This window comes from Pararhizobium mangrovi, from assembly GCF_006516965.1.
Taxonomy (GTDB): Bacteria; Pseudomonadota; Alphaproteobacteria; order Rhizobiales; family Rhizobiaceae; genus Pararhizobium_B; species Pararhizobium_B mangrovi.
Map to the genome: position 1 here is coordinate 55,343 of NZ_VHLH01000001.1, position 55,198 is coordinate 110,540.

Consider the following 55,198-nt stretch of genomic DNA (forward strand, 5'->3'; position numbering starts at 1 on the left):
CCAGTATCCGAACTATCCGGTGACGATCGAGGGCCACACGGACGAGCGCGGCACCCGCGAATACAACCTTGCGCTCGGCGCGCGCCGTGCGAGTGCTGCCAAGCAGTACCTCGTTTCGCAGGGCGTGCCGGCGAGCCGCATCAAGATCATCTCCTACGGCAAGGAACGCCCGGTCGCGACCTGCGATCAGTCGTCCTGCTGGTCGCAGAACCGGCGCGCCGTCACGGTGCTGACCGGCGCCGGAAGCTGACGACGCCCAAGGGCCGGGCTTACCTGTCCCACGCAAATCGCCTGTGAAAAGGCGGCCGTACCGGTCGCCTTTTCGTCGCGAAGATCATATTTTAGCCGAACTCGCTCGGATGGTAGCCGCCATGAACGGAATGCCATGCGCGGGACGGGATCCGGCGTGCGCGTGGACGGCAGGAAAGTCGAAGGAACCATGAAGGCAGTCTCCAAGCTTCTCGCCGCCGGCCTGCTGCTTGCGACCGCGAGCGGTGCGCACGCGTTCTCGCTGTCGTCGTTGACCGGCCATGGCCAAAATGCCGACGCACGCGGGGAGAACGGGCAACCGGTGCTGATGGCGCAGTCCAGCGACGATTCGGTCGAGACGGGCCAGCTCTCCGAGCAGGTACGCAAGCTGACCGGCAAGGTCGAGGACCTGAACTACCAGCTTCTGCAGATGCAGGAGCAGATGCGCCAGATGCAGAAGGACTACGAGTTCCGCTTCCAGCAGCTCGAAGGCGGATCGGCTTCCGGCGGTCAGCCGCAACAAAGTGGCGACGCCGGCAAAAGTGCGACCGGCGGCCAGAAGCGCAAGCAGGGCGGTGACCAAGCTTCGGCGAACGATGCGTCGGACGGTGCCGCCCCGTCTTCGCTCGGCACGATGACCGTCGACGAGAACGGCAACCCTGTCGGCGGATCGGTCTCCGATCCGGGTGCCAACGCCAGCGGCCCGGACGATTCGGCTTCGCCGAAGGCGATCTACGATCAGGCCTACAACCAGGTTCTGGACGGCCAGTACGAGGCGGCCGAAAAGGGCTTCCGCGACTATCTGGATATCTATCCCGACGGCCCGCAGGCCGGCGACGCCACCTACTGGCTGGGCGAAAGCGCGTTCGCACAGGGGCAGTTCGAGGACGCGGCGCGCTCCTTCCTCGATGCGCACAAGAAGTACCCGGACTCCAAGAAGGCGCCTGAAGCGCTTTTGAAGCTCGGCATGTCCCTTGCCGCACTCAAGAACACCGATACGGCCTGCGCCACGTTTCGCGAAGTCGGCAAGCGTTATCCGAACGCTCCCGGTTCGGTGACGAAGAAGGTGAAGAGCGAGGAAAAGCGCGCCGGCTGCTGATGGCCGGTTCGCTCGAGCACGCGGCGAGCGCGTTTCTCGCCTCGCTCGACCGGGCGGGGCCGCTCGTCGTCGCCGTTTCGGGCGGCGGCGATTCCATGGCGCTGCTCGCGTCACTCGACGAAGCGAACCGAACGCTCGGCGCCCCCCGCCGGCTCATTGCCGCGACGGTCGATCACGGCCTGCGTGCCGGCTCCGCCGCCGAGGCGGAGATGGTGGCCGGGTTCTGTGCGACGCGGGGACTTTGCCACCGCATCCTGCGCTGGGAAGGCGAAAAGCCGCAGAGCGGCCTTCAGGCGAAAGCACGTCTCGCACGATACGATCTTCTGGCAGGCTGTGCCGAGCGCGAAGGTGCGATCGCCATCGTTACGGCGCACACCTTCGACGACCAGGTCGAGACCGTGGCGATGCGCTCACGGCGTTCGACGACGGCCGGCGGCAGCGCGCCGGGCCTTGCCGGCATGGCGACGGCGACGCTCTTTCGCCGCCGCCACTGGATCCTGCGGCCCTTTCTGACGCTTCGCCGTGCCGACCTCCGGCATTGGCTGGAAGAGGCGTCGGTCGGCTGGATCGACGATCCGAGCAACGAGGACCGGCGGTTCGAGCGGGTACGCACGCGCAGCGAAACGCAGGGCATTTCGGCCGCATCGATCGAAAATCATCGAAGCGCGCGGGTGGAACGGGCAGCACGGCTCGCGGCGATCATCGGGGAACGGGTACGCCTGCATTCCGGCGTCGCGCTTTCGTTCGCCTGGTCCGGCGAGGACCACCGGGATATGGAGGAGCTGATCGGCGTTCTCGCGCCGCTCGTTGGCGGGAAGGCATATGCAGCCGGGGCCGTGCCCACGGCACGTGCGAGCGCGCTTCTTCAAGCAGGCGGCGGGAACGCGCGGGCGACCGTCGCACGGGTTCTTCTTCATCGCCGTGCTGGACGCGTCTACCTTCACCGGGAGCGCCGCGGGCTTGATGCGGTTCGGCTTGCGGCGGGTGCCGAGACGGTGATCGACGGGCGCTATCGGGTGCGCAATGCTTCGTCCGATACGGCCCTCATCGATTTCGGCGCTCCGGGCGAAACGCCGGCGGGCGACCTTCCGCCGATCATCGCGAAGGCAGCCTTTGCGGCGGAGCCTTATCTTGATGGCCGGTCGCTTGCGGTACGGTGCGCAGGAGAGCGCGGCATGGTTACCGTCGAGCGTCATCTCGCGCCGCATGACGTTTTTCTGCCGCTCTTCGACCTCAGGATAGCAGATGCATGTGCTTTCTTGTTCGGCATTCGGCCCTATCCGGCGCCGCCCTCGCAATTAGGCATCCTGTGAAATTCTCGGCGCTTCCGCCCGCTCGCCTTGGCAACGGCGCGCTCAAAACCTATGTTGACCGACAAATGCGTCTGGCCCCTTGACGGTCGACGGCAGGCTTCGGGGAGTTCCATGAACCCTAATTTCCGCAATTTCGCCCTGTGGGCCATCATCGCCCTATTGCTGATCGCGCTGTTCAACATGTTCCAGCAGCCGAGTCAGCAGTCGAACGGACGCGATATCGCCTACTCGCAGTTCCTGAAGGACGTCCAGCAGGGGCGTGTCGACCAGGTGACGATTACCGGGAACCAGATTTCCGGCAACTATTCCGGCGGTGGCGGACAGTTCCAAACCTATTCGCCGGGCGACCAGAACCTCGTCGACAAGCTCGAGGACAAGAACGTCGAGATCAAGGCCAAGCCGCCTTCGGACGGGTCGAACACGCTGTTCGGCTATCTGATCTCGTGGCTGCCGATCCTGCTCATCCTCGGCGTGTGGATCTTCTTCATGCGCCAGATGCAGGGCGGTTCGCGCGGTGCCATGGGCTTTGGCAAGTCCAAGGCTAAGCTTCTGACGGAGGCGCACGGGCGCGTGACCTTCGACGACGTCGCCGGCGTCGAGGAGGCGAAGGAGGATCTCGAGGAGATCGTCGAGTTCCTGCGCGATCCGCAGAAGTTCCAGCGCCTCGGCGGACGGATTCCGCGCGGCGTGTTGCTCGTCGGGCCTCCCGGTACTGGCAAGACGCTTCTCGCCCGCTCGATCGCCGGTGAGGCGAACGTTCCGTTCTTCACGATTTCGGGCTCCGACTTCGTCGAGATGTTCGTCGGTGTCGGTGCATCCCGCGTGCGCGATATGTTCGAGCAGGCGAAGAAGAACGCGCCCTGCATCATCTTCATCGACGAGATCGACGCCGTCGGCCGGCATCGTGGCGCCGGCCTCGGCGGCGGCAACGACGAGCGCGAGCAGACGCTGAACCAGTTGCTGGTCGAGATGGACGGCTTCGAGGCGAACGAGGGCGTCATCCTCATCGCCGCGACGAACCGTCCGGACGTGCTCGACCCCGCGCTGATGCGGCCGGGCCGTTTCGACCGTCAGGTCGTCGTGCCGAACCCGGACATCACCGGTCGCGAGCGTATCCTCAAGGTGCACGTGCGCAACGTGCCGCTGGCGCCGAACGTCGATCTCAAGGTGCTCGCTCGCGGTACGCCGGGCTTTTCCGGCGCCGACCTGATGAACCTTGCCAACGAGGCGGCGCTGCTCGCCGCGCGCCGCAACAAGCGCCTCGTGACCATGCTCGAGTTCGAGGACGCCAAGGACAAGGTGATGATGGGAGCGGAGCGCCGCTCCAACGCGATGACGCAGGAGGAAAAGAAGCTCACTGCGTATCACGAGGGTGGCCACGCCATCGTTGCGCTGAACGTGCCGATCGCCGATCCCGTCCACAAGGCGACGATCATTCCGCGCGGCCGTGCGCTCGGCATGGTGATGCAGCTGCCCGAGGGTGACCGCTACTCGATGAGCTACAAGTGGATGATCTCCAGGCTCGCCATCATGATGGGCGGCCGCGTCGCCGAGGAACTGACCTTCGGCAAGGAGAACATCACCTCCGGTGCGTCTTCCGACATCGAGCAGGCGACGAAGCTCGCCCGCGCCATGGTCACGCAATGGGGCTTTTCCGACGAGCTCGGCCAGGTCTCCTACGGCGAGAACCAGCAAGAAGTCTTCCTCGGCCATCAGGTCGCCCAGCAGAAGAACGTTTCCGAATCCACGGCGCAGAAGATCGACAGCGAGATCCGGCGTCTGGTCGACGAAGCCTACGCGACCGCACGGCGCATCCTGACGGAGCAGAACAAGGAATTCGTCGCTCTGGCGGAAGGCCTGCTCGAATACGAGACGCTGACCGGCGACGAGATCCGCGCGCTCGTGCGCGGCGAGAAGCCCGCGCGCGACATCGGCGACGACACGCCGCCGAGCCGTGGTTCGGCCGTGCCGAAGACGGGCAACCGCAAGGACGGCGAACCGGGCCGCAAGGGCGACGAGCCGGATACCGGCATGGAGCCACAGCCGCAATAGGCGTTTACCTGACGTTTTCGTCCGGCGTTTTATATGCTGAAAGGGCCGCTTCCTTAAGCGGCCCTTTCCATTTTTGCGACATGCTGTAACCGTTTCTGACGGAGCCCGGCCTGTATTCCACGCCGGCTTTGATCTAGTTTCGGTACCGGAGAGGATCGGGGACACGCGAACATGACACGGCGCTATTTCGGAACGGACGGCATTCGGGGACAATCCAACCGCTTCCCGATGACACCGGATCTCGCAATGCGGGTGGGGATTGCCGTCGGCACCATCTTCCGGCGCGGGGACCATCGCCACCGCGTGGTCATCGGCAAGGACACGCGCCTTTCCGGCTACATGCTGGAAAACGCGATGGTCGCGGGCTTCACGGCCGCTGGCGTCGACGCCTTCATCCTCGGCCCGATGCCGACACCGGCCGTCGCCATGCTGACGCGCTCGCTGCGCGCGGATATCGGCGTGATGATCTCCGCTTCGCACAATCCGTTCGAGGACAACGGCATCAAGCTGTTCGGCCCGGACGGCTTCAAGCTTTCCGACGATCTCGAAAGCGAGATCGAGCGGCTGATCGACCAGGACATTCCCGCCCAGCTCGTCGCTTCGGACAAGATTGGCCGCGCGACGCGCATCGACGGCGTGCAGGACCGCTACATCGAGTTCGCCAAGCGCACCATGCAGAAGGACCTTTCGCTCGCCGGGCTCCGGGTGGTCGTGGATACGGCGAACGGCGCGGCCTACCGCGTCGCGCCGAAGGCGCTCTGGGAACTCGGTGCGGAAGTGTTTTCGATCGGCAACGAGCCGAACGGCATGAACATCAACCTCAATTGCGGTTCCATGCACCCCGAAGCGCTCGCCCGGAAGGTGCACGAGGTGCGCGCCGACATCGGCATCGCGCTCGACGGGGATGCCGACCGCGTGGTGATCGTCGACGAGACCGGAACCGTCGTCGACGGCGACCAGCTGATGGCCGTCATCGCGGAATCCTGGGCGGCCGACCAGTTGCTGCGCGGGGAGGGGATCGTCGCGACCGTGATGTCGAATCTCGGGCTGGAGCGTTTTCTGGCCGGGAAGGGGCTGTCGCTCGCGCGCACCCGCGTCGGCGACCGCTACGTCGTCGATCACATGCGCCAGAACGACTTCAACGTCGGCGGCGAGCAGTCGGGCCACATCGTGCTTTCCGACTTCGCGACGACCGGCGACGGTCTGGTGGCGGCGCTGCAGGTGCTTTCCCGGGTCAAGCGGATGGACCGGCCGGTCAGCGAGGTCTGTCGCCGTTTCGAGCCCGTGCCGCAGATCCTGCGCAACGTTCGGACCACCGGCAAGCCGCTCGAGAACGCCGGCGTGAAGGCGGCGATCGCCGATGCGGAAAGCGATCTGGCAGCGAACGGTCGTCTCGTCATCCGTCCTTCCGGGACCGAACCGCTGATCCGCGTCATGGCGGAAGGCGACGACGAGGCGCAGCTCAATCGCATCGTCGAGGGCCTCGTCGCCGTCATCGGCGGTGTTCGGGAAGCCGCCTGAGACCGAAAGCCAGGACGGCGATCATCCGGGGCGGCGATGCGGTTCTCTTACGTTACCCGCATGGAACCGCGGAGTTCGTACAGTCCGCTCTGGGCATCAATTCCCGTGCGTGCCGTGAAGCGCCGGCTTCCTGCGTTTGGAGGCCACTTATTCGTTCTTTCGCGTGCATTCACAGGCGTGAATACAACCCGTCTGCTGCCGTCGGTTGAGAAAAGCGGCGTTCGTTTTCGTGGTTAAGCACCTTTTAAATCTTTAGGGTCATTTTTCCCCTCGTACCATTCATGCCGCACAAGGGCGTGCGGATTCGATACCGGGGGATTGATCCTTGAAAACACTCGCCATTGCTTTCGGCCTGGCCCTCCTGTCCGCTGCGGGCAGTGCGGGTGCAGCCGACCTCTACCAGCCCGAGCCTGCGCCGCAGCCCGAGCCGATCGTCCAACCCGTCGCCGCCAGCGGCTGGTATCTGCGAGGCGATGTCGGCTACGCGTTCGGACACAGCCGCGGCGGTTATTACTTTCCGGACGGCAACTACAAGGAATTCGACCACACGAAGCTGGACGATAGCTGGTTCGGCGGCGCCGGCATCGGCTATCAGGTAACCAAGCACTTTCGGGTGGACTTCACCGGGGACTACGGCTCCGGCGCGGATTTCAAGGGTCATTCGGAGTGCGGCGACAGCAGCTGCTATTCCAACGACACCTCTTCGGCGCACATGCTGAGCCTGCTCGCCAACGCCTATGTCGATCTCGGGACCTATTACGGCATCACGCCTTATGTCGGCGCCGGTATCGGCGGCACGCACATCGATTTCGGCAAGTTCACCAGTTCCACCCATTGCGGCGGCAGCGCCTGCGGCGGCGCATACGACCTTTCCTTCGATTACGACGGCAAGTCCGACTGGCGCTTCACCTATGCGCTCATGGCCGGTGCGTCGGTGGACCTGACGTGCAACCTGAAGTTCGACACGAGCTATCGCTATCGTCATGTTTCCGGTGGCGGGATGTCGGAGAACATCGTGGCGTCGGACGCGTATGCCAACCCGTATGGCCGCTCTTACGACAAGGGCATCGACCTGCACGACGTGCGTGCCGGTCTGCGCTACACCTTCGGTGGCTGCGCGCAGCCTGCGCCGGTCTACGCGACCTACGAGCAGCCGTCCGAACCGGTCTACAAGTAGGCCCGTACCCGAACGATACGCATGAAAAAGGCCGCCCGGTTCGCCGGGCGGCCTTTTTCGTTCTGCTCCCCGCGAACGCGAAACATGGTGAAGGGTCGGTTAAGCGGCATGCTTAACCGCGGCTTAACCGCTCTTCGCCTAGAGTTCGGCGCAGTGAGCGGCCGGAGGGTCTCGGCCGCACGTTGCCTTGGGGGCCCAAGTCCATGTCGTCCATGCCGAACCGTATCAAAGCACTCCTCCTCGCGGCCGCCGGATGTGCGGCACTTGCCGCGCCCGCGGCTGCTGCCGATCTCGACAGCGTGCTGCTCGAAGCGCCCGAACTGCCCGAAACACGCCCGGTCGAAGTGGGGACCGGGTGGTATCTGCGCGGCGATGTCGGCTATTCGCTCGACACGAACAACGTCGATTCGGACTGGGGCGGCACGGCCGGCTTCGGCTACCATTTCAACGACTATCTGCGTTCGGACCTGACCGTGGAATACAACCAGGGCTCTTCGAGCGACGCGATCGACCAGGACTTCAATTCCTGGGGCTTTCTGCTGAACGGCTATGTCGACCTCGGCACCTATATGGGCGTGACGCCCTATGTCGGCGGCGGTGTGGGTACCGTGAACGTCCACTGGAAAGGTGTCGACGAGCCGGACGACATCGAGACCCGGGACGACGACTGGCGTTTCGCCTATCAGCTTTCGGCTGGCCTCGCCTATGCCGTCACGGACAATCTGAAGCTTACGGTCGGATACCGCTATCTCAATGTCGACGGCGGCGAACGCTATCAGATCGGCGACGAGAAGTACGACGACGACGGCTACACGAAGAGCGAGATCCGGGGCGGACTACTCTACGACATCTGGTAGGCGTGGAACGCATCGCACGGTGAAAAAAAGGGCGGCTGAAAAGCCGCCCTTTGCGTATCTGCGTTTCCGGATCGGTTCAGCGCGGCGTCGCCGTTGCGATGATGCGTCCCGTGTGCCGGTTGATCAGCAGGTATTGATCGTCCGCCCGTACCCAGACCCGCCCGGCACCCGGCGCGCGAAGCCGGTGCGTGCGGTATTCGACCACGCGGCCGCGATCGCGATGCGGCAGCACGACGCCCGTGCGCCAGTGATTATGATGCGGCGCATGCTGGCGAACGATCACCTTCTTGTGGATCACGGTCGTGGTGTGGTGGCTCTGCGCGAACGCGGCTGCCGGCATCAGCATGGCGACGGCGGAAAGGGCGAGGGCGAGGCGTTTCATGGCATTTTCCTGTTTTCGTTGCATGAATAGCGGCGTGTGTCGCTGGTTCGACATTCGGCCTTGCTCGCTGAACGGCTCGTGAATGGAAGAGGGCCAGAATGGGGCACCGCGTGACATGCCGTGCTGGCGCGGTTGTTCGACATGAACTGCAAACGGATGGCGGCTTTGCCGATCTGCGACGTTTTTCCACTTGAACCGGCGGCCCTCTCTCGCTACCTCTTTGCGTGGGACATCCCTCCCCAACGAGGGACTCACTATCTGGAAGGGTAGCCATCATGGCGACTATCGCTACGCCGGACCTGCGTCCGGCCAATCCCCGCTTTTCTTCAGGCCCCTGCGCGAAGCGTCCCGGATGGACGCCGGAAGCGCTTTCCGATGCCGCGACGGGCCGTTCCCATCGTGCCAAGATCGGCAAGGCCAAGCTTAAGGAAGCCATCGACCTCACCCGCGAGGTGCTCGAGGTTCCGGCCGACTATCGCATCGGCATCGTGCCGGCTTCCGACACCGGCGCCGTCGAGATGGCCATGTGGTCGCTGCTCGGCGAGCGCGGCGTCGATGTTGCCGCCTGGGAAAGCTTCGGCTCCGGCTGGGTGACCGACGCGCTCAAGCAGCTCAAGCTCGAAGACGCCCGCAAGTTCGAGGCGGACTACGGCAAGCTGCCGGATCTGACCGAGGTCGATTTCGACCGCGACGTCGTCTTCACCTGGAACGGCACGACATCGGGCGTGCGCGTGCCGAACGCCGATTTCATTCCAGCCGACCGCAAGGGGCTGACGATCTGCGACGCCACCTCCGGTGCGTTCGCGCAGAAGCTCGACTTTTCCAAGCTCGATGTCGTGACCTTCTCCTGGCAGAAGGTGCTCGGCGGCGAGGGCGGTCACGGCGTGCTCATCCTGTCGCCGCGTGCCGTCGAGCGGCTGGAAAGCTACACGCCGGCCTGGCCGCTGCCGAAGATCTTCCGCATGACGAAGGGCGGCAAGCTCATCGAGGGTATCTTCGAGGGCGCGACGATCAACACGCCGTCGATGCTGTGCGTCGAGGACTATCTGGACGCGCTGAAGTGGGCGAAGAGCCTCGGCGGTCTCGATGCGCTCGTCGCACGCGCCGACGGCAACGCCGCCGTTCTCGACGACTTCGTCGCAAAGAACGACTGGATCGAGAACCTTGCCGAGGATCCGGCGACGCGCTCGAACACCTCCATGTGCTTCAAGATCGTCGATCCGGCCATCGCCGCGCTCGACGAAAAGGAGCAGGAGGCCTTCGCCAAGGGCATGGTCTCGATGCTCGAGAAGCAGGGCATCGCCTACGACATCAACGCCTATCGCGACGCGCCGTCCGGCCTTCGCATCTGGACGGGCGCGACGGTCGAGAAGGCCGATGTCGAAGCGGTGACCGGCTGGCTGAACTGGGCCTTCGAGACCCAGAAGGCCGAGCTTTCGCAAAAGGCGGCGTAACGACGAAGATGGCGGGCGCGACGGCGACGAAGCTGTCTCATCGAACACGAAGCTTCATCGCCGACACGCTTGCCCTTGTCGTCTTCTTCACGATCACGAGCGGATTGAACGAACGTTTCATCGCGGGCATGTCCTGGAACGAGGTTCTGTCCTCCCGAATGATCGGCGCGCCGCTGATGGTTGTCACCGCCAGACCCTACGGCCTCTGGCGGGACTGGCTTCTTGCGAAGGTCGACCCCGCCGGACGCATCGGTGAACTCGTTACCGATGCCGCTGCGCTCCTGGCCTTCCAGGTCCCGATCTATGCCGGCATCATCTTTGCCGGCGGGGCTCGTGGAATGGGGATCGTTACCGGAGTCGCTGGTTTCGCCGCGCTGATGCTGATCCTCGGGCGACCGTACGGTGTCTGGCTGGAATTCGTCCGGCATCACTTCGGACTATCCGGCAGCGGACAAAAGCCGATGTCGCTCGGCGGCTAGATCGAATCGATCGAGGCGGTTTCGCGAAGGCGGCCGGCTCGATCCTACGAACCGGATCAAATCATATCTTTCGAAGAGGAGGCCGATCATGGCACCCAGGGTTCTCGTCTCGGACAAGCTGTCCGAAACCGCCGTTCAGATCTTCCGCGACAAGGGAATCGAGGTCGATTTCGAGCCGTCGCTCGGCAAGGACAAGGAAAAGCTGCAGGAGGTCATCGGTCAGTATGACGGTCTTGCGATCCGCTCGGCGACGAAGGTCACCGAGAAGCTGATCGAGGCTGCCGACAAGCTGAAGGTCGTCGGGCGCGCCGGCATCGGCGTCGACAATGTCGACATTCCGGCCGCCTCGCGCCGTGGCATCATCGTGATGAACACGCCCTTCGGCAATTCGATCACGACCGCCGAGCACGCCATTGCGATGATCTTCGCCGTCGCCCGCCAGCTTCCCGCCGCCGACGCGTCCACGCAGGCCGGCAAGTGGGAGAAGTCGAAGTTCATGGGCACCGAGATCACCGGCAAGACGCTCGGCGTGATCGGCTGCGGCAACATCGGCTCGGTCGTCGCCGCGCGCGGCATCGGGCTGAAGATGCGCGTCATCGCTTTCGATCCGTTCCTTTCCGAAGAGCGTGCGCAGGAACTGGGCGTCGAGAAGGTCGAGCTCGACGAGCTTCTCGGACGCGCCGACTTCATCACGCTGCACGTGCCGATGACCGACAAGACGCGCGGCATCATCGACGCCGAGGCGCTGAAGAAGACGAAGAAGGGCGTTCGCATCATCAACTGCGCGCGCGGCGGTCTCGTCGTGGAGGCCGATCTCGCCGACGCCATCAAGTCCGGTCACGTTGGCGGCGCCGGCTTCGACGTCTTCGAGACCGAGCCGGCGACGGAAAGCCCGCTCTTCGGCCTCGACAACGTCGTCTGCACGCCGCATCTCGGCGCCTCGACGACGGAAGCGCAGGAAAACGTCGCGCTTCAGGTCGCCGAGCAGATGTCGGACTACCTCTTGAACGGCGCGGTCACGAACGCGATCAACATGCCGTCGATCTCGGCCGAAGAGGCGCCGCGCCTGACGCCCTTCGTCAAACTCGCCGAAGTGCTCGGCGACTTCGTGGGGCAGGTGACGGACAGCCCGATCAAGGAAGTCCAGATCACCTATGACGGCACGACCGCCGACATGAACACCCGCGCGCTGACGAGTGCCGCGCTTGCCGGCCTCATCCGCTCGCAGGTCGCCGACGTCAACATGGTCTCCGCGCCGGTAATGGTGAAGGAAAAGGGCGTCGTGCTCTCGGAAAACCGCCGCGACAAGTCGAGCGTCTTCGACGGCTTCATCGAAATGACGGTGAAGACGGAAGAGATGACGCGCTCGGTCGCCGGCACGGTCTTTTCCGACGGCAAGCCGCGCTTCATCCGCATCAAAGGCATCAACATGGATGCCGAAGTCGGCCAGCACATGGTCTACACGACCAATCACGACGTGCCCGGCATGATCGGCCTGCTCGGTACGACATTCGGCAAGGCGGGCGTCAATATCGCGAACTTCTCGCTCGGCCGCGACAAGCCGGGCGGCGACGCTATCGCGCTGCTCTACGTGGATGGGCCGGTCGGACAGGACGTGCTCGACCTCGTGACGCAGAATGCCGAGGTGCAGTCCGCCAAGGCGTTGACCTTCAACGTCGAATAGGCCGCTTGAAAGACATGTCGTTCAAGGGCGCGTCCGTCTCCGGGCGCGCCTTTTTCGTCCGAGGAGCCCGCTTGGGCGTGTCGAATGCGCCCGCCGGTGCGAAAGCGGTGGCCAGAGCATTTTCCAGCCAGACTGATCCAGTCTGGCGTCGTGAACAATGCGCAAAACAAAGGGATAGAGCGCTGGTCCCGATTCAATCAGGTCGCAAAGCGGTCTAGCGTGTGTGCGAAGGCTCGATTTCGCCACGCGAAACCCTTATAGCTCTGCGCGTTTGGAACCAACGGATGCGCCAGAGACGGGCATTCGCGGAGACCGGGGATACGAATGACGAATGTGGTGGTCGTCGGCTCGCAATGGGGCGACGAAGGCAAGGGGAAGATCGTCGACTGGCTGTCGGAGCGCTCGGACGTGGTCGTGCGGTTCCAGGGCGGACACAATGCCGGCCATACGCTCGTCATCGACGGGGTGAGCTACAAGCTCTCGCTGCTGCCTTCCGGGGTCGTGCGCAAGGGCAAGCTTTCCGTCATCGGCAACGGTGTGGTGATCGACCCGCATGCGCTTGTCGCGGAGATCGACCGGTTGGCGGATCAGGACGTTTCGGTGACGCCGGAAAACCTGCGCATCGCAGAAAACGCCACGCTCATCCTTTCCCTTCACCGGGAACTGGACGGCATTCGCGAGGATGCGGCATCGGGTTCGGGCACGCGCATCGGCACGACGCGGCGCGGCATCGGTCCGGCCTACGAGGACAAGGTGGGACGCCGGGCGATCCGGCTTCGCGATCTGAAGAACATGGAGACGCTGCCGGCCAAGATCGACCGGCTTCTGACGCATCACAACGCGCTGCGCCGCGGCCTCGGCGAACCCGAGGTCGGCGCCGAGGCGATGATGGAGGAACTCGCGGCGGTCGCCGAGCGCATCCTCCCCTTCCGCGAGAGCGTGTGGCACCTGCTCGACGAGAAGCGCCGGGGCGGGGCGCGCATCCTCTTCGAAGGCGCACAGGGGACGATGCTCGACATCGACCACGGCACCTATCCCTTCGTGACGTCGTCGAACACGGTCGCCGGGCAGGCCGCCGCGGGCTCGGGAATGGGGCCGGGATCGCTCGGCTACGTCCTCGGCATCACCAAGGCCTATACGACGCGCGTGGGCGAGGGGCCGTTTCCGAGCGAGCAGGACAACGAGGTCGGCCAGTTCCTGGGCGAGCGCGGGCACGAGTTCGGCACCGTGACCGGGCGCAAGCGGCGCTGCGGGTGGTTCGACGCCGTCCTCGTGCGCCAAGCGGTGGCGACGAACGGGATCACCGGCATCGCACTGACCAAGCTCGACGTTCTCGACGGGATGGACGAGTTGAAGATCTGCGTCGGCTACCACCTCGACGGAGAGAAGCTGGACCGGCTGCCGGCGGGACAGGGCGAACAGGCCCGCGTCGAGCCGATCTACGTGACCCTCGACGGATGGAAGGAAACGACGGTGGGTGCACGAAGCTGGGCGGACCTGCCGGCACAGGCCGTCAAATACGTGCGCTACATCGAGGAATTGATCGGAGCACCGGTGGCGCTGCTTTCGACGAGCCCGGAGCGCGAGGATACGATCCTTGTGACCGACCCCTTTGAAGACTAGTCTCGATACCCGGGATTCGGCCGTTTTGCAGGCATTTTTCCGGGTCATGTCGGGACCGAGAAGCAATCGCTTGAGCGAGACGAGCGCACGATGGCGGACTTTGTTGCAGTAATCCGGAAGGCGGTGAACGGGCTTGCGGAAAACACGCCGGAAACGCGTGAGCGCGTCTACACCAAGGCCCGCTCGGCGATCCGCCGTCAGCTCGAAGGCATGTCGCCGCCACCTTCCGAAGAGGTGGTCGCCAGGCAGATGGACAAGCTGGACGCCGCCATCCGCGAGGTCGAGCTCGAGCATACCGAAGCGCTACCGGCCGAAGAGGCCGACACGGGTGCGCCCGAGGCGGCACCCGAGCATGCCGTTCGCCCGCCGGACGAGGGGCGATCGGCGAAAGGGCACGCGCGACCGGCGGAACGGACGCCGGACCCTGCACCCGTGCGGCGCGACGAGGCCGATGCCGACATCCATCATGACGTGCGGCAGACGGTGCCGCCATATGAAGCGCCATCGGATGGCGAACCGGTGGATGGGCACATGCCGCGCAGCCCGTTCTCCGGAGAGCCGTTTCCCGAGGATCCGCACGGCCGTTTCTTCGGCCCGCGCGATGAAGAGGACGCCGTGCGAACCGGTCGCCGGCGTCGCGGCGTGGGCAGTGCGGTTGCAGCTGTCGTCATCCTCCTGATCGTCGCCGGCGCGGCCTACGGCCTCTACACCAACCGCGAACGCGTTCTGCCGATGGTGGCGAGCCTGACCGGCAACGGCGCCGAGCCCGTGACCGATATCCCCGACGATACGGCGGTGAATTCGGGTGCGGGCGCATCGACGGCGGGCGCGAGCGATCGGCAGGAACAGGCCGATAACGGCAACGAGACGACACCGGACGAAGACACCGGCGACGATGCGGATGCAGGCTCGGACGATCAAGACGATGCCGGTGCGCTGGGAACGGCTGGCGGCGGGCAACAGGCAGGCGACGGGGACCGGGATGAAAACGGCCCTTCGGACGGAGCCGAAAGACCTGCGAACGGCAGCAAGTTCACGCAGCGCCTGAAGGCCGACGGCTCGGAGACCGATCCCGGTCCGGCGACGGCGGACGACAGCGGCGAGGCGCGTTCGGTGACGCAGCGCATGGCGTCCCTCGAGGACGACGGAAACGAAGACGACGATACAGCCGCAGCCGCACCGCCGGCCGCGGGTGCGCAGAATGGACAAGCGGGTGAAGGGCAGGCCGACCAGGGGCAGGAGAATGCCGGCAGCGGACAGGACCAGTCTGCGATCTCGCAGAAGATGTATCTCTACGAGGAACGCTTCAAGGACCAGGCCGCGGCCGCGACGACGGGCAACGTCGTATGGAGCCTCGCGCGTGACAGCGATGCCGGACAGACGAACACACCGGTCATTCGCGGCCAGATCTCGCTGCCCGACAAGGGCATCACGGCGATGCTGACGATCAAGCGCAACAGCGACGATTCCCTGCCGGCGAGCCATCTGGTCGAGATCGTCTTCGCGCTTCCCGGCGATTTCGCCGGCGGCGGCATTTCCAGCGTGCGCCGCGTTTCCATGAAGCAGACGGAAGAATCGCAGGGTGATCCGCTGGTCGCGGTCCCCGCGAAGATCACCGACGATTTCTTCATGGTCGCGCTGAACGACTATCCGCAGGCGATCGAGAAGAACCTGCAGCTGCTGAAAAGCCGCGAGTGGATCGACATTCCGATCGTCTACACCAATGGCCGGCGCGCCCTGCTGACACTCGACAAGGGGTCGACCGGCGCCAAGGTGTTCGACACGGCGCTCGCCGCCTGGAAGAAGGCGGACGAGAAGGAATCGGCATCCGCGAGTGGCGGAAGCGGCAGTGGCGGCTCGAGTTCGGGCGGGTCGTTGGGAAATGACGGTTCCGACGGCAACACGGCACCGCCGGCTTCCCGCTAGCGGCAGGGATTTGCCGGCCGCTCGTGCGTAATGCTCGACCCGATCGCACGGGTATGGTCGGCTTGCCTCGTGCGCCTTTTCCTGCCGGACTGATCTCGTCTGGCATCGCGAACGATGTGCGAAACAGAAAGATGGAGCGCGGGGCCCGATTCAATCAGGTCATGGAACGCTCCGGGGGACTGTATGTAAGGCAAGCGGAAATCCCCACGGAGCTATGCGACCTTCGAGAAGGTACGCCGGCTTCATCCCCCGGCTTGACTCGAAGGTTCGCCCCTTCTCCGCATGAATGACCTGTCGGGTGTTCTCGCCACCGCTTTGACCCTGCATGCTGCTCGGATGGCTGCCGGGGTTGGATCCTCGGGCCGTGCCCCAGGATGACGGGAGGAGAGGGTAGCGGTTCTTTCGAGAGGTGATGCCGTCGGGGACGTGCGGGTGCGGAAACGTCCGCAATTCGACTTGAGAATCGAGGAATCTGACGTCGTTTGGCGCATTCGACAGCCGCACGCCCGGACGTCGATATTGCCCAAAATATTCAGGGCAGTCGATCGACTACCCTGAAGAGTGATCGTGCGACCTCAGGCGCCGGCTTCGGCGATCTGGCGTGGCTTGGCCTGTTCCAGCGCTTCCTTCTTGACGGCGTCCTGGACCTTCTCGAAGGCGCGGACCTCGATCTGGCGCACGCGCTCGCGGGAGATATCGAACTCGCCGGAGAGATCCTCAAGCGTGATCGGATCCTCGCTCAGGCGGCGGGCCTCGAAGATGCGCCGTTCGCGGTCGTTGAGGACAGCCATGGCGTGCTTGAGCATCGCGCGGCGGCTATCGAGCTCGTCCTGCTTGGCAAGCATGTCTTCCTGGCTTTCGCCCTCGTCGACGAGCCAATCCTGCCACTGGCCGGAATCGCCTTCGCTCGCCTTGATGGGGGCATTCAGCGAAGCGTCGCCGGAAAGCCGGCGGTTCATCGAGACCACCTCTTCTTCCGAGACGTTGAGCGTCGTGGCGATCTCCTTGATCTGCTCGGGCTTGAGGTCGCCTTCCTCCAGAGCCTGGATTCGGCCCTTGAGCTTGCGCAGATTGAAGAACAGCCGCTTTTGATTGGCGGTGGTGCCCATCTTCACGAGCGACCAGGAGCGCAGGATGTATTCCTGGATCGACGCCTTGATCCACCACATGGCGTAGGTGGCAAGACGGAAGCCGCGCTCCGGGTCGAACTTCTTGACGGCCTGCATCAGGCCGACATTGCCCTCGGAGATGACCTCGCCGATCGGCAGGCCGTAGCCGCGATAGCCCATCGCGATCTTGGCGACGAGACGCAGATGGCTGGTGACGAGTTGGTGCGCGGCATTGCGGTCCTCGTGTTCGAGGTAGCGCTTGGCGAGCATGTATTCCTGCTGCGGTTCCAGCATCGGGAACCGACGGACTTCCTCGAGATAGCGGTTCAGGCCGCCTTCGCCGGAGGAGATGGAAGGCAAGGTATTTCGGGCCATGGTCAGCACCCTTTCGCGTCATCGGCCCCCGGGACGGCGGGCCGGCATGGGCCACCGCGTCGGCCGGCCCGTTCATGCATTCAAGATAAGGTTCGCGCACGCGCGATTCAAGCAGCGTGCCCGTTACCGATCGGTAACGAAACACACTGTTTCAGAGGGCTTCGAGCCCTTTCCTCAAGGTGCGAAGATCATCCGGCTCGCCGGCCTCGAAAACCATTTCGCGACCGGTTGCCGGATGCTCGAAACCGAGAAGATGGGCGTGCAGCGCCTGTCGATCTAACGCCTCGACGGCCGTTCTGGTTTCATCGGGAAGCGTATTTGCCTTGGTGCGGAAGCCCGCGCCGTATTCGCGATCGCCGATCAGCGGCGTTCCGGCATGGGCCATATGCACGCGGATCTGATGGGTGCGGCCCGTTTCAAGCCGGCATTCGAGAAGGCTCGCAGCGGCCGTGCCGTCGGAGTTCTCGCCGTAGATCGCGCGGGTCGAAAAATGGGTGCGCGCCTCGCGCGCGTCCGCAGCCTCGGCAGGGCGTACCGCACGCCGCACGCGATCGCGACTTCGCCCGAGCGGAGCGTCGATCGACCCGTTTCGCCGTTTCGGGCGACCCCAGACGAATGCGTGATAGGCGCGTTGGAGGTGGCCCGAACGGCCGTGATCGGCGAACTGGGCGGCAAGCCCGCGATGCGCCAGATCGGTCTTGGCGACGACCATGACGCCGCTCGTATCCTTGTCGAGCCGATGGACGATGCCCGGCCGCTTGACGCCGCCGATGCCGGAAAGCGTGTCGCCGCAATGCTCGATGAGAGCGTTGACGAGCGTCCCGGTCGGATTGCCGGCACCGGGATGGACGACGAGGCCGGCCGGCTTGACGAGGACGATCAGGTCGGCGTCCTCGTGCAGGATCTCGAGCGGGATCGCCTCGCCCTTCGGCAGGGGATCGACGGCAGGCGGCAGGATCAGCGTGATTGCCATGCCGGGACGGATCGCCTCGCGGGCGCCGGTTGCCGGACGACCGTCGATCGTCACGTGGCCCTCGTCGATCAGCGCCTTCACGCGACTTCGCGAAAGCGTGCCGGCAAGCGCGCCGGCGAGCCACGCGTCGAGGCGGCCCGCGGCATCTTCGCCGGCGGTCAGCACTTTCTTCTCGTCCTCGGCTTCGTTAAACGGATCGCGCATTGCGGGTCGGCTTTCGGCCTGCTCGAAAAATGGGAAACGGCATGGCTCGACCGGATCCGGAAACGGACGAAAAACCGCTGGACCCGGCGATGGAAAGCGTGCGCCGCAAGATGCTTCGCACGCTCGCCGTTTCGATCGGCATCATGTTCGTTGGCCTTATGGCCGTGGCCGGCGCGATTGTCTACAAGATCTCCAGCGAGCCGGAACGCGCGCAATCCGCGGCGGCTGGCGAGATGGGCAGCGTACCGGGCGGCGACGTGCGACATGGCGACCTTTCCCTGCCGGAAGGCTTCAGCGTGGAGCGGGTGGCGCTCGACGGTTCGCGCATCCTCTTCTACGGCAAACGAAACGACGGCACGGCGCACGCGCTGATCTACGACGTGACATCCGGCAGCCTTCTGCGCGACATCGCGCTGAAGGGCTGACGGTGACGCCTCCCGCATCGCTTGCGAACCGCGTGATCCGGATCGACGATCCGGCCGATCCGCGCATTGCCGGGTTCCGCGATATCCGCGAGCGCGATTTGCGCCGCCGACACGGCAGCTTCATCGTCGAAGGGGCGGTGGTGCTTCCGGTGCTCCTCGACGCCCATGAAGGTGGGCGGTTTTGCGCGGAGAGCGTGCTGATCCTCGAAAATCGGCTCGAAGGTTTCGCCGAACGGTTGGAGCGGCTGCCGGCCGACGTGCCGATCCATGTCGCGCCTCGCGCCGTCATCGACGCCGTCGCCGGGTTTCCGATGCATCGCGGTGTGCTAGCGCTCGCACGGGAAAGCGAGGCGGCTTCAGCTCCGCTCGATTTCCACGCAATGGCAGGAAACGCGCTGGTCGTCGCGGGTCAGGCGATCGCCAATCACGACAATATGGGCGGAATCTTGCGAAACGCCGCGGTATTCGGCGCCGACGGCGCGCTTTTCGACGCGCAGTCGTGCGACCCGCTCTATCGCAAGGCGATCCGCGTTTCCGTCGGCGGCGTGCTGCGCGTACCGTTCGAGCACGGCGGTACGGGGCTTTCGATGGTCGAACGGCTGGCTGCGAACGGATTTACCGTGATCGGCCTTTCGCCGCGCGGCGAACACGATCTGGAGACCGTGCCGATCGAAGGGCGAACCGCGCTTCTTTTAGGGACGGAAGGGCCGGGACTGACGGAAGGCATGCTTTCGCGCGTGACGTCGGCGCGCATTTCGCAGGCGCCCGGCATGGACAGCCTCAATGTGGCGACGGCTTCCGGCATCGCGCTCTATACGCTCGCGCGCCGGATGGGCCGGATCGCGTAAAGGAAGCGGTTTCAGGGCCTCAACGTGCGGCGAGTTCGAGGACGAGCTTGCGGGTGAGTGCCTTCACGAACTGGTCCTCGCGGTCGACCGTCAGCGCGAAGGAACCGGTGCCGCCGATGACTTCGGCGCGGAAATGGTCCTCCAGCGCCGTGTCCGACCCGTACAGGCCGCTGCCGCGGTAGTTGAGGGCGAGCGCGTTGATGACGATGCCGTCCTCGACGGCGTTGCGGCGGGCGACTTCGAGCGGCATGCCGCCGTGCTGGCCGGAATCGCCGGAGACGTCGATGATCCGGCGCTGGCCGTCATAGGCGTTCTTCGCCATCCAGTTCTGGCAGAAATCGATCGCGTTGCTGATGGAGTTCCAGCCGACGGCCTTGCGCGGGGCCGCGACGACCGCATCGGCGAACCCTTGCGCCTCCTGCGCATTGCCGATGCGCGTCCAGCCGACGATCGGGTTCATGCTGTCCGGCCCGCCCCATTCCATCAGCGCGATGGCGATCGTGCCGGAATAGGTGGAGGCGATGGTGTCGAGAACGGGCTTGCTGGTGATGGCGTCGGCATAGGCGCGACGCTGGAACGTGAACTCGTCTTCGCCGATCGAGCCGGAACCATCCACCGCAAGACAGAGTTCGACAGCGACCGGCTCGTCTCCGGTTTCAGCCGCACGGGCGGACGAGGCGGTGAAAACCATGCAGGCGGCGATGCCGAAAGCATACGACAGGATGTTTCGGGACATGGCGATCTCCGTCGAAAGCCCTTTGCATGTGACCGAAGATTATACGGGCCGTACGGGCCGGAAAACGGCGAAATGAATTTTACGCCATCACATGACCTTGAACCGGCGACGAGCGCATTAGTTACCGCGCCAAGACGGTTTCAACGCAATTCAAGAGAGGAAGGCCTCCGTGACAACGCTTACTGTCAACGGCAAGAGGCACGAGGTCGATGCCGACATACGCACCTCGCTGCTCGACGCACTGCGCGAACATCTCGCGCTTACCGGAACGAAGAAGGGCTGCGACCACGGCCAGTGCGGGGCGTGCACCGTTCTCGTCAACGGGCGGCGGATCAATTCCTGCCTGACGCTCGCCGTCATGCACGAGAACGACGAGATCACGACCATCGAGGGGCTGGGCCAGCCTGAGAACCTTCATCCCATGCAGGAAAGCTTCCTGCACGAGGACGGATACCAGTGCGGCTATTGCACGCCGGGCCAGATCGTTTCTGCCGTCGGCATGCTCGGCGAGTTCAAGGACGGATGGGCAAGCCATGCCTCCGGCGATCTCGAAGGCAAGCTCGACCTCAGCGATGCTGAGATCTCCGAGCGCATGAGCGGCAATATCTGCCGGTGCTCGGCTTATCCGAACATCGTCAACGCCATCCGCAAGGCCAGCGAAACGAAGGAAACGGCATGAGACCTTTCGATTATCAACGCCCGGCCGGCGCGGACGAGGCGGGTCGCCTCGCCGCCGAACCGGCGGCACGGTTCATCGCCGGCGGCACCAATCTGCTCGACCTGATGAAGCTCGAGGTGGAAACGCCCGAGCGTCTCGTCGATATCAACGGTCTCGGACTGCGCGACATCGAGGAGACGGACGAAGGCGGGCTTCGTATCGGTGCGCTGGTGACGAACGGCGATCTTTCTGCCGACCACCGCGTGCGCCACGACTATCCGGTGCTCGCCCGTGCGCTTCTCGCCGGGGCTTCCGGACAGCTTCGCAACAAGGCGACGACCGGCGGCAACCTGCTTCAGCGTACGCGATGCGGCTATTTCTACGAGCCGACGGCACCCTGCAACAAGCGCGAGCCGGGCTCCGGCTGCGGGGCGATCGGCGGCTATAACCGCATCCATGCGATCCTCGGGGCGAGCGAGCACTGCATCGCGACGCATCCCTCCGACATGGCGGTCGCCATGCGTGCGCTCGACGCCATCGTCGAGACGGTGAAGAGCGACGGCAGCACGCGGGAGCTGACGCTTGCCGAGCTCTACCGGCTGCCGGGCGACACGCCGGAAAAGGAAACCGATCTGGAGGCCGGCGAGCTCATCACCGCGGTGCGGCTGCCTGCGCCGATCGGCGGAACGCAGATCTACCGCAAGGTGCGTGACCGGGCCTCCTACGCCTTTGCGCTCGTCTCCATCGCCGCGGCGGTGAGGCTTGCCGACGGCAAGATCGAGACTGCGCGGCTCGCCTTCGGCGGTCTCGCGCACATGCCGTGGCGCGACGAGGCGGTGGAAAATCTGCTCGTCGGCGAGGCGCCTTCGGACGCGCTGTTCGGCAAGGCGGCCGATACGCTGCTTTCCGATGCGAAGGGCCAGGGCGACAACGATTTCAAGATTCCGCTCGTTCGGCGAACGCTCGTCGCCGTCCTGAGGGAAGCGACGGGGAGCACCCAGCAATGAATACGCACGTCATGGACAAGCCCGTCGGCCGTACGCGGCTCGACGATCGCACGCAGGACATCATCGGCAAGCCGCTCGACCGATACGAGGGCGCGCTGAAAGTCACTGGTACGGCACCCTATTCGCACGAACATCTGCAGGGCGAGGACGTCGCCTATGGCTTTCTCGTGCTCTCCAGCATCGGCAAGGGAAAGGTCACCTCGATCGACACGTCGGCCGCGATGGAGATCGAGGGCGTGCTCAGCGTCGTCGAGGGCGACAATATTCCCCGCGCCTCCGCCGAACCGATGAGCGACGGCCACAAGATGGCGAACGGCGGCGTCTTCCATTACGGGCAGCCGATCGCCTTCGTCGTGGCGAAGACGTTCGAGATCGCGCGCCAGGCCGCACATCTGGTGAAGGCCGCGTACGAAGAGGAAGAGGGCCGCTTCAAGCTTTCCGACGAGAAGGGCCGCGCGCGCATTTCCGACGGCGGCGTGATGGAATCGGACACCAAGCGCGGCGATTTCGAGAAGGCTTTCGAAAAGGCCGAGGTCCAGTACGACGAAACCTTCACGACGCCGAGCCAGTCGGCCTCCGCGATGGAGCCGCATGCCACCGTTGCGAAGTGGGACGGCGATCAGCTTACGATCTGGTCGAGTGGCCAGCTCGTCTCGTCGAACACGACGCAGATCGCGACCGGGGTCGGCATCGAGGAGAGCCAAATCCATTTCATCTGCCCGTATATCGGAGGCGGTTTCGGCTCCAAGCTGGGTATCGGTCCGGAAGCCGTGCTCGCAGCACTCGCCGCGAAGAAGGTCGGCAAGCCGGTGAAGGTCGCGCTGACCCGCCAGCAGGTCTACCAGGCGACATCGAGGCGCTCGGAAGCCATCCAGCGCATTCGCATCGGCTGCACGAAGGAAGGTCGCATCACGGCGATCGCCCATGAGAACTGGCTGGCCAATTCCGAAGGCAACGACTTCTTCGAGCCGGCCGGGGTTTCCACCGTCTTCCTCTACGCGGGCGAGGACCGGCTGGTCACCCACCGCGTGGCCCAAACGGACGTGCTGATGACGTCCGCGGTGCGTGCGCCGGGCGAGGCGGTCGGCCTTCTGGCGCTCGAAAACGCCATGGACGAGCTTGCCGAAAAGCTGGGTCTCGATCCGATCGAGTTCCGCAAGATCAACGAGCCGGACAAGAACCCGCAGGACGACACGCCGTTCTCCTCGCGCAAGCTCCTCGAATGCTACGAGGAGGGAGCGAAGCGGTTCGGATGGACGGATCGACCGGAAAAGCCGGGTGCGCGTCGTGAAGGCGACTGGCTGATCGGGTACGGAATGGCGGCCGGTTCGCGCAAGAACATGATCGTGCCGTCTTCCGCCGACGTCGAACTGACCGCCGACGGCCGGCTGACGATCCGTTCGTCGATGACCGATATCGGCACCGGGACATACACGATCCTTTCCCAGATCGCGGCCGAGGTGCTTGGTCTTCCGATCGACCGCGTGGACGTGGAACTGGGCGACTCGCGACTGCCTTCGGGTTCCGGGTCCGGCGGCTCGTTCGGTGCGAACAGTGCGGGTTCGTCCGTCTACGTCGCCTGCGAGGATCTCATCGCGCAGCTTGCCAAGCGGCTCGACGTCGATCCCGAAAGCCTGACGTTGAAGGACGGCTTCGCGATCGCCGGCAACCGCCAGGTTCCGATCGGCGAGATCGCCGGCGGCCAGACGCTTCTCGCCAGCGGTTCGATCAAGCCGGGCGAGACGGCCGAGAACACGCATCAGGCGAGCTACGGCGCGCATTTCTGCGAGGTCGGCGTGAACGCGGTAACCGGCGAGGCACGGGTTCGCCGCCTGCTGACGGTCGCAGCGGCGGGACGCATCTTCAACGAGAAGACCGCGAAGTCGCAGTGCTACGGCGGGCAGATCTGGGGCATCGGCGGCGCGCTGATGGAGGATCTCGTCGTCGATGCGCGCTCGGGCATGATCGTCAACCACAACCTCGCCGAGTACCACGTGCCGGTGAACGCTGATATCCAGAACCTCGAAGTCGTCCTGCTCGACGAGCACGACCCTTACGGGAGCCCGCTTGCGGGCAAGGGGATCGGCGAGCTGGCACTGGCCGGCGTCGGCGCGGCGGTGACCAACGCGATCTACAACGCCTGCGGCGCGCGGGTGCGCGACTACCCGATGACGCTCGACAAGATCATCGCGGGTATGACGGTCTAAATCGTCCGGATTTTCGGAAGAAGAAAGGCGGCGCTGCGGCGCCGCCTTTTTCGTTGTGCCGGGTAGCGCGTGTCGAGGGTTGAAGCCCCTCGTTGGCCGCGGAAGAGACGCTGGCCCGATAGGCAGAACGGGCGGTGCTTTTGCGCCGCCCGTTCCGGTAATCGTCGAGACTGGAAGGTGGGATCAGAAATCCATGTCTTCCATGTCCGGGTTCATAGCACCGTTGCCATTCGCCTTCTTCGGCTTTTCGGCGACCATGGCTTCCGTCGTGATGAGGAGGCCGGCGATCGAAGCGGCGTTTTCGAGGGCGGTGCGTACGACCTTTGCCGGATCGACGACACCGGTGGCGATCAGGTCTTCGTACTCGCCGGTCGCTGCGTTCCAGCCCCAGTTCGCCTCGTCCTTCTCGCGCATCTTGCCGACGATGACGGAGCCTTCGCGGCCCGCATTGATGGCGATCTGGCGTATCGGGGCCTCGATGGCGCGGCGGACGATGTTGATGCCGACTTGCTGATCGTCGTTCTTCGCCTGCAACGCGTCGAGGGCGCTCGCCGCGCGAAGCAGCGCGGTGCCGCCGCCCGGCAGGATGCCTTCCTCGACGGCCGCGCGCGTGGCGTGGAGGGCGTCGTCGACGCGATCCTTCTTCTCCTTCACCTCGACTTCGGTCGAGCCGCCGACGCGGATCACGGCGACGCCGCCGGCAAGCTTCGCCAGACGTTCCTGCAGCTTTTCCTTATCGTAGTCGGAGGTGGTTTCTTCGATCTGGGCCTTGATCTGGTTCACGCGGCCTTCGATCTGGTCCTTCTTGCCGGCACCGGAAACGATGGTCGTCTCGTCCTTGGTGATCTGCACGCGACCGGTCTGGCCGAGCATGTCGAGTGTGACGTTCTCGAGCTTGATGCCGACGTCCTCGGAGATGACCTGTCCGCCGGTGAGGATGGCGATGTCCTCGAGCATGGCCTTGCGGCGATCGCCGAAGCCGGGCGCCTTGACCGCTGCGACCTGAAGGCCACCGCGCAGCTTGTTGACGACGAGGGTCGCGAGGGCTTCGCCGTCGACGTCCTCCGCGATGATCAGCAGCGGCTTGTTGGAGCGCACCACCGCTTCGAGCACGGGCAGCATGGCCTGCAGGTTCGAAAGCTTCTTCTCATGCAGGAGGATGTACGGATCGTCGAAGGAGACGCGCATCTTCTCGCGATCGGTGATGAAGTAGGGCGAGAGGTAGCCGCGATCGAACTGCATGCCCTCGACCACTTCGAGCTCGGTCTCGGCGGTCTTGGCTTCCTCGACGGTGATGACGCCTTGATTGCCGACCTTGTCCATCGCATCGGCGAGGAACCGGCCAATCTCCTCGTCGCCGTTCGACGAGATGGTGCCGACCTGGGCGATCTCGCTGTTCTGGGCGATCGGGCGTGCCTGCTCGTGCAGGCGTGCGACGATCGCCTCGACGGCGGCATCGATGCCGCGCTTGAGGTCCATCGGGTTCATGCCGGCGGCGACGGCCTTCGCGCCTTCGCGAACGATCGCCTGGGCGAGAACGGTCGCCGTCGTGGTGCCGTCGCCAGCCTTGTCGTTGGTCTTGGAGGCGACCTCGCGCACCATCTGCGCGCCCATGTTCTCGAACTTGTCCTTGAGTTCGATCTCCTTGGCGACGGTCACGCCGTCCTTGGTGATGCGCGGCGCACCGTAGGATTTGTCGATGACGACGTTGCGCCCGCGCGGGCCGAGGGTCACCTTGACGGCGTTGGCAAGCGTATCGACGCCGGCGAGCAAGCGCCGACGGGCGTCGGTCGAAAAGCGGACTTCCATTGCAGCCATGATCTTACTCCAAGAAGCAGCAGCATTATTGACTGGGATGGCCGGTGCCGTGGGCGACCGGGCCTTGAGGGACCGGAACCGGTCCGGCACTTCGAATTTCGAAGAAGGGCGGCGGCGGGCGCCGTATGACGTGGCCGTGCCGGGAATGCGCGATGAAAAGCCGCGCTTTCCGGCGGGGCGAAGGCTCGTTTCCTCCTGCGGGCCAACCACGCCTGACGGATCCGGCGCCTGACCCACCGGCGTCGGTGCGGCACCTGCGCGATGGCGCGATGCGAGCGTCATTTGCGCGCTTTCTTCATGGCTTTCAATAGGCCAGGGCAAAAATATTGGCACTCGAATAGCATGAGTGCCAAGCACGGTTTCATAGGGAGACGAGAAGGATGAGACGCTTTCCTCGGGATGGTCGCGGATGGGCAAGACCGACGGTCCGGCGGCTCGCGATTCTCGCAGCCGGCGTCATCGCGATTGCACTGCCCGTGAAGGCTTCGGCCGGGCTCGCGATCGCCGGCGGCAGCCATACCAGTGCGGTCTATGCATGCTCGGACGGGACGCATCGGCGCGTGCATTACGTTCGCGACGGTGCGGACGCGCTCGCCATCGTGCCGGTCGATGGCGCGCGACGCATCTTCGTCAACGTGCTTTCCGGTTCGGGCGCACGCTATGCCTCGGGGCGGTTGATATGGTGGACGAAGGGACGCCATGCCGAGCTTACCGAAACGGGGAACGCTTCGCGACACGCACTCGATTGCGACACGGCGGACGATTGAAGCGATGCGACATCGATCGCGCGCGTACGGCAGGACGGTCCTCGCCTTTCGAACACGGAACCTGCCGGCTGCCGCGCCGTTGGGAGCGTGACATTAAAGGAGACGACCGTGAAGGAAGAGATCTCATTGAAAAACGAGGGTTGGGTTGTCGTCGCCGATGGCGAGAAGGCCCTTTTCCTCGTCAACGACGGCGATGAACTGCACCCCAATCTGCGGGTCTTCCGCGACCTCGAGCAGGATAATCCGCCCGATCGCGACCAGGGCACGGACAAGCCGGGACGCTCGCCGAACACCGGCCCTTCGCACAGCAGTGCGGTGCAGGAAACCGACTGGCACCGGCTCGAGAAGGAACGCTTCGCCAAGGGCATTGCCGAACGGCTCTACAAGCAGGCGCACAAGGGCAAGTTCTCCTCGCTGGTGCTGACCGCGCCGCCGCAGGTGCTCGGCGACCTGCGCAAGGAGCTGCATTCGGAAGTTTCCGACCGCATCGTCGCGGAGGTCGCGAAGGACCTGACGCACCATACGGTGGACCGGATCGAGAAACTGCTCCTGCGTTCGGACGACTGAAATCGACGCGTGGTCGTGCGCTACCACACGACCACGCGATTTTCTCCGGTTCGTCACCGGGTTCGGCGGGGAAGCGCCGAACGAAACGACGCGGCATTGCTTTCCCAACATACTGATCCGCAACGACTACGCCGTTCGCAACCTCGCCGCGCTTCACCGCTTGCACCATTTGATGTAGGAATTATTTCCTAGATCGAACGGAGCGAGCCATGCAGGATGCCGGAGTGTCGAGCCCTTCAGGGCGGGAGGGGCAGGGGGCGCGCAGATTATGCCTCGGCGTGCGCACCCTCGTCGAAGAGATGTACGGGGTCGCCGGCGGTCCGGGGCGGGCGCCGTGTTCCAAGCGCGGATCGCTGTGCCATGCCCGGCAGATCGCCATGTATGTCTGCCATGTGGTCATGCAGGTATCGCTGACGGAGATCGGGCTCGCCTTCGGGCGCGACCGAACGACGGTCGGGCATGCGTGCCGTGTCACCGAGGAGCGCCGGGACGACGGTGCCTACGACGAATTCGTGAGCGCCGTGGAACGCGTGGCAGCCGGCTTCATTCCCGGTCTCGACACGCGCGGGAAGGGCTGAGCATGGCCGAGCGAGGACGTGATCTGCCGGCAATGCTTCGTTTCCTCGCACGCGGCCAAGCGCGATCGTCCGCGGATGCCGGTGGGGCGGAACTCATTATGGAGCGCGATGGCAGCCGGAAGAGCTTTGCCCGGGCGACGGTCCACGAAGCGCTCGGGCGTGGTCTCGTGACGAGGCGCGGCACGACATTCGGTCTCGATCCGGCGGGGCGTGCGTTCCTCCGTCGTGCGCATGCGGCGGCCGGCGACGAAGCCTTTGCCGCACAGCATGGAGAACGCGTCAGCGAGACGCACACGATCGGAGCCGAAGAGCGGACCGTGCGCGTCAACGCCGAACAGTCGCCGCTTGCCGCCCTCGCACGCCTGAAGGGGCGTGAGAAGACGGCGTTCCTCGACGAACGGGCGGTCGCAGCCGGCGAGCGACTGCTGGCCGACTTCACGCGCGGACAGATGCAGCCGCGCGTTTCGGCGAACTGGGAGGCGAGCATCGCCTCGCGCGGTTCGCGTTCGGGCGGCGACGGGGCGGGCGAGCTGACGGAAGCAGCCCTTGCCGCGCGGCTGCGAATGGAGCGCGCGCTCGACGCCGTGGGTCCCGAACTTTCCGGGGTGCTCCTCGACGTATGCTGCTTCCAGAAAGGGCTTGCGATCGTCGAGCGTGAGAGGCGATGGCCTGCCCGCTCGGCGAAACTGATGCTGAAGACGGCGCTGGCCGCTCTGGCGCGGCACTATCAGCCACCGGCGACCGGGTCGCAGGCGCGCCGGGGACGTGAATATCGCTGGCGTGCGCCGGGTTCCTAGCGGGACGACGACAGCGGGGGACGGGCGGACGTCTCTACGCTGCGCTCGCTACCGCCGCTTCGGCCTTGATGCGGCCGATCATGGCGCGCAGGCCGTTCGCTCGCTGCGGGGTCAGGTGCTCGATCAGGCCGATGCGGGAGAACAGGTCGACGGCATCGAACGCCTCGATCTCGGAGGCGCGCTTTCCATCGACGGCCGAAAGCGTGATGGCGACGAGGCCGCGCACGATATGCGCGTCCGAATCGCCGCGGAAGACCATGACGGGATCGGTGCCGGCGCCGGTCTCTTCGTGGACGAGCCAGACCTGGCTGACGCAGCCCTGCACCTTGTTCGCTTCGGTCCTGTCGCCCTCGGGCATGTCGGGAAGCGCCTTGCCGAGCTCGATGACGTAACGGTAGCGGTCTTCCCAGTCGTCGAGGAATTCGAAGTCTTCGATGATGGTGTCGATATCGGCCATGGGCTCCCCTTCGGCTCCGGGTGCTATATAGGCCATCCGCGCTTCCGATGCACCGGGCGAAAAGCCCGTGAAGGCAAGGACGTTTCGCTCTTCCGCCGAGGCGGTTTGCGCCGGAAAGGCGATGTCAGGGATTCGGCGGCTGATAGGGGCGGGGCAGCGTGGCGCGCGCGGAATGAGTCTGGACCGCCGGGGCGACCCCCGGTCCGCGATCTGCTGCACGGGTGCGTGTAGGCGCGGGTGTCGGGACCGGAACGTCCATCGAGGCGTAGCGAGTGGACGCTTCGGCGAGGTGGGGGCGGTCTGCGGCGACCGCGGCCGGCTCGCGGGTTTCGGCCGACCGACCGCTTTCGGGTTCGCGATCGCCGAACTGGCGATCGAGGAAGCGGTAGGCGACGAATGCCCCTTCACGGGCGCGCTCGCCGAGAGCGCCGAGCGCTTCGCCGCCGGTTTGGCAGACCTCGGGACGGCGCGAGCAGATGCCGCTGACATCCTGAACGGCGGAGGTGGCGGCGATCAGCGTTTCGCCGAGCGGCGGTGCGGATGCCTCGTCCGTGTCGGTCCCGCCGGGTTGCGTCAGCGGCAGGAGAACCAGGACCAACGTGAACCAGAATGCCATCTTGATCAGGAATCGCATGGTACCCGCCTCGTTACGCAGAACATCGCCCGCTTCCGCTTCATCCGAATGCATGCGGTGCGAGGGGCACCATAGCGCGAACAAGCGAACGTCCGTTTGAAGGTTGCAACGACAATTGAATCGAATTTGTTTCAAATTGGAAAGGTGGTGTAGTTCCCGGAGCGTGCGCTTCCGTGCGGCCGGATCGTGGCCGGGGAACGACCGGTCTGCCTATGCTGTACCGGTTTGGGCACATTCCCCGAGAGGGAAAACCGGGCGTTAACCATGATGACGGTTTCAGGGGCGAAGCGGGCCGCAGGAGGGTGAAAAGGCGGGTCTGGAACGAAGTCGGGCGATCCCGCTTATTCATTCCTTAAATCGGCGAGTGCGATTTTCGCACCACCGAAATCGAGCATGATGAAACGGGTCCGGCGTTGCGTGTACCGAGTTTTTCCATGATGGGAATAGTAGCGCGTATCGATCGCTTCGTGGCGGGCTGGGTCCGTCAGGATGTCCTCGGCGAACGGGAGCGGCGCCTTCAGATCGCTTGCTTCCGCATGCTTGCGCTCGCCGCACTCGCGCTGATGACGGTGCTGCCGATCGCGCTCGCGACGGTGCTGCCCGTCGGCACGGTGCTCGCCGCGAGCATCGGCGGATCGGCGATGCCGCTGCTCATGGCGGCGATCCTGTCCACCGCGGGTTCGCGGGCGATTACCGGGCTCTCGAGCATGGTTCTCGTCGCGATCGCGGTCCTGATCGTTCAGCGCGTCATCGTTCTGCCTTCCGTCGTCCTGCCGATGAGCATCGCGGCGCCGCTGGCGGCGTGCCTCGTCTATCTCGGTGCACGGCTCATCGTGAACCCGAAGGGCACCGTGCCGGAGCACGACGAACGGCCCGACGCGGCGCCCGACCATGGTGCGATCTACGATCGGTTCGCCGGCCTCGTGCTCGTTCACGACCGGGCGGGCGACGTGACGGGCGTGCACGGCGCGGATGCGGGTGCCTTCGCGACGTGGCTGACGAAGCCGCAGGGGCATGGCTTCTATCGGGCGATCCACGTCGCGGATCGGCTGGCTTTCATGCAGGCGGTCGAGGCGGTTCGAAACGGCGGTACGCGGCAAAGCGTGGCGATCCGCATGCAGCGCGACATGGCGCTTTCGCACGAGGGGCAGTTCGTGCACCTGGCGCTGGACATGACGCCGCTCGGAGAACCGGGCGCGGTGACCGGCATTCTTACGCAGGCTCGCGACGTCAGCGCGGAAAAGGACGAACGCGCGGCTCTTTGCACGCGCGTCGAGCAGGCGGAAAGAGCCGACGCCGCGAAGACACGTTTCCTCACGGCGGTGAGCCACGAGATGCGCACGCCGCTGAACGCGATCCGCGGCTTTTCCGACGTGCTGGCCGGCGATCACGTCGGGCCCTACCTCGAAGGCAAGCAACGCGAATATGCCGGCTGCATCCGTCAGTCGGGCGATCATCTTCTGTCGCTCGTCAACGGGCTTCTGGACATGAGCCGCGTGGAGTGCGGGCGCTACGAGTTGACGCCGGCAACCGTCGATCTCGCGGCGACGATCGGCCGGTGCGAAGCGATGCTTCACCTGCAGGCACGCGAGCGTGGCGTGCACCTGACGAGCCGCATCGCGCGACACTGCGCGCCGCTTGTCGCCGATAGCGGCGCGATCGACCAGATTCTCATCAACCTGGTTGCCAACGCGATCAAGTTCACGGAAAAGGGCGGGGTCGTGACGATCGAAGCGGCGCAGATCGGCGATCGCATCCGGCTGAGCGTCAGCGATACGGGGGTCGGCATACCCGCCGAAAGCCTGGCCGTTCTCGGCGAGCCCTTCGTGCGCGGCAAGTCCGGCCCGACGATCGAGAGCGAAGGGTGCGGGCTCGGCATCTGCCTGACCAAGGGGCTCGTGGCGCTGCACGGCGGCACCTTCGCGATCGCCAGCGAGCCGGGACGTGGCACGGTGGTGACGATCGAGATGGCGCGCGACGGCAGCGGCATGGAGGAAGCGCGCGCGCCGAGCGAAACCGGCGGAACGGTGGCGATCGCCTTTCCGCCGTATCTGGCACGCCGCGAAGGCAACGAAACGGAGACGGACGCACACGATGACGCGCAAGCGCGGACAGCCTGAAAGCCGACGCAGGACGAAGAGGCGCCGGCGCGGACCGTTGGCATGGCTTTCGCGCAGGGCCGTGCGGCTCGTCGCACGCTATCCGGCGGCGACGGCGGGGACCGCGGCGTTCCTCGCGATCTTCGCGCTCGTTGCGGTGAATGCCGTGTGGTACCAGCCGGGCGCCCATCCGGCGCCGATCCTGGCGATGCGCGATCGTGCCGATGAGATGCCGAAGGTTGCGCGCAAGGGCGAGGCGGGCCTGACGGTCGATACGCTTCTGGCCGGCATCAAGGGCGACGATGCTTCGACGCCGTCTGCCGATGGCGATCGCACCGGGAGCATTCGTGCTGCCGGCGGTTCGAACGACGACGGCCAACACGATCTCGTGCGCGAGATCCAGCAGGCGCTGGCGGCGCGTCGGTTCTATTTCTCCGCGATCGACGGGCGTGCCAGCCAGAAGACGCGGGCGGCGATCGAAGCCTTTCAGGCGGCGACCGCACGACCGCTGACGGGCGAACCGAGCCAGGACCTGCTCGAGCAGATCCGTGCAACGCACCGAAACGGCAGTGCGGTACCGATGGAACGACCGAACGACGTCGCGCTCGCAGGTCGGAAGATGCCCGGAAAACCGCGGTCCGCTATCGCCTCCGTGCCGAAGCCACGGGCCGAGCCCTCGGAAGACTAGGGTCTTTTAGGTTCATACGAAAACGCTCTCGACGATCGTTCGGAACGAAGGCGGGCCTCGATGCGGCTGAAGACCGGGATATGGGTACGTGGGCTCGTGCGACGGGTCTTTTCTGCCGGCGGGTTCGCGGCGATCGAACGGCATGGGGCGGAGGAAGGCGGTGCCGTGCTCGTTCGCACGCGCGACCGCGGTGGCCTCGAATCGGTGTTCACCCCGGCACCACAGAGTTTCTTCGAAACCGAACAGCCTGAAGAGCGCCGCTTCGAGCAACGCCTCGCCGAGGCCGGACGCGAAGAGTGCGATCGCCTGATCGCGCGCGAGACGAATTTCGATCCCGATGCGTGGGTGATCGAACTCGAGGTCGACGATCCGGCGTCCTACCTCGTGATCACGCCTGCTTGATTCGAGAGACGTCGTTTGCCGGGAACGGGCGGCTGTCGTCCGGGGACGGCTGGCGATCGTCTTCCGCGGGAGTGTGATCGGCATCGAGCCGGGCGGCGAGGTGCGCGCCGGCGCTTTCCCGCTCGCAGGCATTCGCGATGGCGAAGGCACGAGGAACGCCGTTGTCGGAGCGGCGCAGGTTCGGGAAGAAGACCGTCAGCACATGTGCGATATCGTCCGCCGCGAAGCCGAGCGCGGTCAGCGTTTCGGCGAGCTCGCGACCGGAGATGTCGAGCATCGTGCGTTCGGCGAGGCGAAAGCTGCTGCCGAGGACGTCCGCCAATGCCGTCGCGAAGAAGAGGGGCTCGTCGCTTTCCACGAAATGACGCAGGCGCGAGATTTCGCCGGGTTTGAGCTTGGGAAGAGACGGATGCTTCCGCTCATGTGACGAGACCATCTCGCGAAGGCGCGTGCGTACGTTCTCCGCATGCTCGGCGTCTTGTGACGGTGCGGACTCTGGCTGAGCCGTGGTGCTCGCGGTCGTATCGGGCGCTGCCGGATCGATCAGGCCGCGTACGGAGAGAGAGCGGGAGACGACGGGGTCCGAGAGCGCGCTCAGGCCTTCGACGGTCGCGGCGGAAAGGTTCGGGCGGCGCGCGATCGCGCGGGCGCATGCCGGATCACCCGTGGCGACGATTCGCAGCAGTTCCGCTTCGTCGAGAGCGACGGAATTGGCGAGGAACGGGGCCGAAACGTCGATCGGTTGTTCGAGGATGAGCCGTTTCGTGGCCGCCGGCAGCGTGACGCATCGCGAGAGGGCGGCAACCGCCGTACGCCGCGTTTCGGGCCTCGCTTCGGCGAAGAGGCCGGCGAAGAGCTCGGCGAACTGTTTCGTTTCGTTACGCCCGGGACGAGCGAGGTTCTCGAAGCCGCTGACGGTCGCCATCAGAATGAGGTCGATCCGCCTCGAATTGCTCGTCTTTTCGAGATCCCGAAACTTATCGTACACGAAACTCACCCGACCAGACACGCCGACATGGCGACCATGGGAGGCATGGTCGCGCAAAACCGTTAGCAGGCCATTAACTATGGGTGCGTCTAATGGTGTTCGCCCGTGGGGGCCGGATGCTCAGGTGCTGCGTTCATCCGTTTTGCGACGATAAAGGCAACGGAAGGCAGCCATGGCCGAGATCATCGAACTCGAGGCGCGGCGGCCGAACCGCCGGTATCAACCGGTGGAAAGCCGGCGGGAAGCGAGGCTTCTCTTCTTTACGGGCGTTCGCTACGAGCGCCTGCCGGACGCACCGACCCGCACCCAAACGGAAGAGCGCGGCGCTAAGACGCGTCGACCGCCGCGCAGTGCGCCCCATCGAGAAAGCGTTTTGCCGTCTCGTCCCACGAAGGGTCGTCGACGCTCGTCCTGAGAGCGACGTATCCCTTCGGTCCCGGCAGCGCGACGAGGATGGATGTGGCAAGCGCCTCGGGCCGCGACCGGCGTAGGCGAAGCATCTGCGTCGGTGTTGCGAGAACGACGTCGACCCTGCGCTCGACGGCCGAGCGATCGTTCATGCTGTAGACCTCGCTGCCGTCGGTATCGAAGACGGCGAGCGACCAGAAGGACGGTGTCCCGGCGGCATCGCCGGCGGTGACGTGGATCGGCCCATGCGAAGCGTCGAAGACGCACACGGCCGAGCGCAGGAACGGATCGCGGTTGGGAAGACCGATGACCGCCGGTGCGGATTCCAGTCGATGGAACGCGCCGGTCTCGCCGAGCCGCTGCACCTTCGACCATACGTCGCGCGTGGCATAGGAGGGGGTGGCGAGCACGACGACGATGTGCACGAGAGCCGCTCCGAAGAGGCCGGCAAGGACGGCGGCCACGAAGCTACGCATCGCCGCAACCCGTGCGTTCGATCGATGGCATCTTGAGATCGATGATGCCGGCGTTGCCGGCCGCCGGCGTGTCGTAGAGCGTCAGGACGAAGTGGATCCTGCCTGCGTGACGGATGGCGAGCCAGTTGCCGGGCCGTGCCGTGGGTGCGGCCGCGATGCGCATGCCGCCATGCCCGTCGCCGAGCACGTCTTGCGACTGGAAGGCGTGGGGCAGGGCCGGATTTCCGCCGATGGGTGCGCCGTCGGCACTCGTCGCACGCAGCGTCCAGAAGCGCGCGCGCGGCGTCGTGCCGGAGATGACGTAGCTGCAGGTTCCGGAAAGCGCTCGTCCCTGATCGTCCGTTTTGGCGGTAAAGACCACGCCTTCGGCTTCTCCGAGAAGTAGATCGGCCTTCCGGGCGCGATAGGCGCGCGCATAGGGGTCGACACGACCCGTCTGCAGATCGGGCCAGGCCGACCAGGGACCGACCGTCACGCTTTCGAACTGGCGAACGTGGTCGAACGCGTAGAGGCTGGACGCGATGCCGCCGTAAAAGGCGATCGCGAGCGCGAGCACGACGAGCAGGGGCAGGCGAAGGGTACGCAGCACGGCGATCGTGCCGTCACGGCTCGACGGGGGAGGAGGGCGAAGCCGTCGAGGCCACACGGGACGGCCGGGACAGCGGCGCGGCGCTGCTCAGCTTTTCGGCGATCGTGCGAAGCAGCTCGGTCGTGGAGTGCGACAGGGCGAGCGGACGGGACATTGCTTCCATTCCGTCGATTCCCTCGCGCGCGCCGGCCATGAGCTTCTCGCGGTCCGCCGCGCTCGGCAGCGGATCCTTGATGCCGGGGATCGCCCTCGGCTCGACCCCCTGCTGGGCGTATTCCATGACCTTCTTCCATGTCATGGCCGGCAGGGTGCCGCCGGTCATACGGTTCGAGGGGGTGTAGTCGTCGTTGCCGATCCACACGGCGGTGGTGTAGTTGCCGGTATATCCGCAGAACCAGCCGTCGCGATAGGATTGGGTCGTGCCGGTCTTGCCGGCGGTCTTCAGACCATCGATCTTGGCACGGCGGCCGGTGCCCCATTCCGGAATCTGGACCAGGATCTGGTTCATTTCGTCGGCGGCCTTCTCGGTGAGGACGCGCTTGCGCGGCGGTGTGTCCCGCGCCTGATCGAAGAGCACGTCGCCGGAATAGTCCATGATCTGGTCGATGCCGTGGCGGCCGGACTGCAGGCCGCCGTCCGGGAAGACGCTGTAGGCCGTCGCCTGGTCGAGCGCGGTCACCTCCGACGTGCCGAGCGCCATGGTCTTGTCGGTACTGATGGGCGATTCGACGCCCATGTCGTGCGCCGTCTTCGCCACGGCGACCGTGCCCAGATGGTCGCGCGTGAGGCGCACCGGCACCGTGTTGATCGATTTGGCAAGCGCGCGGGTGAGGGTGACGTGACCCTCGTAGGTGCGTTCGTAGTTGCGCGGGGACCAGCCGTTCCAGGTGATCGGCTTGTCGGTGATGCGCGTATCCGGGGTCATGCCGTGTTCCATCGCCGTGGCGTAGACATAGACCTTGAAGGAAGAGCCGGGCTGGCGGCGGCCATTGACGGCGCGGTTGAACTGGCTTTCGCCGTAGTCGCGTCCGCCGACCATGGCGCGGACCGCGCCGGGATCGCGCCCGCCGTTCTGCAGGAGCACGATCGCGCCCTGCGAGACGTTGTAGGCGTCGCCGTATTGGCGAAGGCTCGATTTCAGCGATTCGTCGGCCGCGCGCTGCAGGTTCATGTCCACCGTCGTGCGCACGATGAGGCTGTGCCGGCGGATGCGGTGCTCCTGCGCGATGCGCTTGACCTCGTCATAGGCCCAGTCGAGGAAGTAATCGGGCGCGGGCTTCTCGCCGCGATCGACGACGCTTGCCGGATGGAGCCTCGCACCGACGACCTGGCCCTCGCTCATCAGATGGCCCTGGACCAGGTTGGTCAGCACCTCGTTGGCGCGGGCTCGGGCCGCCGGCAGGTTGGCGCTCGGCGCATATTTCGACGGAGCCTTGAAGAGACCGGCGAGCATGGCCGACTGGGCGAGATCGATGTCCCGGACGTCCTTTCCGAAATAGTACTGGGACGCGGCGGCGACGCCGAAGGTGCCGCCACCCATATACATGCGGTCGAGATAGAGGCTGAGGATTTCCTTCTTCGTGAGGTTGGCCTCCAGCCAGACGGCGAGGAAGGCCTCCTTCATCTTGCGTTGCAGCGTGCGCTCGTTCGACAGGAACATGTTCTTGGCGACCTGCTGGGTGATCGTCGAGCCGCCCTGAACGACGCCGTTGGCGCGCGCATTGGTCACCATGGCGCGCGCGAGGCCGAGAAAATCGATGCCGTAATGCTGGAAGAAGCGACGGTCCTCCGTCGCGACGACGGACTTGACGAGGGTATCCGGCAGCTCGTCGATCGGCACGGAATCCTCATGGCGGATGCCGCGATGGCCGATCTCGTTGCCGTAGCGGTCGAGGAAGGTGACGGCGTATTCGTCCTGCGCGCGCCAGTCTCCCTGGGTTGCCTGGAAGGCGGGAAGGGCGAGCGCCAGCATGAGCACGGTGCCGGCGACGCCGAGCGTCATCGCCTCGCCGGCGGCCTCGAAGAAGAGGCGCCGGGTTCCGCGCACCCGGAAGCGGCGGAAGAACAGGACGATCTCTTCCCACGTGTCGCCGGCTTCGAAGAAGGTGGACCACAACGTCGAATCGATGAACGAGTCGGCCCGAAGCAGAAGATGCCTGAGCCTGCGTTTCAGCTTGCTGTTCTTGAACGGATGCTGCACGCGCTGATAATCCCGGTTCCAATACCCGGCGCACGCCGCCACGACGCACCGGACCCTCCCGGCGGCCGACCGGGGCGGCGTTATTGTCCCTACGCCGTGTTGTGGCGTATCTGGTGGCGTGGAACAAGGCGGGGAAGGGTGCGAGGTGCCCGAGCGGTCAAGCGAGGCTCGTTATGGAAACAGGCGCGACATGAAAGCCACACCCTTCTGGCGCACCAAGACACTCGACCAGATGAGCGCACCCGAGTGGGAGAGCCTTTGCGACGGCTGCGGCAAGTGCTGCCTGAACAAGCTCGAGGATTGGGACACGGGCGAGATCGCCTGGACGAACGTCGCCTGCCGGCTCTTCGACGACGGGACGTGCCGGTGCGGCAACTATGAAGAACGCTTCGCCATCGTGCCGGAATGCATCCAGCTGACGCCGGCTATCGTGCGCAGCGTGGCCTGGCTGCCGCCGACCTGCGCGTATCGGTTGGTGGACGAAGGAGCGGACCTCTACTGGTGGCATCCGCTTGTTTCCGGCGATGCGCAGACGGTTCACGAGGCCGGAATTTCGGCGCGCAAGCGCACGGTTTCCGAGGAAACCGTTGCGGTGGAGGACTACGAGGACTTCATCGTCGAATGGCCGGAACGCGAGCCGGGGTGAAGGCCGCGGCCCGTCCGACCATTTGTCGCGTGTCAAGATTGCTTCCGGTTCTTAACAACGATTGATCACAAGGACGTGTTTTGAACACTTTATCCCTTATCAATTCTGATATAGTTTATAGGAATCTTAAACAGGGTTGCTGGATATGCGTAGTTTCTCGGAACGGCCGCAAATGGCATTCATGCCGGATGCTCGGCTGGGCCGCCGCTTGAGCAAGGCGATTTTCGAGAAGGACGGCGACGAGGCGCTGACAGTGCTCGGCGCGATTTTCGAACATGACGGCGTATCGGTTTCCGAGGATGCGATGCAGCGGTTCGAGAAGTGTGTGCGGCGATCGGGGGAGCAAGTCGGCAAGGGGTGCTAGGCGCCTGCCGGCATCGCCCGTTTTCAATTTATAGGAAAATAGTCCTTGACGGCGTGACGGTCTTCCGGTAGGGTTCAGTCATCGTCGGATAGGTGGGGCTGACGCCCACCGGATGTTTACGCTTCGAAAGCGCTGCAGGAATGCGGCGCTTTTTTGCGTTCTGCGGCAGGCTCAGCTGGGAGGTTCAGGATGGCGCGAAGCAGGAAGGGGGATCCCGGCGGCATGCTTCGGCGCGCGAACCGGGTTCTCGACCGGGCACTGGCGATGGCCGAGACGTCGATCGCTGCCGAAGAGGCGCCGCTCGGGCCGGCGGGCGTGAAGGCCTATGCCGACGTGATGGCGCTGATCGTGCGCACGGTGGAAAAGACACACGAGCTTGAAAGGACGCTGGCGAGTGAGGGCGAGGCGGGCGGCAGGGACGATCTCGATGGTGCGGAACGGACCGCTCTTCGCGAACGGGTGGAACGCTGGATCGACGAACGGGCGGCTGCCCGGGCCGGTGTTCTCGGCGACGAGCATGGCGCGGATCGGCCGGGAGCTGCTTCCGGCGGTGGCGCGGGCGGTGCTGCCGGGGGCGATGAAGAGTGCGGGCAGGTCCACGTCCGGCCGTTCATGGCGGACGGCCGGACGTGACGAACGGCTTGCGCTGATTGCAGGAGCGGAAGCGCCCAGCGACCTGCCGATGCCGTGCATGCACGCGGTCGGGGAGGGTCGGGTGGTGAGCCTGCGGGCCGACCAGCTTCCGCCGGCGGGCGACTGGCGGACCTGGGTGCTGATGGGTGGACGCGGTGCCGGCAAGACGCGCGCCGGTGCCGAATGGGTGCATGCGGCGGCCCGTGCCGCAGGACGGGAAGGCAAGGCGCTGCGCATTGCGCTGGTGGCCGAGACGCTTGGGGATGCGCGCGAGGTGATGATCGATGGTATCTCCGGCATCCGCCGGATCGCCGAGGACGACCGGCCGAGCTACGAGCCGACGCGCCGGCGGCTGGTATGGCAGAGCGGGGCGGTGGCGCAGGTGTTTTCCTCGGAGGATCCGGAGAGCCTGCGCGGGCCGCAGTTCGACCTTGCCTGGTGCGACGAGCTGGCGAAGTGGCGCCATGCGCAGGAGGTGTGGGATATGCTGCAGTTCGCGCTGCGGCTGGGATCGCGACCGCGCCAACTGGTGACGACGACGCCGCGGCCGGTTCCGCTTCTGACCGCGCTGCTCGATGCGCCGGATACGGCCGTGACGCGGGCGAGCACGCGGGACAACGCGGTGAATCTCGCGCCGGGTTTTCTGGCGGCAATGGAAGCGCGTTACGGCGGCACGCGGCTCGGGCGACAGGAGCTTGCCGGCGAGCTGATCGCCGACCGCGAGGACGCGCTTTGGCGGCGCGGCGATCTCGAGGCGGTGCGGGTGCGCCGGGCGGGCGCCGTCGGCCGTGTGGTCGTCGCGATCGACCCGCCGGCTTCGGCGGGCGCGAAGAATTCTTGCTGCGGGCTCGTCGTCGCCGGGCGCGACGACGACGGCCGGGCGGTGGTGCTTGCCGACGGTTCGCTCGAGGGGGCGAGCCCGGCGGCCTGGGGGCGTGAGGCGATCGCGCTCTACCGGCGCTTCGAGGCGGACCGGATCGTCGCCGAAGTGAACCAGGGCGGCGACATGGTGCGGGCGATCCTCCGGGGGATCGACGCCGGCGTGCCGGTGACGACGGTGCGCGCGAGCCGCGGCAAGTGGCTGCGGGCCGAACCGGTGGCCGCGCTCTACGAAGAAGGGCGCGTAGTGCATGCCGGGACGTTTCCCGCGCTCGAGGATCAGATGTGCGAATTTAGCAGAAACCCGCAAAGCTAAACAAAAGCAGTCACTTGGGCTTTACAAGGGCAGAGCGGAAAAGAGGGAACGATTACAGAACAGAGCGGCAGTTTGTAAAACGAATATTGCCGCTACCGCGCCGCCAGCTTGCTCAAATAAATTCGCCGTCCCGGCTGGTCCCCGGAACGGCGATACGAAAGAAAAGCACGCAAGCGCTTTCGAGGAAAATTCGTACCATGAAGCGGGCGACGCGGCAACGCGCGCTGCGGCTTGGTATGCGGCCAATCGTGCCGTCTGTCCGCGTCCGATCGTGCCGAACCTTAAGGCGAGGTTCGATCTTACGGCCGCTCAGGCTGTCGAGGCGATCCGGCGAGCGAATGGGGGGATGCGATGAGCGATCCCACCTTCGCGCCTTCTGCGGCTCTTCTCCGCTCGAACCTCGTCAGCAAGCCGGTGCGCGATCCGGCGCTTATGGCTGCATTCGAAGCCGGCGCGGTCCCGACGCGCGGTGCCAGCCGTGGCCCTACGCAATTCCGCCTTCCGGGTGTTGGTAGCCTGAGCGAAGCGCGCCGGCGTCGGCGGTCCGCCGATCACGCTGCCGAGACGCGCAGGCTGCGCACCATGTCGGCATCGGGCACGCTGCCGCATTCAATCCGCTGGGAATACACGGAAGGCGAGCGGGCGGCACTCAGCGTCATCGCCCTCGAAATCAAGCGTCGAGGTCGCTGTGAGCTTGAAGTGAAACAGCTTGCCGATATCGCTGGCGTCAGCGTCCGGACTGTCCAGTACGCTTTGAGCAAGGCGCGGCAGCACGGCCATATCTCCGTCACCTACCGGAAGCGAAGCCCGAGCCGCAACGCGCCGAACCTGATCGCGATCGTCTCGAAGGAATGGCTTGCTTGGTTGAAGCGCGGTCCGAGCCTCAAGACGATCGAGCGTGAGGTTTCAGGGTGCAAGAGCGTGCACACCTCAGAGAATAAGAGAAATAACAAACGCTTCGACAAGCCTCGATCGTTGAGAACCGCAAGCGCTGCGGCAGGCGGAAGCGCTGCAATGGGCTTGGGAGAAGGAAAGCGGGGCGACGACACGGACAGACACGGGCGCGGAGGCGGATGAGATGGCCCAATGGCCCTACAACACGGCAGCATGGCGAAAACTGCGGGCGGCAAAGTTGGCGGTAGCGCCGACCTGCGAACCGTGCGCAGCGCGCGGGCAGATCGCGCAGGCTGACACGGTGGATCACATGACGCCGATTGCGTCAGGCGGAGCGCCATTCCCCACACTCGACCGGCTCATGTCGATGTGCGCGCGCTGCCACAACGAGAAGACGGCAGCGAACGACCGAACGCATTCGAAGCCGTTCGCAAGGCGGATCAAAGGCTTCGACGCAAACGGCAATCCGGTCGATCCGGGGGACGATTGGCATGGTGGGGGCGGTCAAGATCACCAGCGATCGAGGGGGCGCGGACCGATGGGGGAGGTCGGAAGATACTTAGTTTCCGGTGACTTAGCTGATGATGACAACGGACCGGGGTTTGCCTGATGTCGCTTAGAGGTGTGGGTGCGAAGGCGCTTTCGGAGCGCGGCAAGGTCGCCGAAAGGCCCGTGAAGCCGTGGGAAGAACCCGGTCTCGATCGTCCTGGGCGCGTCATCGCCTTCTGCGAGGATCTTCCGATCACGGCCGGCAAGCTCGCCGGCACGAAAATGCTGCTTCGCGAATGGCAGCGCGCTTTCATCCGCGCCGTCTATGCCGAGAACGCTGAAGGCGTCCGGCCGGTACGCACGGCCGTGCTGTCGATGGCTCGGAAGAACGGCAAGACGCAGCTCGCCGCCGCGCTGGCGCTTTGCCATCTTCTCGGGCCGGAAAGCGAGCCACGCGGCGAAGTCTACTCGGCCGCGCTGACGCGCTACCAAGCGGCGAAGCTCTACAAGGAGATGGCGGCGATCCTGCAGGCGCATGAAGAGCTGGACGATCGGTGCAACATCGTCCGCTTCGAGAAACAGATCGAAGTGCTCTTCGGTCCCGGCTCTGGCTCGGTATATGCGGCGCTGTCGGCCGATGCCGAATCGAAGATGGGCCTGTCGCCGTCCTTCGTCGTCTATGACGAACTCGGCAGCGCGCCGAACCGCAATCTCTTCGACGCGCTCGATACGGCGACCGGCGCGCGCGCCGAACCGCTGATGATGTGCATCAGCACGCAGGCGGCCGCTGATCACCACATTTTTTCGGAGCTGGTCGATTACGGCACGCGCGTCAACTCCGGCGACCTCGACGATCCGAGCTTCCACCTGACGCTGTACGCCGCGCCGCAGGACGCCGACCCGTGGGACGCCGATACCTGGGCGCTGGCAAACCCGGCGATCGGCGACTTCCGTTCGCGCGAGGATGTCCAGCGGCAGGCGTCACAGGCGCGTCTCGTGCCGTCGAAGGAGTCGGCCTTCCGCAATTTGATCCTCAATCAGCGCGTTTCGGCGACAGCGCGCTTCATCCACAAGGCCGAATGGGACCGCTGCGCCGATGCGGTCGATCGCCGGGCGCTGGCCGGCTGCGAATGCTATGGTGGGCTCGATCTCGGCGCGACACGCGATCTCACGGCCTTCGTGCTGGTCTTTCCCGGCGAAGGCGGCATCTTCGACGTGGTGCCGCATTTCTTCATGCCGGAAAGCAACATCGCCGAGCGATCGAACGAAGATCGCGTGCCTTACGATCTATGGGCGAAACAGGGGCATATCACGCTTATTCCCGGCGCGACGATCGATCCAGGCTTCGTCGCCGACGTGCTCGCCAACGCCGCGCAGGAATTCGACCTCAAGACGCTCGCCTATGACCGCTGGCGCATCGAGGATCTACGCCGTGAACTCGGCCTGATCGGCGCGAGCCTGCCGCTCGAACCGTTCGGGCAGGGCTTCAAGGAAATGTCGCCGGCTGTCGATGTTTTGGAGCGGTGCGTTGCTGAGAAGCTGATCCGGCACGGCGGCAATCCCGTGCTCAACATGTGCGCCGCGAATGCCGTCGTCACGCGCGACCCGGCCGGCGGTCGGAAGCTCGACAAATCGAAGGCGACGGGCAGGATCGACGGCCTCGTGGCGCTGACGATGGCTCTCAGCGTGTCGAGCCGATACGAGCCGGAGGCGCTGCCGGCGTGCTTGGCGGAATTGCTCGGCTGATAGGCTATGATTTGTCAGTCGTTTGCGCCCATTCCGGCAGTTCAAGGAGCGGTCGTCTCTCTTCTTCCTGATGCTCGCTCATTTGGGCGCGCACGAACATTGGTGACGACGTGTTGACGATCATGTCGTTGCCGATATTCGGGTTGTGAAGCCGGAGCAGTGGAGCGTCATAGTCCGCTACCTTGTAAGCAAGTGATCCTTCCTCGCCTGCTTCAATTAGCCAAACCGTGTACCATTTTCCGATTTCAAACATCCGGCTTTCCCTTCAACGCGGCTTCGACCAAGCGACGAATTGCCTCTGGACGACCCGGCAGATCGGTTTGCTCGCGCCGCCAATCGTCTATGCGGGCAAGCATGTCGCTATGAACGCGCACCGTCACGGCCGAGCTTTCGACCGGTGGACGACCTGTTTTCGACTTTTTAACGTTAATTATTGACGACATGACTTTATGATGTCAGAAATTAGCAAGCCGGACAAGCGCGCGAACGCCTGACCGGCTCTAACCTCAACCGATCCTTGGGAGATCGATCATGGCTGATGTCAGCAATAGCATTTCCACGCCTCGCGACAACCGGACGCCGAAGGTCCGGTTAACGGATGACGCGTTGGACCTCTCGCGCATGGCGTCGATCGCGTTCAAGATGCTGGAGAAGGCGTTCGATCCGTCACGAGCTGTCGCCTACCAGGTTGGCGGCACCTGCACATTCCACTTCGACGACAGCTCCCTCGACGACATGCACTTTGCCTTAGGCGACGTGCTCGACCGAAGCCGTTCCGTAGCTTCGCGGCTCGAAGATATGCAGGACGCCGAGCCGGTGCAGCCGCCTGCGCGCGCGATCGATACGGCAACGGGTTTCAAAGCGCTCGCGGACCTCGAAGGCTCATTGCATGTCGCAAGCTCTCTCCTCGATGCACTCGATGAGCTGAGCGGCGAGGTCGATGATCCGAAGCGGCGCTTGAACTCGATTTGCGCGATTGCCGGAAATCTCGGCAGAGAACTCGACGTTGCGAAGGCGGGCGTCCGGCAGCTTTTCGAACACGCGCAGCCTATCTGAAGAAAATTCATATTGGAGTTGCACGCGTCCGCGAGTAGGCGTATACCATTTGCGTGTTTTGCAGATAGGATTACGTTGGTGGTCAAGTCTGGTGGTTTCATCGTCGGCATCGCGGCCGCGCTCGACCTCCCCGAGCCGACGATTTCGGGGGCGTTTCGCATCCTTCGTGAAAGCGGTCTGATGACCTCCGGAGCGCGCGGCGTGAACGCTCCGGACATGACTGATCTCGATGCCGCGCGGATGACGATCGCCATGCTGGTCAATGAGCGGCCGGCCTATTCGGAGAGCGGCGTCCGAGACTTTGGGCAGCTCATCTGCACTGATTTTCGTCCCGCTTCCGAAGATATCGATCAAGTTTCCGAAGAGATACGGGAGGACTTTGATCGGTCGAGTAGAGAATTCACGCTCGCTGATCGAGGGCTTTCCGAGTGCCATACGCTGGAACAAGCTGTTGCGGAGCTAATCCGCATGTATGGCGATGATCGCCAGTGCGGTTATTGGGTTCGCAGTCAGATCGATTTGGGAGAACGGGGGACTTTCGATCCGAACGCGACAATCGAGGTCGTTGCCGGATCTCTTTCGGCGCGGATTTCGATGCAGGGGAATGTTTACCGGTACAGCGATCCTCTTGTTGACCCGAATACTTGGGGCGAAGATGAAAGCCCGGAAGGCATCGCCGGCGACATGGATGCCGAAGACGCCCATAACCTGAAACTTTCGAGATATTCGACGGCAATTCGCAGCGTCCGGTCGATAAACACAATCCAGCTTCTTGCTCTCGCCAAGGTTCTTCGCGAGGCCGCAGCATGAGCGGTCTGATCGTAGAGCGCAGCGCATGAATATCGCGGCTCGCTCCGTCCCCGTTCCCTGTTCGCGGCGCATCATGTGCGTCGTGATTTCCCGCCGTGAGGCGGCATATCCCTGCGCCGGCATGTCCGGCCCGATGGACCTTAACCCCGTCGCGATGACGGCAAATCCCACGATGGAGATGTGACATGCCAAAGCTTAACGACCTAAAGGAGCAGCGCGCGGCCAAGGTGTCCGAGATGCGGGCGATCAACGAAAAGGCGCTCGCTGCGAACCGCGATCTCGACGACGGCGAACGGACCCGCTTCGAAGGTCTGGAAACGGAGACCCGTTCGCTTTCCGACCAGATCGACCGTTCCGAACGCCTGGCGGAATTCGAGCGCTACGAAGAGCGCGGCGAGGCCGTCAACGAGAATGGCGACATGCGGCGCGAGCTGCGCAACTACAATCTCGGCAAGGCAACCCGCGAAAGCTTCTCCGACCGTCTGACCGGCCTCGAGGCGGAAGTTCACGCCGAGCTTGCCAAGGGGCGCGAGGTGCGTGGCGTGATGGTGCCGACCGAAATCCTTCTCGGCGGCGAGACGCGTGCGCTCACGACGACGACGCCCGCCGGCGGTCCCGGCGGCAACATGGTGCGCACGGACCTCGCCGCGATGACCGATCATCGCCGTCCGGCGCTCAAGGTCGAAGCGCTCGGCGCGACCGTCATGCGCGGTCTTGTCGGCAACCTCGACCTTCCGCGCCTCACCGGCTCCGGTTCGGCCTACTGGATCGCCGAACATACCGACACGACGCGCTCGGACGCCAAATTCGGCAAGAAGTCGATGTCGCCGAACACGGTTTCCGGCGAATACGAGGTTTCCAGGCGGATGCTGTTGCAGTCGAACGAAGCACTCGACGGCATCCTTCGTCGCGACCTCGGCTTCATCCTCGCGCAGGCGCTCGACGCCGCGGCGATCAAGGGTGGTGGTGCGAACCAGCCGACCGGCATAATGGCGGATGCCGACGTGGAAGAACTGCCGGCAGCGGCGATTTCCTCGGACGCTACGGCCGACATGATCGCCGCTCTCGAACTCGACGACGTAACGGGCACGCGGGCCTTTCTGACGCACCCGGCGGTCATGAAGCTCGCGCGCAAGCTCAAGGACGGCGACGGCCATGTCATCACGGTCGCGGAGACGTTCCAGGGCGAGCGCGTGGAAAGCACGACGCAGGTTCCCGTCGTCACGGCCGGGACGCCCGACACGCGGGCGCTGATTTACGGCGAATGGGCCTCGCTCTATCTCGGCTACTGGTCGGGCGTGGATATCCTTCTCAATCCGTACCACTCGGACGTGGCGAGCAAGGGCGGCGCACTGATGCACGCTTTCCTCGATGCCGATGTCGTCGTGCGGCATCCGGAGGGTTTCCGCTGGATGGAGATTACCGGCTGATGACGATCGACCTCGCGACGGCAAAGGCTCATTGCCGCATCGACTTCGATGAGGACGATGCCCTGGTGCAGCGGCTCATTGCGGCCGCGATGGATCACCTGAGTTCGATCGGCGTCGATATGGAAGCGGTCTATCTGCCGTCCGCCGTCTGTCAGGCGGTCCTGATGCTGGTCGCGCACCTCTACGAGAACCGCGAGGCGACGGCGAGCGTGCCCGTCGCCTCGATCGCAATCGGCGTCGACCGGCTGGTCGCGCCTTACCGCGAGGTGGCGATATGACGACGGAGAGACGCGGCCTTCCGATCGAGATCCATGCGAAGGGCCGGAAGCTCGAAGGCTATGCCGCGACATTCGGCACGGAAGCGCGGATAGCCGACCGCTTCACCGAAACGATCGCGGCCGGCGCTTTCGCGGCTTCGCTCGCTGGCAGGGGCGACGTTCTCGCGCTCGTCGATCACGATCCCGGCCGCGTGCTCGCCCGCACGCGTTCCGGCTCGCTGCGGCTCGCGGAAGATACGCGCGGGCTTCAGTTCGAACTCGACGTTCCGGACACGCAGGCCGGCCGTGACGTTCTCGCCCTGGCGGAACGTGGCGACGTTGGCGGCATGTCGTTCGGCTTCACCGCGCTCGACGAGAACCGCGACGGCGACCGGCGCGAGCTGCGCGCCGTCCAGCTTCACGAGATCTCCGTCGTGCTTGCCTGGCCGGCCTATGACGGCACGATCGTCAACGCGCGATCCCGGCAGTTCCTCGGACCGTTTGCCGCCTATGCGGACCGCGCGCTTCGCATCATGGAGCTTGGACGATGAGCCTTTTCGATCGCATCCTTCGCCGCGAAAAGCGCGACACGACCACGACGACGAGCAGCGACCCGTACCTCGCGGAGTTTTTCGGCTACGGCAACGGGCTTTCGGCCGGCGTGGACGCGCAGCGCGCAAGCGGGCTCTCGACCGCCCATGCCTGCATCTCGATCGTCACGCAGGCGCTCGCGTCGATGCCGCTCAACGTCTACCGCCGAACCGGCAACGGCGGGCGCGAGCGCGCGACCGATCATCCGCTCTATGTCGTGCTGCACGACATGGCGAACGAGACGATGACGGCTTTCGAGGCTCGGGAGCTGTTGCTTGCTTCGCTGATGATGGCGGGGAACGCCTACGCCCGCCTTGACTGGAACGCGCGCGGTCAGGTGATGGCGCTGACGCCGCTCGATCCGCGATCGGTTGGCGTGGAACGGCTGGAAAGCGGGCGGCTCCGCTACCGCGTTTCGAACGCGCGCGGCGGCGTGCGGATCTACCTGCAAGAGGAAATCCTCCATCTTCGTTATCGGCTTGCCCGCGATGGCGTCATGGGGCTTTCGCCGATCCAGCTTGCTCGCGAGACGTTCAACCTGGCGCTGACGCAACAGGACACGGCCGGCAAGCAGGCCGGCAAGAGCTTCCGGCCGGAAGGCGCGCTCGTCTTCCCGAACCCACTCGGCGGTGATGCGAAGAGCGCGGCTCTCGACAAGCTCCGCATGAAGATCGAGGCGAACGGAACGACGAGCGGCGTGCTCGTGCTGGATGGCGGGGCGGACTGGAAATCCTTCTCCTTCTCGTCGAAGGACGCGGAGTTTCTGGAAAGCCGAAAGCTGACGAACCTCGATATCTGTCGCGTGTTCGGCGTGCCGCCGACCGTTGCCGGCATCACGGACAACGCGACCTATTCGAACACGGATCAGGAAAGCCGCGCTCTCGTCGTGCGCTGCCTGGCACCGATGGCGCGTCGTGTGGAGCAAGCCTTGAACGCGGCCGTTCTACCGGCCGGAAGCCGGAAGACGCTCTTCGTCGAGCATGACCTTGCCGGTCTGCTACGTGGCGACATGACGACCCGCTACAACGCCTATCGCGTCGGCCGTGACGGCGGATGGCTGAGCGTCAACGAAATTCGCGGATGGGAGAACATGCCGGAGATCGAGGACGGCGACGGATTCCTCACCCCGCTCAACATGACGAACTCGGCGGACCCCGACGCCACGGAGGCGAACCCATGATGCGCATCGGCGATCTCGATCGGCGCATTGTCGTCCAGCGCTCGACGAAGAGCTACAACGAGTTCAACGATCCGGTCTACACCTGGACCGATATCGCCGACGTTGCAGCTTCCCGGATCGATGTCTCCGACACGCAGAAATACGCCTATGGCATGACGTTCTCGACGAAGCTCACCCGCTTCGTCGTGCGCTGGTCAGCGCTGATCCGCGACCTTCAATCGTCCGACCGGATCCAGCATGAAAACCTGACCGGCTTCGTCAAGGGCGTGAAGGAGACGCGCGACGGTCGCCGGCGCTTCCTCGAAATCACCGCAACATTCGGGAGCTGATGCGATGGCCTCCGTCGATCAAACCCGTCCGCCTTCCTACGTTTCGTGCGCAACGCTGGCGCGGGAACTGGACCTGTCGGAAACGACCGTTCACGAGATGGTGCGAAGGGGAAAGCTTCCTCAGCCGATCAAGCTCTCGACGGGCTGTGTGCGGTGGTGCTGGGCCGATATCCAGCTCGCGCTTGGCTCGCTCGTCTCAGGCCGTGCGAACGAGGTCTCTGGCGATCCCTTCCTCGATGGTGCTCGTCATGCCACGTCAGCGCAATAGAGCTGCGGTAAGCCTGCCGGTCGGCGTGCATCGCGTCGTCTCGCGCGGCCGCGAATACTTCTACTATCAGCCTGGTCGCGGGACGGAGCAGGCGGCAGCACGCGTGCGGCTTCCCGATGATCCGCGATCGCCGGAATTCTGGAACGCGCTCAGGCAGGCACAGGGTGTCATCGGCGCCGTCCCGATCGATACGTTCGGTGCCATGCTCGACGGCTATCTCGAATTCATCAAGGGCGCGGGCAACCTCACGGTCGGCACGATCGACAATTACGATCGATCGCTTCGAACGGCGCGAAAGGCGTGGGGCGATCTCCCGGCGCGCGGCCTGCGGCCGGTTCACGTCCAAGCCGTCATGGATGGCTTGTCCGGCACACCGGGAGCCGCGAACAATTTCCTCAGCGCGATGCGAGCGCTTTCGACCTGGGGCCGCGTCCGCGACCATATCGACCACAGCTTGACGGAAGGCGTGAAGCCCTACGCGAAGAAGAACGGGCATAAGCCCTGGACGCCTGAGCAGATCGAGGCGGCATTCGCCAAGCTCGAAGGCGTAATCCGTCGGGGCGTCATTCTCTACATGTATACGGGCATGCGCGGCAGCGATGCCGTTCGCATCGGCTGGACGGATATCGACGAAGGCGGCTTTTCCTACCGCGCTCAAAAGACCGGGCGCGAGGTGTATTGCCCGATCGTTCCCGAGCTTGAACGCGAAATGGCCACATGGACGAAGCGTCCGGGACCGTTCCTGTTGCAAGAGGGTGGCCGATCGGACGGGCAGCGATACACGCGCAAGCTCTTCTCCCGACACTTTGCAGAAGCGCGAGACCAAATCCCCGAACTGGCAGGCGTCACGCTGCACGGTCTTCGCTGCACGGCAGTCATTCGACTGCGGCGCGCTAACCTCTCGACCGGACAGATCGGCGACATCGTCGGAATGTCGCTTCCCATGATCGAACGCTACTGCCGCTTCGCCGACCGGAAGACGAGCGGCAAGGCAGCGCTGCTGACGCTTAAGAGAACGAGCGAAGAACAAGATTGTAAAACAGCGCAAAACAGTAAAACAGAAAAGCAATAAAAACAGAACGTTGAGGGCCGAAAGATGAAATGTGCGATTTCGGTCCGGACGGGCTTTCCTCCGGCCGCTCGCCGGACCGGCTGGACGCGCTGGTCTGGGCGCTGACGGCGCTGATGCTGGACGGGCAGGGGGCGCCGAAGGTTCGGGGGCTTTGAGGATTTGGGTGGCGTGGGGCGGGTAGCTCGGCTTGCCCGGGCGCGTTGCGTCGGCTCTCCCCGCGATGAGGGTGGAGGCCGAGGTCTCGGCCACGCCCGATCTCCCCCTGCGGGCACCATGTGAGGAACGAGGGACGATTGTCGCTGTTATTCGAACAAAACGTGAACAATAGGGGTGCATCATGCGCAATCCGTTTCGCAGGAAGCGTGCCGCGGGGCGCGAGGTCGGGCCCGGCGAGGTGAAGCAGGTGGGGCTACAGGGCGGGTTCGTGGCGCTGCAGGCGGAGGCGAGTGCGCGGTGGAGCCAGCGGTCTTATGCCGGGTTGGCGCGCGAGGGGTACATGCGCAATCCCGTGGCGCATCGATGCGTGCGGCTGGTGGCGGAGGCGGTCTCGAGCGTGCCGTTCCTGCTCTACGAGGGCGGGCGGGATCTCGATCGGCATCCGATGCTCGATCTCCTGGCGCGGCCGAACGGGCGCATGACGGGGACGGGGCTCGTCGAGGCGATCTGCGGGCACCTGCTGCTCTCGGGCAACGCCTTCGTGGAGGCGGTGGCGGTAGCTGGGCGGCCGCGTGAACTGCACGTGCTGCGGCCGGACCGGATGCGCGTCGTCGAGGGGCCGGACGGATGGCCGGTGGCGTTCGACTATACGGTCGGCGACCGCCGGCGGCGCCTGGCGCTGGAGCCGGAGAACGGAGGCGGGCTGTTGCATCTGCGGCTCTTCGATCCGCTCGACGATCATCTGGGCTTCGCACCGCTGGCGGCCGCGCACGACGCGCTCGACCTTTCGAACGCTGCGGCGGCCTGGAACAAGGCGCTGCTCGGCATTCCGGGCGACAACACCTATGCGAACTACGCGGAGGCGAACCGGGCCTTCTACCGGCTGACGGTGCTGCCGCTTCTGACGCGGTTGACCGGCGCGCTCGGCGGCTTCTTGGCACCGGCTTTCGGGGCCGGACTGCGGCTGACCTACGACGCGGACGCGATCGCCGGGCTTTCGGCGGAACGCGAGGCGCTGTGGAGCCGGGTCGGCGCGGCCGATTTCCTGACGGAGGACGAGAAGCGTGAGGCGGTCGGATATCCGCCGCTTCGCGCCGCGGGGTGAGGGGGCATGTCGGTACGACTTGCGAAAGGCGTTCGCCTGCTGGCGGGCGGTCACGGCTCGATCATGGACCTCGAAATGTGGATCTACCTGGCGAAGATTGCCGGTGCGCTGGCAGGTGCGCTGATTTCGCTCGTCTACCTCCTGCCGCATACGCATCGCGAGGCGAGCTCGCGGTTTTTTATCGGCGTGGTTTCCGGGCTCGTGTTCGGGGGTGCGGTGGGGACAGCGCTGGCCGAACGGTTCGGGATCGTGGGCATGCTTTCGGCGCCGGAGCAGATGCTGATGGGGTCGGCGGCGGCGAGCTTGAGCGCGTGGTGGGTGCTTGGGGCATTGTCGCGGATAGCACAGCGGTTCGGGCGGGGGTGGTGACGGGGTTTTCGTGACGTGCTGCGCCCCCTCTCTGCCCTGCCAGGCATCTCCCCCCGTCGGGGGGAGAATGGCTGTGGGTGGGCCCGGGCGTTGCGGCTGATGTTTGCCGGGGCGGAAGCGATCGGCGGGTGCGGTTTTCTGCGCGGGTGACGCCTGTTGGAGACGATCGGCGTTTCGCGTGTGGCATTGCCCCCTCGCGCTCTTTGGGTTTTCGAAAAAAAGGATGGGCTGGATGACGACGGATGGGGTGGGTTCCGGGCGGCAGGTGAAGTTTGCCGACTGGCGGCTGGAGACGGTGGAGGGGGACGGGCGGTTCGCGGGGTATGCGAGCGTGTTCGGGGCGGTGGATCTGGGGCGCGACGCGATCGAGCGGGGGGCTTTTGCGCGCTCGATCGAACGGCGCGGGCCGGGCGGCGTGCGCATGCTCTACCAGCACGATCCGGCCGAGCCGATCGGAGCGTGGACGGCGATCCGGGAGGACGGGCGCGGGCTCTACGTCGAGGGGCAGCTTGCAAGCGGCGTGGAGCGGGCGCGCGAGGTGCATGCGCTGATGAAGGCGGGTGCGCTCGACGGGCTTTCGATCGGCTTCGAGACGGTGCGGGCGCGCACCGATGCGAAGACCGGGGTGCGACGCATTCTCGAGGCCGATCTCTGGGAAATTTCGGTCGTCACCTTTCCGATGCTGCCGGAGGCGCGGGTCTCGCGCGTCAAGCACGCATCGCTTCCGCATACCAAGCGGGATCTGGAACGCAGGCTCATGCACGACGCTGGGCTGACGCGAAGCGAGGCCCGAACGCTGATGGCGAAGGGCTTCGACGGGCTTTCGGGCATGCAGGACGCTGCCGTGGCCGACACCGAGGGGCTGGTTGCACGCATCCGTGCGGCCGCCCGAATGATGAATGGCACGACGAGGACATGATGGACATGCACAACGGTACGAACCGGCGAGCGCCGGAGATCAAGCAGGACAGCGCGTCGATCAAGGGCGCGTTCGCCGACTTCATGGGCGCGTTCGAGGCGTTCCGGGAGACGAACGACCGGCGGCTCGGCGAACTGGAACGGCGCGCTTCCGGCGACGTCGTCACCGACGAGAAGCTGGCGCGCATCGACACGGCGATGGACGAGCACAAGCGCGTGCTCGACGAACTGGTGCTGAAGCGCGCGCGGCCCTCGCTCGGCCGCGGCGGCGCGGAGAGCATGGAGACGCTGGAGCACAAGGGGGCGTTCGAGAGCTATCTGCGCCATGGCGACGAGGGGCGGCTGCGCCAGCTCGAAGCGAAGGCGTTTTCCTACGGCTCGGACCCGGACGGCGGCTATCTCGTACCCGACGAGCTCGACGCGGAGATCGGCAAGCGGCTCGCCGACATCTCACCGATCCGTTCGTTGGCGACGGTGCGGCAGGTTTCGGGCGCGGTGCTGAAGAAGCCCTTCGCGGTTTCCGGCATGGCGGTCGGCTGGGTCGGCGAGACGGAAGCGCGCCCGCAGACGGATGCGCCGAAGCTTGCCGAGATGCAGTTCCCAACGATGGAGCTCTACGCCATGCCGGCGGCGACGGCCTCCCTGCTCGACGATGCGGCGGTGGATCTCGACGGCTGGATGACCGCGGAAGTCGAGGCGGCGTTCGCAGAGCAGGAGGGTGCGGCCTTCGTTAACGGCGACGGGGTGAAGAAGCCGAAGGGGTTCCTGAACTATCCGACCGTCGACAACGCCGACTGGGCCTGGGGCAAGCTCGGGACGATCGCGACGGGGGCGGCAGGCGCCTTTGCCGGGGCCGATCCGTCCGACACGCTGATCGAGGCGATCTATGCGCTGAAGGCGGGGCATCGGCGCAATGCGAGCTTCGTGATGAACCGCAAGACGCAGGGCGTGATCCGCGCGTTCAAGGATGCGGACGGGCACTATCTCTGGCAGCCGCCGGCGAGCGCGGACGGCCAGGCCTCGCTGATGGGCTTTCCCGTCGTCGAGGCGGAAGACATGCCGGACATCGCGGAGGATGCGGACGCGATCGCCTTCGGCGACTTCAAGCGCGGCTATCTCGTCGTCGACCGGGCGGGCGTGCGCGTGCTGCGCGACCCGTATTCGGCCAAGCCCTACGTGCTCTTCTACACGACGAAGCGCGTCGGCGGCGGGGTGCAGAACTTCGAGGCGATCAAGCTGATCCGCTTCTCCGCGTAACGCCGATCCCGTTCGCCCGCCGGTGACGCGGCGCGGACGGCGAAGCGCGGCCCCGGTCTTCTCCTCCTGCCGGGGCCGCTGCCCTTTCTTCGACCTATCCCGGAGACAATGATGAGCCTTTTCATGACCGAGCCTGCGCTCGGCCAGGTGGTGCCGCTTGCCGACATGAAGGCGTGGCTTCGCCTCGACGGCAGCGACGAGGACGACCTCGTCGGCGAGCTGATTGCGGTCGCGACGCGGCATCTGGAGCGCGAGACCGGACTGGCGCTGCTTTCGCAGGGCTGGCGGCTGACGCTCGACGGCTGGCCGACCGACGGCACGATCGTGTTTGCCCGAACGCCGGTGCGCACGATCGATGCGGTGAAGGCCTATGATGCCGACGGGACGGGGCGCGACGTCCAGACCGGCGGCTTCGTGCTCGACCGCGACCGGCGGCCGGTGCGCCTTTATATCGACGGTTCGGCGTTCGCCGTGCCAGCCGACAACGGCGTGGAAGTCGATTTCACGGCGGGGTTCGGCGATGCGGCGAGCGACGTACCGGACGACCTCAAGCATGCGATCCGGCTGCATGTGGCACATCTCTACGAATTTCGCGGCGCGGTGCCGA

At 65.1% G+C, this 55,198-nt stretch carries 57 protein-coding genes and 1 pseudogene (2 of these 58 cut by a window edge); 46 read left to right on the top strand and 12 right to left on the bottom strand.

The window, feature by feature from the left end:
* The 7 genes from pal to FJU11_RS00325 form a co-directional block, all read left to right on the top strand.
* Positions 1–250 carry the end of a peptidoglycan-associated lipoprotein Pal gene (gene pal, locus FJU11_RS00295; RefSeq protein WP_141165006.1) on the top strand. Its footprint begins 296 nt before the window's first position, so only the last 250 of its 546 coding nucleotides appear in the window; its start codon lies beyond the left edge, outside the window; its stop codon occupies positions 248–250.
* A 189-nt stretch (positions 251–439) separates the two neighbouring features.
* Positions 440–1,348 carry a tol-pal system protein YbgF gene (ybgF, locus tag FJU11_RS00300; protein ID WP_181407980.1) on the top strand — a complete coding sequence of 303 codons (909 nt, stop codon included), beginning with the start codon at positions 440–442 and terminating at the stop codon, positions 1,346–1,348.
* On the top strand, positions 1,348–2,661 hold the full coding sequence (gene tilS, locus FJU11_RS00305; protein ID WP_141165008.1) for a tRNA lysidine(34) synthetase TilS: 1,314 nt from the start codon (positions 1,348–1,350) through the stop codon (positions 2,659–2,661). Before ybgF ends, tilS begins: the two co-directional genes overlap by 1 nt.
* 111 nt (positions 2,662–2,772) lie before the next feature.
* Positions 2,773–4,713 (top strand): ATP-dependent zinc metalloprotease FtsH, encoded by a 1,941-nt coding sequence (ftsH, locus tag FJU11_RS00310; RefSeq protein ID WP_141165009.1) that lies wholly within the window; start codon positions 2,773–2,775, stop codon positions 4,711–4,713.
* Positions 4,714–4,884: 171 nt separating this feature from the next.
* Positions 4,885–6,234: a phosphoglucosamine mutase gene (gene glmM, locus FJU11_RS00315; protein ID WP_141165010.1), complete on the top strand. Its 1,350-nt coding sequence runs from the start codon at positions 4,885–4,887 to the stop codon at positions 6,232–6,234.
* Between the two features lie 325 nt (positions 6,235–6,559).
* On the top strand, positions 6,560–7,411 hold the full coding sequence (locus FJU11_RS00320; protein WP_141165011.1) for an outer membrane protein: 852 nt from the start codon (positions 6,560–6,562) through the stop codon (positions 7,409–7,411).
* A gap of 212 nt (positions 7,412–7,623) precedes the next feature.
* Complete coding sequence (locus FJU11_RS00325) at positions 7,624–8,268, top strand: outer membrane protein (RefSeq protein WP_181407981.1); 645 nt, start codon at positions 7,624–7,626, stop codon at positions 8,266–8,268.
* A 76-nt stretch (positions 8,269–8,344) separates the two neighbouring features.
* On the opposite strand, the gene FJU11_RS00330 is transcribed toward FJU11_RS00325, so the two are convergent.
* Positions 8,345–8,650, bottom strand: coding sequence for an RcnB family protein (locus tag FJU11_RS00330; protein ID WP_181407982.1), 306 nt, complete (start codon positions 8,648–8,650; stop codon positions 8,345–8,347).
* 275 nt (positions 8,651–8,925) lie between these two features.
* On the opposite strand from FJU11_RS00330, the gene FJU11_RS00335 reads away from it, so the two are divergent.
* From FJU11_RS00335 to FJU11_RS00355, 5 genes are all read left to right on the top strand, one after another.
* Positions 8,926–10,104, top strand: a complete 1,179-nt coding sequence (locus FJU11_RS00335; RefSeq protein WP_141165014.1) for a phosphoserine transaminase — start codon at positions 8,926–8,928, stop codon at positions 10,102–10,104.
* A gap of 8 nt (positions 10,105–10,112) precedes the next feature.
* Entirely contained in the window at positions 10,113–10,583 is a 471-nt protein-coding gene (gene alaE, locus FJU11_RS00340; protein ID WP_141165015.1) for an L-alanine exporter AlaE, read from the top strand.
* 88 nt (positions 10,584–10,671) lie between these two features.
* A complete protein-coding gene (gene serA, locus FJU11_RS00345) occupies positions 10,672–12,267 on the top strand; it encodes a phosphoglycerate dehydrogenase (RefSeq protein ID WP_141165016.1) in 1,596 nt (531 codons plus the stop codon).
* 324 nt (positions 12,268–12,591) lie between these two features.
* A complete protein-coding gene (locus tag FJU11_RS00350; protein ID WP_141165017.1) occupies positions 12,592–13,890 on the top strand; it encodes an adenylosuccinate synthase in 1,299 nt (432 codons plus the stop codon).
* A gap of 90 nt (positions 13,891–13,980) precedes the next feature.
* Positions 13,981–15,816, top strand: coding sequence for a hypothetical protein (locus FJU11_RS00355; RefSeq protein WP_141165018.1), 1,836 nt, complete (start codon positions 13,981–13,983; stop codon positions 15,814–15,816).
* A 575-nt stretch (positions 15,817–16,391) separates the two neighbouring features.
* On the opposite strand, the gene rpoH is transcribed toward FJU11_RS00355, so the two are convergent.
* Entirely contained in the window at positions 16,392–17,300 is a 909-nt protein-coding gene (gene rpoH / locus FJU11_RS00360) for an RNA polymerase sigma factor RpoH (protein ID WP_141165019.1), read from the bottom strand.
* A gap of 151 nt (positions 17,301–17,451) precedes the next feature.
* Complete coding sequence (locus tag FJU11_RS00365) at positions 17,452–18,477, bottom strand: RluA family pseudouridine synthase (protein WP_141165020.1); 1,026 nt, start codon at positions 18,475–18,477, stop codon at positions 17,452–17,454.
* A 41-nt stretch (positions 18,478–18,518) separates the two neighbouring features.
* Between FJU11_RS00365 and FJU11_RS18215 the strand changes: the two genes are divergently transcribed.
* Together FJU11_RS18215 and FJU11_RS00370 are read left to right on the top strand one after the other, a co-directional pair.
* Complete coding sequence (locus tag FJU11_RS18215; RefSeq protein WP_181408004.1) at positions 18,519–18,902, top strand: hypothetical protein; 384 nt, start codon at positions 18,519–18,521, stop codon at positions 18,900–18,902.
* 2 nt (positions 18,903–18,904) lie between these two features.
* Complete coding sequence (locus FJU11_RS00370; protein WP_235890698.1) at positions 18,905–19,750, top strand: TrmH family RNA methyltransferase; 846 nt, start codon at positions 18,905–18,907, stop codon at positions 19,748–19,750.
* 19 nt (positions 19,751–19,769) lie between these two features.
* Here the strand turns inward: FJU11_RS00370 and FJU11_RS00375 are convergent, their stop codons facing one another.
* Complete coding sequence (locus FJU11_RS00375) at positions 19,770–20,486, bottom strand: DUF1194 domain-containing protein (RefSeq protein ID WP_141165021.1); 717 nt, start codon at positions 20,484–20,486, stop codon at positions 19,770–19,772.
* A 169-nt stretch (positions 20,487–20,655) separates the two neighbouring features.
* On the opposite strand from FJU11_RS00375, the gene FJU11_RS00380 reads away from it, so the two are divergent.
* The 3 genes from FJU11_RS00380 to FJU11_RS00390 are packed head-to-tail and all read left to right on the top strand — an operon-like array spanning position 20,656 to position 24,358.
* Positions 20,656–21,165: a 2Fe-2S iron-sulfur cluster-binding protein gene (locus FJU11_RS00380; protein WP_141165022.1), complete on the top strand. Its 510-nt coding sequence runs from the start codon at positions 20,656–20,658 to the stop codon at positions 21,163–21,165.
* Entirely contained in the window at positions 21,162–22,151 is a 990-nt protein-coding gene (locus FJU11_RS00385) for an FAD binding domain-containing protein (protein WP_141165023.1), read from the top strand. Before FJU11_RS00380 ends, FJU11_RS00385 begins: the two co-directional genes overlap by 4 nt.
* Positions 22,148–24,358 (top strand): xanthine dehydrogenase family protein molybdopterin-binding subunit, encoded by a 2,211-nt coding sequence (locus FJU11_RS00390; protein WP_141165024.1) that lies wholly within the window; start codon positions 22,148–22,150, stop codon positions 24,356–24,358. Before FJU11_RS00385 ends, FJU11_RS00390 begins: the two co-directional genes overlap by 4 nt.
* A 183-nt stretch (positions 24,359–24,541) precedes the next feature.
* Here FJU11_RS00390 and groL read toward each other — a convergent pair whose 3' ends face one another.
* On the bottom strand, positions 24,542–26,176 hold the full coding sequence (groL, locus tag FJU11_RS00395; RefSeq protein WP_141165025.1) for a chaperonin GroEL: 1,635 nt from the start codon (positions 26,174–26,176) through the stop codon (positions 24,542–24,544).
* Positions 26,177–26,556: 380 nt separating this feature from the next.
* On the opposite strand from groL, the gene FJU11_RS00400 reads away from it, so the two are divergent.
* The 4 genes from FJU11_RS00400 (at position 26,557) to FJU11_RS00415 (ending at position 28,885) form a co-directional block, all read left to right on the top strand.
* Positions 26,557–26,943: an MliC family protein gene (locus tag FJU11_RS00400; RefSeq protein ID WP_141165026.1), complete on the top strand. Its 387-nt coding sequence runs from the start codon at positions 26,557–26,559 to the stop codon at positions 26,941–26,943.
* 108 nt (positions 26,944–27,051) lie between these two features.
* Positions 27,052–27,510 carry a host attachment family protein gene (locus FJU11_RS00405; RefSeq protein ID WP_141165027.1) on the top strand — a complete coding sequence of 153 codons (459 nt, stop codon included), beginning with the start codon at positions 27,052–27,054 and terminating at the stop codon, positions 27,508–27,510.
* 209 nt (positions 27,511–27,719) lie between these two features.
* A complete protein-coding gene (locus FJU11_RS00410; protein ID WP_407946644.1) occupies positions 27,720–28,088 on the top strand; it encodes a helix-turn-helix domain-containing protein in 369 nt (122 codons plus the stop codon).
* 2 nt (positions 28,089–28,090) lie between these two features.
* Positions 28,091–28,885: a DUF6456 domain-containing protein gene (locus FJU11_RS00415; RefSeq protein ID WP_141165028.1), complete on the top strand. Its 795-nt coding sequence runs from the start codon at positions 28,091–28,093 to the stop codon at positions 28,883–28,885.
* 34 nt (positions 28,886–28,919) lie between these two features.
* Here the strand turns inward: FJU11_RS00415 and FJU11_RS00420 are convergent, their stop codons facing one another.
* On the bottom strand, positions 28,920–29,342 hold the full coding sequence (locus tag FJU11_RS00420; RefSeq protein ID WP_141165272.1) for a SufE family protein: 423 nt from the start codon (positions 29,340–29,342) through the stop codon (positions 28,920–28,922).
* A gap of 124 nt (positions 29,343–29,466) precedes the next feature.
* Positions 29,467–29,976 carry a DUF5330 domain-containing protein gene (locus tag FJU11_RS00425; RefSeq protein WP_141165029.1) on the bottom strand — a complete coding sequence of 170 codons (510 nt, stop codon included), beginning with the start codon at positions 29,974–29,976 and terminating at the stop codon, positions 29,467–29,469.
* A gap of 434 nt (positions 29,977–30,410) precedes the next feature.
* Here FJU11_RS00425 and FJU11_RS00430 point away from each other — a divergent pair, with 434 nt between their 5' ends.
* The 3 genes from FJU11_RS00430 to FJU11_RS00440 are packed head-to-tail and all read left to right on the top strand — an operon-like array spanning position 30,411 to position 33,165.
* The gene (locus FJU11_RS00430; protein ID WP_141165030.1) at positions 30,411–32,096 is read left to right on the top strand and encodes a sensor histidine kinase; all 1,686 of its coding nucleotides are present in this window, start codon (positions 30,411–30,413) and stop codon (positions 32,094–32,096) included.
* Positions 32,071–32,763 (top strand): peptidoglycan-binding domain-containing protein, encoded by a 693-nt coding sequence (locus tag FJU11_RS00435; RefSeq protein ID WP_141165031.1) that lies wholly within the window; start codon positions 32,071–32,073, stop codon positions 32,761–32,763. Before FJU11_RS00430 ends, FJU11_RS00435 begins: the two co-directional genes overlap by 26 nt.
* Positions 32,764–32,823: 60 nt before the next feature.
* Positions 32,824–33,165: a DUF1491 family protein gene (locus FJU11_RS00440; protein WP_141165032.1), complete on the top strand. Its 342-nt coding sequence runs from the start codon at positions 32,824–32,826 to the stop codon at positions 33,163–33,165.
* On the opposite strand, the gene FJU11_RS00445 is transcribed toward FJU11_RS00440, so the two are convergent.
* The 4 genes from FJU11_RS00445 to FJU11_RS00465 all read right to left on the bottom strand — a co-directional run bounded on the left by FJU11_RS00445 (position 33,152) and on the right by FJU11_RS00465 (position 37,826).
* On the bottom strand, positions 33,152–34,153 hold the full coding sequence (locus FJU11_RS00445; protein ID WP_141165033.1) for a DUF2336 domain-containing protein: 1,002 nt from the start codon (positions 34,151–34,153) through the stop codon (positions 33,152–33,154). The two genes, FJU11_RS00440 and FJU11_RS00445, sit on opposite strands and share 14 nt — an antisense overlap.
* 326 nt (positions 34,154–34,479) lie before the next feature.
* Positions 34,480–35,037, bottom strand: coding sequence for a DUF1254 domain-containing protein (locus FJU11_RS00455; RefSeq protein WP_141165035.1), 558 nt, complete (start codon positions 35,035–35,037; stop codon positions 34,480–34,482).
* A complete protein-coding gene (locus FJU11_RS00460; RefSeq protein WP_235890699.1) occupies positions 35,030–35,626 on the bottom strand; it encodes a DUF1214 domain-containing protein in 597 nt (198 codons plus the stop codon). The genes FJU11_RS00455 and FJU11_RS00460 overlap by 8 nt, the downstream gene beginning before the upstream one ends.
* Before the next feature lie 13 nt (positions 35,627–35,639).
* Positions 35,640–37,826 (bottom strand): transglycosylase domain-containing protein, encoded by a 2,187-nt coding sequence (locus FJU11_RS00465; protein WP_141165036.1) that lies wholly within the window; start codon positions 37,824–37,826, stop codon positions 35,640–35,642.
* Between the two features lie 190 nt (positions 37,827–38,016).
* Here FJU11_RS00465 and FJU11_RS00470 point away from each other — a divergent pair, with 190 nt between their 5' ends.
* The 7 genes from FJU11_RS00470 to FJU11_RS00505 all read left to right on the top strand — a co-directional run bounded on the left by FJU11_RS00470 (position 38,017) and on the right by FJU11_RS00505 (position 43,793).
* Entirely contained in the window at positions 38,017–38,472 is a 456-nt protein-coding gene (locus FJU11_RS00470) for a YcgN family cysteine cluster protein (RefSeq protein ID WP_141165037.1), read from the top strand.
* Between the two features lie 172 nt (positions 38,473–38,644).
* Positions 38,645–38,836: a hypothetical protein gene (locus tag FJU11_RS00475; protein WP_141165038.1), complete on the top strand. Its 192-nt coding sequence runs from the start codon at positions 38,645–38,647 to the stop codon at positions 38,834–38,836.
* Between the two features lie 189 nt (positions 38,837–39,025).
* Positions 39,026–39,469 carry a hypothetical protein gene (locus tag FJU11_RS00480; protein WP_141165039.1) on the top strand — a complete coding sequence of 148 codons (444 nt, stop codon included), beginning with the start codon at positions 39,026–39,028 and terminating at the stop codon, positions 39,467–39,469.
* Between the two features lie 85 nt (positions 39,470–39,554).
* The gene (locus FJU11_RS00485) at positions 39,555–40,664 is read left to right on the top strand and encodes a DNA-packaging protein (RefSeq protein WP_328591712.1); all 1,110 of its coding nucleotides are present in this window, start codon (positions 39,555–39,557) and stop codon (positions 40,662–40,664) included.
* 351 nt (positions 40,665–41,015) lie between these two features.
* A complete protein-coding gene (locus FJU11_RS00495) occupies positions 41,016–41,741 on the top strand; it encodes a hypothetical protein (RefSeq protein ID WP_141165041.1) in 726 nt (241 codons plus the stop codon).
* 1 nt (position 41,742) lies between these two features.
* Entirely contained in the window at positions 41,743–42,168 is a 426-nt protein-coding gene (locus tag FJU11_RS18815) for an HNH endonuclease (protein ID WP_141165042.1), read from the top strand.
* Positions 42,168–43,793: a terminase large subunit gene (locus tag FJU11_RS00505; protein WP_141165043.1), complete on the top strand. Its 1,626-nt coding sequence runs from the start codon at positions 42,168–42,170 to the stop codon at positions 43,791–43,793. The genes FJU11_RS18815 and FJU11_RS00505 overlap by 1 nt, the downstream gene beginning before the upstream one ends.
* Before the next feature lie 4 nt (positions 43,794–43,797).
* Here the strand turns inward: FJU11_RS00505 and FJU11_RS00510 are convergent, their stop codons facing one another.
* Positions 43,798–44,046, bottom strand: coding sequence for a hypothetical protein (locus tag FJU11_RS00510; protein ID WP_141165044.1), 249 nt, complete (start codon positions 44,044–44,046; stop codon positions 43,798–43,800).
* 278 nt (positions 44,047–44,324) lie between these two features.
* Here FJU11_RS00510 and FJU11_RS00520 point away from each other — a divergent pair, with 278 nt between their 5' ends.
* The 15 genes and pseudogenes from FJU11_RS00520 to FJU11_RS00590 form a co-directional block, all read left to right on the top strand.
* Positions 44,325–44,849, top strand: a complete 525-nt coding sequence (locus FJU11_RS00520) for a hypothetical protein (protein WP_141165046.1) — start codon at positions 44,325–44,327, stop codon at positions 44,847–44,849.
* A gap of 78 nt (positions 44,850–44,927) precedes the next feature.
* On the top strand, positions 44,928–45,659 hold the full coding sequence (locus tag FJU11_RS00525) for a hypothetical protein (protein ID WP_141165047.1): 732 nt from the start codon (positions 44,928–44,930) through the stop codon (positions 45,657–45,659).
* A gap of 185 nt (positions 45,660–45,844) precedes the next feature.
* Positions 45,845–47,089, top strand: coding sequence for a phage major capsid protein (locus FJU11_RS00530; protein ID WP_141165048.1), 1,245 nt, complete (start codon positions 45,845–45,847; stop codon positions 47,087–47,089).
* Positions 47,089–47,367: a head-tail connector protein gene (locus FJU11_RS00535; RefSeq protein WP_141165049.1), complete on the top strand. Its 279-nt coding sequence runs from the start codon at positions 47,089–47,091 to the stop codon at positions 47,365–47,367. The genes FJU11_RS00530 and FJU11_RS00535 overlap by 1 nt, the downstream gene beginning before the upstream one ends.
* Positions 47,364–47,897: an HK97 family phage prohead protease gene (locus FJU11_RS00540; RefSeq protein WP_141165050.1), complete on the top strand. Its 534-nt coding sequence runs from the start codon at positions 47,364–47,366 to the stop codon at positions 47,895–47,897. The genes FJU11_RS00535 and FJU11_RS00540 overlap by 4 nt, the downstream gene beginning before the upstream one ends.
* Positions 47,894–49,117 carry a phage portal protein gene (locus tag FJU11_RS00545; protein ID WP_141165051.1) on the top strand — a complete coding sequence of 408 codons (1,224 nt, stop codon included), beginning with the start codon at positions 47,894–47,896 and terminating at the stop codon, positions 49,115–49,117. The genes FJU11_RS00540 and FJU11_RS00545 overlap by 4 nt, the downstream gene beginning before the upstream one ends.
* Positions 49,114–49,446 (top strand): head-tail adaptor protein, encoded by a 333-nt coding sequence (locus FJU11_RS00550; protein ID WP_181407983.1) that lies wholly within the window; start codon positions 49,114–49,116, stop codon positions 49,444–49,446. Before FJU11_RS00545 ends, FJU11_RS00550 begins: the two co-directional genes overlap by 4 nt.
* Before the next feature lie 4 nt (positions 49,447–49,450).
* The gene (locus FJU11_RS00555; protein ID WP_141165053.1) at positions 49,451–49,714 is read left to right on the top strand and encodes a helix-turn-helix transcriptional regulator; all 264 of its coding nucleotides are present in this window, start codon (positions 49,451–49,453) and stop codon (positions 49,712–49,714) included.
* Positions 49,715–49,916: 202 nt separating this feature from the next.
* Entirely contained in the window at positions 49,917–50,786 is an 870-nt protein-coding gene (locus tag FJU11_RS00560; protein ID WP_235890701.1) for a tyrosine-type recombinase/integrase, read from the top strand.
* Positions 50,787–50,806: 20 nt separating this feature from the next.
* Positions 50,807–50,941: pseudogene (locus FJU11_RS00565) on the top strand (DNA-packaging protein); the annotation flags it as partial.
* 182 nt (positions 50,942–51,123) lie between these two features.
* The gene (locus tag FJU11_RS00570; protein WP_141165056.1) at positions 51,124–52,047 is read left to right on the top strand and encodes a phage portal protein; all 924 of its coding nucleotides are present in this window, start codon (positions 51,124–51,126) and stop codon (positions 52,045–52,047) included.
* A 6-nt stretch (positions 52,048–52,053) separates the two neighbouring features.
* Positions 52,054–52,416 carry a DUF6107 family protein gene (locus FJU11_RS00575; RefSeq protein WP_235890702.1) on the top strand — a complete coding sequence of 121 codons (363 nt, stop codon included), beginning with the start codon at positions 52,054–52,056 and terminating at the stop codon, positions 52,414–52,416.
* Between the two features lie 232 nt (positions 52,417–52,648).
* The gene (locus FJU11_RS00580) at positions 52,649–53,335 is read left to right on the top strand and encodes an HK97 family phage prohead protease (RefSeq protein ID WP_141165057.1); all 687 of its coding nucleotides are present in this window, start codon (positions 52,649–52,651) and stop codon (positions 53,333–53,335) included.
* A complete protein-coding gene (locus FJU11_RS00585) occupies positions 53,332–54,591 on the top strand; it encodes a phage major capsid protein (protein ID WP_407946645.1) in 1,260 nt (419 codons plus the stop codon). Before FJU11_RS00580 ends, FJU11_RS00585 begins: the two co-directional genes overlap by 4 nt.
* Positions 54,592–54,702: 111 nt before the next feature.
* A protein-coding gene (locus tag FJU11_RS00590; RefSeq protein ID WP_141165059.1) for a head-tail connector protein crosses the window boundary here: on the top strand, positions 54,703–55,198 show its 5' portion. 74 nt of this gene lie beyond the right edge of the window; 496 of the gene's 570 nt are visible here — the first part of the coding sequence; the start codon lies at positions 54,703–54,705; its stop codon lies off the right edge, out of view.

Bases quoted from the DNA above. Each gene is read 5' to 3' on its own strand.
- FJU11_RS00575 (WP_235890702.1), top strand. From the start codon at position 52,054: ATGTCGGTACGACTTGCGAAAGGCGTTCGCCTGCTGGCGGGCGGTCAC.
- rpoH (WP_141165019.1), bottom strand. From the start codon at position 17,300: ATGGCCCGAAATACCTTGCCTTCCATCTCCTCCGGCGAAGGCGGCCTG.
- FJU11_RS00355 (WP_141165018.1), top strand. From the start codon at position 13,981: ATGGCGGACTTTGTTGCAGTAATCCGGAAGGCGGTGAACGGGCTTGCG.
- FJU11_RS00580 (WP_141165057.1), top strand. From the start codon at position 52,649: ATGACGACGGATGGGGTGGGTTCCGGGCGGCAGGTGAAGTTTGCCGAC.
- FJU11_RS00530 (WP_141165048.1), top strand. From the start codon at position 45,845: ATGCCAAAGCTTAACGACCTAAAGGAGCAGCGCGCGGCCAAGGTGTCC.
- FJU11_RS00410 (WP_407946644.1), top strand. From the start codon at position 27,720: ATGCAGGATGCCGGAGTGTCGAGCCCTTCAGGGCGGGAGGGGCAGGGG.
- FJU11_RS00440 (WP_141165032.1), top strand. From the start codon at position 32,824: ATGCGGCTGAAGACCGGGATATGGGTACGTGGGCTCGTGCGACGGGTC.
- FJU11_RS00420 (WP_141165272.1), bottom strand. From the start codon at position 29,342: ATGGCCGATATCGACACCATCATCGAAGACTTCGAATTCCTCGACGAC.
- FJU11_RS00335 (WP_141165014.1), top strand. From the start codon at position 8,926: ATGGCGACTATCGCTACGCCGGACCTGCGTCCGGCCAATCCCCGCTTT.
- FJU11_RS00550 (WP_181407983.1), top strand. From the start codon at position 49,114: ATGATGCGCATCGGCGATCTCGATCGGCGCATTGTCGTCCAGCGCTCG.
- glmM (WP_141165010.1), top strand. From the start codon at position 4,885: ATGACACGGCGCTATTTCGGAACGGACGGCATTCGGGGACAATCCAAC.
- FJU11_RS00350 (WP_141165017.1), top strand. From the start codon at position 12,592: ATGACGAATGTGGTGGTCGTCGGCTCGCAATGGGGCGACGAAGGCAAG.
- ybgF (WP_181407980.1), top strand. From the start codon at position 440: ATGAAGGCAGTCTCCAAGCTTCTCGCCGCCGGCCTGCTGCTTGCGACC.
- FJU11_RS00470 (WP_141165037.1), top strand. From the start codon at position 38,017: ATGAAAGCCACACCCTTCTGGCGCACCAAGACACTCGACCAGATGAGC.
- FJU11_RS00400 (WP_141165026.1), top strand. From the start codon at position 26,557: ATGAGACGCTTTCCTCGGGATGGTCGCGGATGGGCAAGACCGACGGTC.
- FJU11_RS00505 (WP_141165043.1), top strand. From the start codon at position 42,168: ATGTCGCTTAGAGGTGTGGGTGCGAAGGCGCTTTCGGAGCGCGGCAAG.
- groL (WP_141165025.1), bottom strand. From the start codon at position 26,176: ATGGCTGCAATGGAAGTCCGCTTTTCGACCGACGCCCGTCGGCGCTTG.
- FJU11_RS00545 (WP_141165051.1), top strand. From the start codon at position 47,894: ATGAGCCTTTTCGATCGCATCCTTCGCCGCGAAAAGCGCGACACGACC.
- FJU11_RS00495 (WP_141165041.1), top strand. From the start codon at position 41,016: ATGAGCGATCCCACCTTCGCGCCTTCTGCGGCTCTTCTCCGCTCGAAC.
- FJU11_RS00560 (WP_235890701.1), top strand. From the start codon at position 49,917: ATGCTCGACGGCTATCTCGAATTCATCAAGGGCGCGGGCAACCTCACG.
- FJU11_RS00330 (WP_181407982.1), bottom strand. From the start codon at position 8,650: ATGAAACGCCTCGCCCTCGCCCTTTCCGCCGTCGCCATGCTGATGCCG.
- FJU11_RS00535 (WP_141165049.1), top strand. From the start codon at position 47,089: ATGACGATCGACCTCGCGACGGCAAAGGCTCATTGCCGCATCGACTTC.
- FJU11_RS00430 (WP_141165030.1), top strand. From the start codon at position 30,411: ATGATGGGAATAGTAGCGCGTATCGATCGCTTCGTGGCGGGCTGGGTC.
- FJU11_RS00520 (WP_141165046.1), top strand. From the start codon at position 44,325: ATGGCTGATGTCAGCAATAGCATTTCCACGCCTCGCGACAACCGGACG.
- FJU11_RS00480 (WP_141165039.1), top strand. From the start codon at position 39,026: ATGGCGCGAAGCAGGAAGGGGGATCCCGGCGGCATGCTTCGGCGCGCG.
- serA (WP_141165016.1), top strand. From the start codon at position 10,672: ATGGCACCCAGGGTTCTCGTCTCGGACAAGCTGTCCGAAACCGCCGTT.
- FJU11_RS00570 (WP_141165056.1), top strand. From the start codon at position 51,124: ATGCGCAATCCGTTTCGCAGGAAGCGTGCCGCGGGGCGCGAGGTCGGG.
- FJU11_RS00325 (WP_181407981.1), top strand. From the start codon at position 7,624: ATGCCGAACCGTATCAAAGCACTCCTCCTCGCGGCCGCCGGATGTGCG.
- alaE (WP_141165015.1), top strand. From the start codon at position 10,113: ATGGCGGGCGCGACGGCGACGAAGCTGTCTCATCGAACACGAAGCTTC.
- FJU11_RS00425 (WP_141165029.1), bottom strand. From the start codon at position 29,976: ATGCGATTCCTGATCAAGATGGCATTCTGGTTCACGTTGGTCCTGGTT.
- FJU11_RS00475 (WP_141165038.1), top strand. From the start codon at position 38,645: ATGGCATTCATGCCGGATGCTCGGCTGGGCCGCCGCTTGAGCAAGGCG.
- FJU11_RS00375 (WP_141165021.1), bottom strand. From the start codon at position 20,486: ATGTCCCGAAACATCCTGTCGTATGCTTTCGGCATCGCCGCCTGCATG.
- FJU11_RS18815 (WP_141165042.1), top strand. From the start codon at position 41,743: ATGGCCCAATGGCCCTACAACACGGCAGCATGGCGAAAACTGCGGGCG.
- FJU11_RS00385 (WP_141165023.1), top strand. From the start codon at position 21,162: ATGAGACCTTTCGATTATCAACGCCCGGCCGGCGCGGACGAGGCGGGT.
- FJU11_RS00435 (WP_141165031.1), top strand. From the start codon at position 32,071: ATGACGCGCAAGCGCGGACAGCCTGAAAGCCGACGCAGGACGAAGAGG.
- FJU11_RS00415 (WP_141165028.1), top strand. From the start codon at position 28,091: ATGGCCGAGCGAGGACGTGATCTGCCGGCAATGCTTCGTTTCCTCGCA.
- FJU11_RS00390 (WP_141165024.1), top strand. From the start codon at position 22,148: ATGAATACGCACGTCATGGACAAGCCCGTCGGCCGTACGCGGCTCGAC.
- FJU11_RS00540 (WP_141165050.1), top strand. From the start codon at position 47,364: ATGACGACGGAGAGACGCGGCCTTCCGATCGAGATCCATGCGAAGGGC.
- tilS (WP_141165008.1), top strand. From the start codon at position 1,348: ATGGCCGGTTCGCTCGAGCACGCGGCGAGCGCGTTTCTCGCCTCGCTC.
- ftsH (WP_141165009.1), top strand. From the start codon at position 2,773: ATGAACCCTAATTTCCGCAATTTCGCCCTGTGGGCCATCATCGCCCTA.
- FJU11_RS18215 (WP_181408004.1), top strand. From the start codon at position 18,519: ATGGCTCGACCGGATCCGGAAACGGACGAAAAACCGCTGGACCCGGCG.
- FJU11_RS00555 (WP_141165053.1), top strand. From the start codon at position 49,451: ATGGCCTCCGTCGATCAAACCCGTCCGCCTTCCTACGTTTCGTGCGCA.
- FJU11_RS00585 (WP_407946645.1), top strand. From the start codon at position 53,332: ATGATGGACATGCACAACGGTACGAACCGGCGAGCGCCGGAGATCAAG.
- FJU11_RS00510 (WP_141165044.1), bottom strand. From the start codon at position 44,046: ATGTTTGAAATCGGAAAATGGTACACGGTTTGGCTAATTGAAGCAGGC.
- FJU11_RS00455 (WP_141165035.1), bottom strand. From the start codon at position 35,037: ATGCGTAGCTTCGTGGCCGCCGTCCTTGCCGGCCTCTTCGGAGCGGCT.
- FJU11_RS00365 (WP_141165020.1), bottom strand. From the start codon at position 18,477: ATGCGCGATCCGTTTAACGAAGCCGAGGACGAGAAGAAAGTGCTGACC.